This is a genomic window from Cupriavidus basilensis (assembly GCF_008801925.2).
GTDB lineage: Bacteria > Pseudomonadota > Gammaproteobacteria > Burkholderiales > Burkholderiaceae > Cupriavidus > Cupriavidus basilensis.
Genome location: NZ_CP062803.1, coordinates 3,849,000 through 3,905,164, shown reverse-complemented (window position 1 = coordinate 3,905,164; position 56,165 = coordinate 3,849,000). Strand labels below are relative to the sequence as shown.

At 66.8% G+C, this 56,165-nt stretch carries 52 protein-coding genes and 1 tRNA gene (1 of these 53 only partly in view); 25 read left to right on the top strand and 28 right to left on the bottom strand.

The genetic code is table 11. The features are described 5' to 3' along the window. Positions 1-790, top strand: the 3' portion of a protein-coding gene (locus F7R26_RS17945; protein ID WP_150986818.1) for an ATP-binding protein. Its footprint begins 113 nt before the window's first position; 790 of the gene's 903 nt are visible here — the last part of the coding sequence; its start codon lies off the left edge, out of view; the stop codon is at positions 788-790. Further along, the gene (locus F7R26_RS17940; RefSeq protein ID WP_150986819.1) at positions 787-1,227 is read left to right on the top strand and encodes an NUDIX domain-containing protein; all 441 of its coding nucleotides are present in this window, start codon (positions 787-789) and stop codon (positions 1,225-1,227) included. The genes F7R26_RS17945 and F7R26_RS17940 overlap by 4 nt, the downstream gene beginning before the upstream one ends. A gap of 48 nt (positions 1,228-1,275) precedes the next feature. On the opposite strand, the gene F7R26_RS17935 is transcribed toward F7R26_RS17940, so the two are convergent. From F7R26_RS17935 to ispB, 8 genes are all read right to left on the bottom strand, one after another. After that, positions 1,276-1,461 carry a DNA gyrase inhibitor YacG gene (locus F7R26_RS17935; RefSeq protein ID WP_150986820.1) on the bottom strand — a complete coding sequence of 62 codons (186 nt, stop codon included), beginning with the start codon at positions 1,459-1,461 and terminating at the stop codon, positions 1,276-1,278. Positions 1,462-1,465: 4 nt separating this feature from the next. Further along, entirely contained in the window at positions 1,466-2,224 is a 759-nt protein-coding gene (gene zapD / locus F7R26_RS17930) for a cell division protein ZapD (RefSeq protein ID WP_150986821.1), read from the bottom strand. Between the two features lie 274 nt (positions 2,225-2,498). After that, the gene (gene coaE, locus F7R26_RS17925) at positions 2,499-3,110 is read right to left on the bottom strand and encodes a dephospho-CoA kinase (protein ID WP_150986822.1); all 612 of its coding nucleotides are present in this window, start codon (positions 3,108-3,110) and stop codon (positions 2,499-2,501) included. A 67-nt stretch (positions 3,111-3,177) separates the two neighbouring features. Further along, positions 3,178-4,095 (bottom strand): prepilin peptidase, encoded by a 918-nt coding sequence (locus F7R26_RS17920; protein WP_241754358.1) that lies wholly within the window; start codon positions 4,093-4,095, stop codon positions 3,178-3,180. Positions 4,096-4,098: 3 nt separating this feature from the next. Further along, the gene (locus F7R26_RS17915; RefSeq protein WP_150986823.1) at positions 4,099-5,364 is read right to left on the bottom strand and encodes a type II secretion system F family protein; all 1,266 of its coding nucleotides are present in this window, start codon (positions 5,362-5,364) and stop codon (positions 4,099-4,101) included. A 30-nt stretch (positions 5,365-5,394) separates the two neighbouring features. Continuing rightward, positions 5,395-7,140 (bottom strand): type IV-A pilus assembly ATPase PilB, encoded by a 1,746-nt coding sequence (gene pilB / locus F7R26_RS17910; protein ID WP_150986824.1) that lies wholly within the window; start codon positions 7,138-7,140, stop codon positions 5,395-5,397. A 255-nt stretch (positions 7,141-7,395) separates the two neighbouring features. Further along, a tRNA-Pro gene (locus tag F7R26_RS17905) sits at positions 7,396-7,472 on the bottom strand. Between the two features lie 111 nt (positions 7,473-7,583). After that, positions 7,584-8,513, bottom strand: coding sequence for an octaprenyl diphosphate synthase (gene ispB / locus F7R26_RS17900; protein WP_150986886.1), 930 nt, complete (start codon positions 8,511-8,513; stop codon positions 7,584-7,586). A 572-nt stretch (positions 8,514-9,085) separates the two neighbouring features. Here ispB and rplU point away from each other — a divergent pair. The 4 genes from rplU (at position 9,086) to proB (ending at position 12,136) form a co-directional block, all read left to right on the top strand. Next, entirely contained in the window at positions 9,086-9,397 is a 312-nt protein-coding gene (rplU, locus tag F7R26_RS17895) for a 50S ribosomal protein L21 (protein ID WP_006162510.1), read from the top strand. A gap of 70 nt (positions 9,398-9,467) precedes the next feature. Then, entirely contained in the window at positions 9,468-9,728 is a 261-nt protein-coding gene (rpmA, locus tag F7R26_RS17890) for a 50S ribosomal protein L27 (protein WP_006162509.1), read from the top strand. Between the two features lie 149 nt (positions 9,729-9,877). After that, a complete protein-coding gene (obgE, locus tag F7R26_RS17880) occupies positions 9,878-10,978 on the top strand; it encodes a GTPase ObgE (protein WP_150986825.1) in 1,101 nt (366 codons plus the stop codon). Between the two features lie 39 nt (positions 10,979-11,017). Then, complete coding sequence (gene proB, locus F7R26_RS17875) at positions 11,018-12,136, top strand: glutamate 5-kinase (RefSeq protein WP_043349741.1); 1,119 nt, start codon at positions 11,018-11,020, stop codon at positions 12,134-12,136. A 98-nt stretch (positions 12,137-12,234) separates the two neighbouring features. Here proB and F7R26_RS17870 read toward each other — a convergent pair whose 3' ends face one another. After that, complete coding sequence (locus F7R26_RS17870; protein ID WP_150986826.1) at positions 12,235-12,858, bottom strand: CNP1-like family protein; 624 nt, start codon at positions 12,856-12,858, stop codon at positions 12,235-12,237. Then, the gene (locus tag F7R26_RS17865; protein ID WP_150986827.1) at positions 12,851-13,513 is read right to left on the bottom strand and encodes an RNA pyrophosphohydrolase; all 663 of its coding nucleotides are present in this window, start codon (positions 13,511-13,513) and stop codon (positions 12,851-12,853) included. The genes F7R26_RS17870 and F7R26_RS17865 overlap by 8 nt, the downstream gene beginning before the upstream one ends. Before the next feature lie 185 nt (positions 13,514-13,698). Here F7R26_RS17865 and F7R26_RS17860 point away from each other — a divergent pair, with 185 nt between their 5' ends. The 6 genes from F7R26_RS17860 (at position 13,699) to F7R26_RS17835 (ending at position 19,504) form a co-directional block, all read left to right on the top strand. Beyond that, the gene (locus tag F7R26_RS17860) at positions 13,699-15,420 is read left to right on the top strand and encodes a proline--tRNA ligase (RefSeq protein ID WP_150986828.1); all 1,722 of its coding nucleotides are present in this window, start codon (positions 13,699-13,701) and stop codon (positions 15,418-15,420) included. Between the two features lie 5 nt (positions 15,421-15,425). After that, positions 15,426-16,190, top strand: coding sequence for a lytic transglycosylase domain-containing protein (locus F7R26_RS17855; protein WP_416351288.1), 765 nt, complete (start codon positions 15,426-15,428; stop codon positions 16,188-16,190). Beyond that, entirely contained in the window at positions 16,187-17,158 is a 972-nt protein-coding gene (locus F7R26_RS17850; protein ID WP_150986829.1) for a 2OG-Fe(II) oxygenase, read from the top strand. The genes F7R26_RS17855 and F7R26_RS17850 overlap by 4 nt, the downstream gene beginning before the upstream one ends. After that, complete coding sequence (locus F7R26_RS17845; RefSeq protein ID WP_193692089.1) at positions 17,158-17,997, top strand: helix-turn-helix domain-containing protein; 840 nt, start codon at positions 17,158-17,160, stop codon at positions 17,995-17,997. The genes F7R26_RS17850 and F7R26_RS17845 overlap by 1 nt, the downstream gene beginning before the upstream one ends. An 83-nt stretch (positions 17,998-18,080) precedes the next feature. Next, positions 18,081-18,758 carry a LysE family translocator gene (locus F7R26_RS17840; RefSeq protein WP_241754357.1) on the top strand — a complete coding sequence of 226 codons (678 nt, stop codon included), beginning with the start codon at positions 18,081-18,083 and terminating at the stop codon, positions 18,756-18,758. A 125-nt stretch (positions 18,759-18,883) separates the two neighbouring features. Then, positions 18,884-19,504: a LysE family translocator gene (locus F7R26_RS17835; RefSeq protein ID WP_150986830.1), complete on the top strand. Its 621-nt coding sequence runs from the start codon at positions 18,884-18,886 to the stop codon at positions 19,502-19,504. On the opposite strand, the gene F7R26_RS17830 is transcribed toward F7R26_RS17835, so the two are convergent. Beyond that, the gene (locus F7R26_RS17830; RefSeq protein WP_150986831.1) at positions 19,488-20,030 is read right to left on the bottom strand and encodes a hypoxanthine-guanine phosphoribosyltransferase; all 543 of its coding nucleotides are present in this window, start codon (positions 20,028-20,030) and stop codon (positions 19,488-19,490) included. The genes F7R26_RS17835 and F7R26_RS17830 overlap by 17 nt on opposite strands. A 79-nt stretch (positions 20,031-20,109) precedes the next feature. Beyond that, complete coding sequence (gene ffh, locus F7R26_RS17825; RefSeq protein ID WP_150986832.1) at positions 20,110-21,504, bottom strand: signal recognition particle protein; 1,395 nt, start codon at positions 21,502-21,504, stop codon at positions 20,110-20,112. 103 nt (positions 21,505-21,607) lie between these two features. On the opposite strand from ffh, the gene F7R26_RS17820 reads away from it, so the two are divergent. The 7 genes from F7R26_RS17820 to F7R26_RS17790 all read left to right on the top strand — a co-directional run bounded on the left by F7R26_RS17820 (position 21,608) and on the right by F7R26_RS17790 (position 32,039). Next, positions 21,608-22,531, top strand: coding sequence for a cytochrome C assembly family protein (locus tag F7R26_RS17820; RefSeq protein ID WP_150986833.1), 924 nt, complete (start codon positions 21,608-21,610; stop codon positions 22,529-22,531). Between the two features lie 7 nt (positions 22,532-22,538). After that, entirely contained in the window at positions 22,539-22,820 is a 282-nt protein-coding gene (locus F7R26_RS17815; protein ID WP_150986834.1) for a PP0621 family protein, read from the top strand. Then, entirely contained in the window at positions 22,817-24,910 is a 2,094-nt protein-coding gene (locus tag F7R26_RS17810; protein WP_150986835.1) for a sensor histidine kinase, read from the top strand. The genes F7R26_RS17815 and F7R26_RS17810 overlap by 4 nt, the downstream gene beginning before the upstream one ends. A 102-nt stretch (positions 24,911-25,012) precedes the next feature. After that, positions 25,013-26,695, top strand: coding sequence for a sigma-54-dependent transcriptional regulator (locus tag F7R26_RS17805; protein ID WP_150986836.1), 1,683 nt, complete (start codon positions 25,013-25,015; stop codon positions 26,693-26,695). After that, positions 26,688-27,308, top strand: a complete 621-nt coding sequence (gene ampD, locus F7R26_RS17800; protein ID WP_150986837.1) for a 1,6-anhydro-N-acetylmuramyl-L-alanine amidase AmpD — start codon at positions 26,688-26,690, stop codon at positions 27,306-27,308. Before F7R26_RS17805 ends, ampD begins: the two co-directional genes overlap by 8 nt. Positions 27,309-27,810: 502 nt before the next feature. Further along, entirely contained in the window at positions 27,811-30,753 is a 2,943-nt protein-coding gene (locus tag F7R26_RS17795; RefSeq protein ID WP_150986838.1) for a ribonucleoside-diphosphate reductase subunit alpha, read from the top strand. An 83-nt stretch (positions 30,754-30,836) separates the two neighbouring features. Beyond that, positions 30,837-32,039, top strand: a complete 1,203-nt coding sequence (locus F7R26_RS17790; RefSeq protein ID WP_150986839.1) for a ribonucleotide-diphosphate reductase subunit beta — start codon at positions 30,837-30,839, stop codon at positions 32,037-32,039. Positions 32,040-32,156: 117 nt separating this feature from the next. Here F7R26_RS17790 and F7R26_RS17785 read toward each other — a convergent pair whose 3' ends face one another. Both F7R26_RS17785 and F7R26_RS17780 read right to left on the bottom strand, forming a co-directional pair. Then, on the bottom strand, positions 32,157-32,483 hold the full coding sequence (locus F7R26_RS17785; protein ID WP_150986840.1) for a thioredoxin family protein: 327 nt from the start codon (positions 32,481-32,483) through the stop codon (positions 32,157-32,159). Between the two features lie 74 nt (positions 32,484-32,557). Beyond that, positions 32,558-33,481: a DMT family transporter gene (locus F7R26_RS17780; RefSeq protein WP_150986841.1), complete on the bottom strand. Its 924-nt coding sequence runs from the start codon at positions 33,479-33,481 to the stop codon at positions 32,558-32,560. A 126-nt stretch (positions 33,482-33,607) separates the two neighbouring features. On the opposite strand from F7R26_RS17780, the gene F7R26_RS17775 reads away from it, so the two are divergent. Further along, entirely contained in the window at positions 33,608-34,528 is a 921-nt protein-coding gene (locus tag F7R26_RS17775; protein WP_150986842.1) for a LysR family transcriptional regulator, read from the top strand. Between the two features lie 8 nt (positions 34,529-34,536). On the opposite strand, the gene F7R26_RS17770 is transcribed toward F7R26_RS17775, so the two are convergent. Continuing rightward, positions 34,537-35,382, bottom strand: a complete 846-nt coding sequence (locus tag F7R26_RS17770) for a helix-turn-helix transcriptional regulator (protein WP_150986843.1) — start codon at positions 35,380-35,382, stop codon at positions 34,537-34,539. A gap of 249 nt (positions 35,383-35,631) precedes the next feature. Here F7R26_RS17770 and F7R26_RS17765 point away from each other — a divergent pair, with 249 nt between their 5' ends. Then, positions 35,632-36,258, top strand: coding sequence for a glutathione S-transferase family protein (locus F7R26_RS17765; RefSeq protein ID WP_150986844.1), 627 nt, complete (start codon positions 35,632-35,634; stop codon positions 36,256-36,258). Between the two features lie 13 nt (positions 36,259-36,271). Here F7R26_RS17765 and F7R26_RS17760 read toward each other — a convergent pair whose 3' ends face one another. Together F7R26_RS17760 and F7R26_RS17755 are read right to left on the bottom strand one after the other, a co-directional pair. Then, positions 36,272-38,620: a cytochrome P450/oxidoreductase gene (locus F7R26_RS17760; RefSeq protein WP_150986845.1), complete on the bottom strand. Its 2,349-nt coding sequence runs from the start codon at positions 38,618-38,620 to the stop codon at positions 36,272-36,274. Positions 38,621-38,674: 54 nt separating this feature from the next. Then, positions 38,675-39,658 (bottom strand): Bug family tripartite tricarboxylate transporter substrate binding protein, encoded by a 984-nt coding sequence (locus F7R26_RS17755; RefSeq protein ID WP_150986846.1) that lies wholly within the window; start codon positions 39,656-39,658, stop codon positions 38,675-38,677. Between the two features lie 151 nt (positions 39,659-39,809). Between F7R26_RS17755 and F7R26_RS17750 the strand changes: the two genes are divergently transcribed. After that, complete coding sequence (locus F7R26_RS17750; RefSeq protein ID WP_416351287.1) at positions 39,810-40,694, top strand: IclR family transcriptional regulator; 885 nt, start codon at positions 39,810-39,812, stop codon at positions 40,692-40,694. A gap of 42 nt (positions 40,695-40,736) precedes the next feature. Here F7R26_RS17750 and F7R26_RS17745 read toward each other — a convergent pair whose 3' ends face one another. Then, positions 40,737-41,636 carry a recombination-associated protein RdgC gene (locus F7R26_RS17745; protein WP_150986847.1) on the bottom strand — a complete coding sequence of 300 codons (900 nt, stop codon included), beginning with the start codon at positions 41,634-41,636 and terminating at the stop codon, positions 40,737-40,739. A gap of 173 nt (positions 41,637-41,809) precedes the next feature. Then, positions 41,810-42,388 (bottom strand): BPSL1445 family SYLF domain-containing lipoprotein, encoded by a 579-nt coding sequence (locus tag F7R26_RS17740; RefSeq protein WP_150986848.1) that lies wholly within the window; start codon positions 42,386-42,388, stop codon positions 41,810-41,812. Positions 42,389-42,703: 315 nt separating this feature from the next. Here F7R26_RS17740 and F7R26_RS17735 point away from each other — a divergent pair, with 315 nt between their 5' ends. Together F7R26_RS17735 and F7R26_RS17730 are read left to right on the top strand one after the other, a co-directional pair. Further along, a complete protein-coding gene (locus tag F7R26_RS17735; RefSeq protein ID WP_150986849.1) occupies positions 42,704-43,102 on the top strand; it encodes a hypothetical protein in 399 nt (132 codons plus the stop codon). Positions 43,103-43,264: 162 nt separating this feature from the next. Further along, positions 43,265-43,522, top strand: coding sequence for a DUF6388 family protein (locus tag F7R26_RS17730; RefSeq protein WP_150986850.1), 258 nt, complete (start codon positions 43,265-43,267; stop codon positions 43,520-43,522). Here the strand turns inward: F7R26_RS17730 and F7R26_RS17725 are convergent. The 5 genes from F7R26_RS17725 to F7R26_RS17705 form a co-directional block, all read right to left on the bottom strand. Further along, positions 43,519-45,147 carry an MFS transporter gene (locus F7R26_RS17725; protein ID WP_150986851.1) on the bottom strand — a complete coding sequence of 543 codons (1,629 nt, stop codon included), beginning with the start codon at positions 45,145-45,147 and terminating at the stop codon, positions 43,519-43,521. The two genes, F7R26_RS17730 and F7R26_RS17725, sit on opposite strands and share 4 nt — an antisense overlap. 25 nt (positions 45,148-45,172) lie before the next feature. Then, on the bottom strand, positions 45,173-46,585 hold the full coding sequence (locus F7R26_RS17720; protein WP_150986852.1) for an FAD-containing oxidoreductase: 1,413 nt from the start codon (positions 46,583-46,585) through the stop codon (positions 45,173-45,175). A gap of 47 nt (positions 46,586-46,632) precedes the next feature. Then, entirely contained in the window at positions 46,633-47,466 is an 834-nt protein-coding gene (locus F7R26_RS17715; RefSeq protein ID WP_150986853.1) for an aldo/keto reductase, read from the bottom strand. Between the two features lie 132 nt (positions 47,467-47,598). After that, positions 47,599-48,990, bottom strand: a complete 1,392-nt coding sequence (locus F7R26_RS17710; RefSeq protein ID WP_150986854.1) for a GntP family permease — start codon at positions 48,988-48,990, stop codon at positions 47,599-47,601. Between the two features lie 144 nt (positions 48,991-49,134). After that, positions 49,135-49,527, bottom strand: a complete 393-nt coding sequence (locus F7R26_RS17705) for a tautomerase family protein (protein ID WP_150986855.1) — start codon at positions 49,525-49,527, stop codon at positions 49,135-49,137. 151 nt (positions 49,528-49,678) lie between these two features. Here F7R26_RS17705 and F7R26_RS17700 point away from each other — a divergent pair, with 151 nt between their 5' ends. Further along, positions 49,679-50,569, top strand: a complete 891-nt coding sequence (locus F7R26_RS17700; protein ID WP_150986856.1) for a LysR family transcriptional regulator — start codon at positions 49,679-49,681, stop codon at positions 50,567-50,569. Positions 50,570-50,596: 27 nt separating this feature from the next. Here F7R26_RS17700 and F7R26_RS17695 read toward each other — a convergent pair whose 3' ends face one another. The 4 genes from F7R26_RS17695 to F7R26_RS17680 form a co-directional block, all read right to left on the bottom strand. Further along, positions 50,597-51,283: a Fe2+-dependent dioxygenase gene (locus F7R26_RS17695; RefSeq protein WP_150986891.1), complete on the bottom strand. Its 687-nt coding sequence runs from the start codon at positions 51,281-51,283 to the stop codon at positions 50,597-50,599. Between the two features lie 90 nt (positions 51,284-51,373). Further along, positions 51,374-53,611 (bottom strand): TonB-dependent receptor, encoded by a 2,238-nt coding sequence (locus tag F7R26_RS17690; RefSeq protein WP_150986857.1) that lies wholly within the window; start codon positions 53,609-53,611, stop codon positions 51,374-51,376. 352 nt (positions 53,612-53,963) lie between these two features. Further along, positions 53,964-54,947, bottom strand: a complete 984-nt coding sequence (locus F7R26_RS17685) for a Bug family tripartite tricarboxylate transporter substrate binding protein (protein WP_150986858.1) — start codon at positions 54,945-54,947, stop codon at positions 53,964-53,966. Positions 54,948-55,058: 111 nt separating this feature from the next. Next, the gene (locus F7R26_RS17680; RefSeq protein ID WP_150986859.1) at positions 55,059-55,961 is read right to left on the bottom strand and encodes a LysR substrate-binding domain-containing protein; all 903 of its coding nucleotides are present in this window, start codon (positions 55,959-55,961) and stop codon (positions 55,059-55,061) included. Positions 55,962-56,165: the final 204 nt, after the last annotated feature.

The window sequence follows — 56,165 nt, the reverse complement described above, 5'->3', positions numbered from 1 at the left end:
GCGGCAGAGCCTGTTCGGCAACATCGGCTACCTGCAGGCGATCCGCCAGCTGCCGCCGATCCATCTCGACGACCTGAAGAACATCGAGCGGCAGAAGGATGCCATCGTGGCCAATACGCGCCAGTTCGTGCAGCGCCTGCCGGCCAACAACGTGTTGCTGACGGGCGCGCGCGGCACCGGCAAGTCTTCGCTGATCAAGGCCTGCCTCAATGCCTTCGTCAAGGATGGCCTGCGCCTGGTGGAAGTGGACAAGGATGACCTGGGCGACCTCGGCGATATCGTCGAGCAGTTGTCGGGGCGTCCCGAGCGCTTTGCCATCTTTTGCGACGACCTGTCGTTCGAAGAAGGCGAGTCGGGCTACAAGTCGCTGAAGTCGGCGCTGGACGGCTCGGTGGCCGCGCAGTCGGACAATGTGCTGATCTACGCCACCTCCAACCGCCGCCATCTGCTGCCCGAGTACATGAAGGACAACGAGACCTACCGGCACACCGACGATGGCGAGATCCATCCCGGCGAAGTGGTGGAGGAAAAGATCTCGCTGTCCGAGCGCTTCGGGCTGTGGCTGTCGTTCTACCCGCCCAAGCAGGACGAGTACCTGGCCATCGTCGGCCACTGGCTGGGGCACTTTGGCTGCAGCGCAGAAGACATCGCCGCAGCACGAGGCGATGCGCTGGTGTGGGCGCTGGAGCGCGGCTCGCGCTCGGGGCGGGTGGCCTGGCAGTTCGCCCGCGACTGGGGCGGTAAGCATGGCAAGCCATATATGGCCTCGGCGCAGGACGGCCAGGCATGAGCGTGGCATCGCAGGTGACCGATGCAGCGGCGCCGGCGCGCAAGGTGACCGAGGTCGCCGTTGGCGTGCTGGTGCAGCCCGACGGGCGCTTTCTGCTGGCCCAGCGGCCGGCGGGCAAGCCCTACGAAGGCTACTGGGAGTTCCCGGGTGGCAAGCTGGAGCCGGGTGAATCGGTGGAAGAGGCGCTGGCGCGCGAGCTGCATGAGGAGCTCGGCATCGAGGTGGGCGCCAGCGTGCGCTGGCACGTGCTGGAGCATGATTACCCGCATGCCTATGTGCGCCTGCACTTCTGCAAGGTCACTGCGTGGACGGGCGAACTGGTCGGCCGCGAGGGCCAGGCCTTCTCGTGGCAATCGGCGCCCGTGGACGTGGGCCCCTTGCTGCCCGCTACGATCCCCGTGGTGGACTGGCTGGCTGCCGAGAGCGGCACAGCCTGAACTGCCTGAAGCATCGGGGCCGTCGGGGCCGCAACGGTCGCGCGGTGCTTAGTCCTCGTCTTGCTCGTCCGGCGAGGGCTCCTCGCCGGGTTTGCCGCCAATCACGTATTTCTCGGACGCCCACGCGCCCAGGTCGATCTGCTTGCAGCGGTTCGAGCAGAAGGGACGGAATTTATTCTCGGGTACCCAGGCCACGTCCGTGCCGCAGGTGGGGCATTTGACTACGGTTGTCATTGCTTCAAAAATTGCAGAGCTTGAGCAGGAAGGGGATGTCGGCGTCGACCGAACGGGGGCGCAAGTCACCATCCTGCTGCGTGAAACGGACCCACAGCATGTACTTGTTGGCGCTCATCTCGGGGATGAAGGCCAGCAGCGATTCATCCAGCAGCACCTGCATCAGCTGGTAGCTGCGACCGGACAGCATCTGCTGGTAGCTGCCGCCGGTGGCGATGACCTTGCCGCTCTGGCCGGACTCGCGCAGCAGGCGCAACACGGTGTTGGTGCCAAGGCGCAGCGGCACCAGCGGGCGCGCCCACTTGAGGATGTCCGCGCGGCGGTCTTCGACGGGACGGTGCTGCCAGGCGTAGTAGGCCGGCAGATCGAACTCGCAGGTGCCGCCTGGGATGATGGCGCGGCTGCGGATGCTGGTCAGCCACTCGTTATCGGTCAGCAACTGGCCGGCCTTGCCAACCGACTGGTTGAGCTGGGTGACCGCCTGCTCGATCTCGCTGATGACGCCATCCAGCGCGCCCTGGTCGATCTGCGGATTGGCGCGCAGCGCGGCAAGCGCCTGGCGCTGGCGTTCCAGTTCCTTGAGCAGGTCGGTCTTCAGGTCCGCGCGGCCGGCGACGTCGATGATCTCGAACAGCGTCGTCAACGCCACGTGATGCTGCAGGGCGTGATCCTGGCCGAGAAAATAATCCAGCCGATCGAACAGGTCTTCCAGGCGCAGGAGAGTCCTGATGCGTTCGTTAAAAGGATATTCGTACAGAATCAATGGGTGTATCCGTGCAACAGGGCGGGTTGGCGGGTGGGCGATCTGACCCGGGCGGCATTGCCGGAGCGCAGAGGCTCCTGGTGTATCCGGGCCTGCGCGATGCAACTCGGCCTGGGTCCGCAATATCGGCAGTATGCGGCCATTTCCCGCGTGATTCCAGCGCATTCTATTTGAGACCGCCAAACAGGACAATGAAACGGCCGACTTGGGGTGTCGCATGCAGCACCGCACAAAGATGGTGCGGGATGCTGCCAGTTACTCCGCCTGTGACTGTCTAGGCGCCAGCCAGGGTCCGGTACAACTGGTCCAGGCGATCCACCTGGGCGGCCAGGGCGTCCGGCGGGCCCTCGTTGTCGACCACATCATCGGCGGCGGCCAGGCGTTCGCTGCGCCTGGCCTGCCTGGCCATGATGGCCTCGACCTGACCCTGGGAAAAGCCGTTGCGTGCCATGACCCGCGCAACCTGCGTGGCCTCGCTGCAATCCACCACCAGCACCCGGTCCACCCGCGCGCGCCATGAGCCCGACTCGACCAGCAGCGGGACCACGTAGATCAGGTAGGGATGCAGTCCGGAGGCGCGGATCGCGGCGGCGCGCGCCTCGGTCAACTGGCGGATCAGGGGGTGGGTGATGCCCTCCAGCCGGGCCTTGGCCGCGGGGTCCGAGAACACCAGCTCGCGCATGGCATTGCGGTCCATGGCGCCGTCGGCGCGCAGGCAGGCGGGGCCAAAGGCCTCCAGCAGGGCAGGGATGGCCAGCCCGCCCGGCGCGGTGATCTCGTGCGCGAGCAGGTCGGTGTCGATCAGAGCGGCGCCGCGCGCGGCGAACAGGTCCGCCACGCGGGTCTTGCCAGAGCCGATGCCTCCGGTCAGTCCGATTTGCAGCATGTGGGCCTCGAAGCTTGCTGTGGGTGTGATAAGGGCCGCCTTGCGGCGGCCGGCGCCCGGCGTCCGTTCAGCCCGCAATGCCCAGCGGCAGCACATTGGGCCCAAAGAACAGCACAAGCAGCCCGGCTCCGGCGATATAAGGGCCGAAGGCGAAGTGCGTATCGCGATCCTGACGGCGCAGCGCGATATTGGCAAGCGCGAAAACCAGCCCCACCACGGAGGAGAGCAGTACCAGCGCCGGCAGGGCTTGCCAGCCGAACCAGGCGCCCAGCGCGCCCATCAGCTTGAAGTCGCCATAGCCCATGCCTTCCTTGCCCCGCACCAGCTTGAAGATCCAGTACACCGTCCACAGCAGCAGGTAGCCGGCAGCCGCGCCGATCACGGCATCCGCCAGCGGTGCGAACAGCCCGCCGAGATTGAGCAGCAGGCCAAGCCATACCAGCGGCAGCGTGATCTGGTCGGGCAGCAGCTGCGTGTCGGCGTCGATCAGGGTGAGGGCGATCAGGGCCCAGATCAGGGCGATGGCCGCGAGAGCCTGCCAGGTCGGGCCGAAGTGCGCGGTGGCCAGCGCGGTGAGCAGCGCGGTGCCCGCTTCCACCAGCGGATAGCGCGCGCCGATGGGCGCGGCGCACGATGAGCAGCGCCCGCGCAGGAACAGGTAGCTCAGTACCGGAATGTTCTCCAGCGCGCCGATGGCGTGTCCGCAGTGCGGGCACGCCGAGCGCGGCACCATCAGGTTGTAAGGCTCGGGGTGGGGGATCGGGTCGTCGCGCAGCGAGGCGATGTAGTTGGCTTCGTCATGCTCCATCATGCGCGGCAGGCGGTGCACCACCACGTTGAGGAAGCTGCCGACCAGCAAGCCGATCAGCGCGGCGGCGGTGACCAGGAACCAGGGCGGCAGCGCCGCCAGCTCGGCAATGGTCTGCGCGGGGGCAGCCAGTGAAGAAATCGCGCCACTGGCGCCATCCGCGGAAAACAGCCACATGCCTTACACCACCTGTCCCAGTTTAAAGATCGGAAGATACATTGCCACCACCATGCCGCCAATCAGCACGCCCAGGATCACGATGATCAGCGGCTCGATCAGGCTGGAGATGGCGGCGACAGCGTCATCGACCTCGCGCTCGTAGAACTCCGCCACCTTCAGCAGCATATTGTCCAGCGCGCCGGACTCCTCGCCGATCTGCGTCATCTGCAACACCATGCTGTCGAAGACATGGGTGGCCTGCATGGCGTTGGTCAGGCTGGTACCGATGCGCACCGATTGCTCGATTTCCTTGGTGGCGTCGTAGTAGACCCAGTTGCCGGCGGCGCCGGCGACCGATTCCATCGACTCCACCAGCGGTGTGCCGGCGGCGAACATGGTGGCAAGCGTGCGGGTCCAGCGGGCGATCACCGCCTTGCGGAACAGCGAGCCGAAGATCGGCAGCCTGAGCAGCAGGCGGTCGCTGGCGCGCTGGACCTTCTCCGAGCGTTTTAGCCCGCGTATGTACATCGTGATGCCGATGATCGGCGCGCCGATGATCAGGTACCAGTTGTCGACGAAGAAGTCCGACATGGCGATCACGACCAGGGTCGGCGCCGGCAGGTTGGCGCCGAAGCTGGAGAACACGCCCTTGAACGCCGGGATGACGAAGATCATCAGGATGACCGTCACCGCGAAGGCCACGGTCAGCACGGCGATCGGGTAGATCATGGCTGACTTGATCTGGCTCTTCAGCGCGATGGTCTTTTCCATATAGAGCGACAAGCGCTCCAGCAGGGCGTCCAGGATACCGCCCTGCTCGCCGGCATCGATCAGGTTGCAGTAGAGCGTGTCGAAGTAGCGCGGATGGCGGCGGAAGGCCTGCGCCATGCTGCTGCCGGATTCGATGTCAAAGCGGATCTCGGACAGCAGCTGGGTGAAGTTGGGGTTGGCATGCCCGCGCGCGATGATGTCGATCGATTGCAGCAGCGGGATGCCCGCCTTGAGCATGGTGGAGAGCTGGCGCGTGAAGTAAGCGATGTCCTTCTGGGTAATCTTCTTCCCGCGCGCGGCCCGCCGCTTTTTCAGCTTGACGACCGTCAGCCCCTGCTTTCGCAGCGTGGCATTGACCTCGGCCTGGCTCTCCGCGCGCAGCTCGCCCGAGAACGCCTTGCCCTTGCGGTCCTTGCCCTCCCACTCGAACAGGTACTGCGTGGGCGCTTTACGCCCTGGTTTCCCCTTGGGCGCGGCCGCCTTGCGAGCGGCTGCGGCTGGTGCGCGTGTCGCCATGATTGACCCCTAATGACATCTTTTGTTGTTTTACATATTTGTTGTGGCCAGCACTTCTTCGAGCGAGGTGAGACCCTGCTTCACCTTGGCCAGGCCAGCTTCGCGCAACGATAGCACGCCATCTTTACGCGCTTGTTCGGCGATCTCCAGTGCCGTGCCATGCGCGAGGATGATCTGCTGCATCGGCTCGGTGATCGGCATCACCTGGTAGATGCCGCAGCGGCCCTTGTAGCCGCTGCCGTTGCAGCGCTCGCACCCGACCGGGTGGTAAGGCTGCCAGCTGCCGTCGAGGTCCTCGTCCTGGAAGCCGGCGTCGGCCAGCACCTCGCGCGCCAGCTCGCCGGGGCGCTTGCAGGTGCACAGCCGCCGCGCAAGCCGCTGCGCGGTGATCATCAGCACGCTCGACGCGATATTGAAGGGCGCGACACCCATGTTCATCAGGCGCGTGAGCGTGGTCGGCGCGTCGTTGGTATGCAGCGTCGAGAACACCAGGTGGCCAGTCTGTGCCGCCTTGATCGAGATGTCGGCGGTTTCCAGGTCGCGGATTTCGCCGACCATGATGATGTCAGGATCCTGGCGCAGGAAGGAGCGCAGCGCGGCGGAGAAGGTCAGGCCGGCTTTTTCGTTGACGTTGACCTGGTTGATGCCGGGCAACTGGATTTCCGCCGGATCCTCGGCGGTGGAGATATTGATGTCGCCCTGGTTCAGCCGGTTCAGGAAGGTGTACAGCGACACCGTCTTGCCGCTGCCGGTGGGGCCGGTCACCAGCACCATGCCGTAGGGGCGCTTGATCACGTCCAGCAGCAGCGCCTTTTGCGCCGGCTCGTAGCCGAGCTGGTCGATGTCGAGCTTGTCGGACGACGACTCCAGGATCCGGATCACGATCTTCTCGCCGAACAGCGTCGGCAGCGTGGAGACGCGGAAGTCGATCGCCTTCTCCACGGTTTCCTTGGGCTCCTTGCCGTCTTTGTCGCCGCCCTTTTCCTTGGGCAGCGCGATCAGCAGCTTCATGCGGCCATCTTGCGGCACGCGCTTTTCCGAGATGTCCAGGCGCGACAGCACCTTGATCCGGGTGGAGATCTTGTCCCGGATGTCCACCGGCGGCCGTGCCACTTCCTGCAGCACGCCATCCACCCGGAAGCGGATGCGGTAGAAGGTCTCGAACGGCTCGAAGTGAAGATCGGAGGCGCCGCGATGGAAGGCTTCGGTCAGCAGCTTGTGCAGGAAGCGGACCACGGGCGCGTCGTCGATGTCGGCCGCGGTCTTGTTGCGCAGCGCCCCGGCGGACGCCACCGGGTCGTAGTCGATCATCTTGCGCTCGACATGCCCCGGGCCGATCGACTTGATCGTGCCGCCGCTGTCGTCGGAAGCCGAGCGCACGTATTGCATCAGCTTGTCGTGCTCGACCACGACGGGTTCCACCGGCAGGTTGTATTTCTGCTTGATGGCGTCCAGCCCGGCCTGGTTGCCCGGGTCGGACAACGCCAGCACCAGGCGGTTCTCGCGCCGGCCCAGCGGCAGCAGGCGGTGCGCGTGGAACTCGCGATTGCCCGCCAGCGCCGGCGGCACCTTGTTGAGGTTGTACTGATTCAGATCGATCAGCGGCAGCTGATACTTATCAGCCGCGAAGATCGCCACATCATGTGCAGTCATGGTGCCGCTGGCGATGATCTCGTCGATCAGCTGCGACTTTTTTTCTCGTGCCGACTGTTCAAGCTGGGCGAGCAGGGCCGGCGCGATACGCCGGCTCTGTGCAAGAGCTAGACCAAGTGTCATGGCAAAAAACGATTGGCCGCAAGCGGCCGAGGACCCCGAATCGGGGCAGTTTGCCGCTGGGGTCACTTTTTGTAAAGGCGCACCGGGCAGGGTGTTGCCGTTTGCACGACACGGGCGCAACCCTACTTGCGCGGGGGGATGGGGAAGGGGTCGGAAACGGGATGGGCAAGCCGGGCGACACGCCGGGTGCGCCAATGAAAAAAGGCCACACATTGCTGTGCGGCCTTTCTTGTACGGTCTCGGGGACCGTGAAACTGGTCGGGGTGAGAGGATTCGAACCTCCGGCCTCTACGTCCCGAACGTAGCGCTCTACCAGGCTAAGCTACACCCCGTTTGTTTTTCTCTGCGTTGCCTGCCTAATTACTGCTGCAGCGCGAAAGCACACAAGTGTAGCAGCCTTTTTTCCGGAATGGAAGAGGGCGCCGGCACGGGGCGCCTTGGCATCAGGACTGCCGTTGCAGCGAGAACGCGCACAGGTCGATCAGCGTTTGCTTCAGTGGGGAGTCGGGGAACTGCTGGGCGGCTTTCTCCGCGGCTTCGGCTTCGCGCTGGGCTGCCTGGAAGGTGACCTCGAGCGCGCCGCTGGCGTGGATCGCGGTGAACACCGCATCGAAATGCTCGGTGCCACCTTGCACGATCGCTTCGCGAGCCAGCGTGCGCTGCTCCGCGGTGCCGTGCTCGAGCAGGTGCAGCAGCGGCAGGGTGGGCTTGCCTTCACGCAGGTCGTCGCCGGCATTCTTGCCCATCTGCTCGGCGCTGGCGGTGTAGTCCAGCATGTCGTCGATCAGCTGGAACGCGGTGCCGATGCGCCGTCCGTATTCCGCGGCAGCTTCTTCGGTGGCCGCATCCGCGCCGGCCAGCACGGCGCCAAGCTGGGCCGAGGCTTCGAAGAGCTTGGCGGTCTTGTAGCGGATCACCTGCAGGTAGCGCTCCACCGTGACGTCGGGATCGTGCATGTTCAGCAGCTGCAGCACTTCGCCTTCGGCGATCACATTGGTGGCATTGGAGAGGATCTCCATAATGCGCATGCTGCCTGCGTCCACCATCATCTGGAAGGCGCGGGAATAGAGGAAATCGCCTACCAGCACGCTCGCCGCGTTGCCGAAGACCGCGTTGGCGGTCTGGCGGCCGCGGCGCAGCTCCGACTCGTCGACGACGTCGTCGTGCAGCAGCGTGGCGGTATGGATGAACTCGACCACCGCGGCCAGTTCGTGGTGCCGGTTGCCGTCGTAACCGAAGGCCCGTGCGGACAGCAGCAGGATCACCGGGCGCAGGCGCTTGCCGCCCGCGCTGATGATGTACTCGCCGATCTGCTCGATCAGGGGCACTTCCGAGGCGAGGCGCTGGCGGATAACCGAATCAACGGCGCGCATGTCGGCAGCGACCGGGGCAAGCAAGGCAGTGGCGGAAGACTGGGACAAGATGTTCACCGTTACGCAAAACCCGTCGATTATAAGCGATGCGGGTGTATGTATGTCCCCTGAACGGGGGGTGCGACAAGGCGCGCGGGCACTGCGGGCGCAAAGCGGGTGTGGCGCTCCCGTGCACCTATAATGCCGCCATGACCCAGCCACCTTCCTCCTCGCGCCGCCAGCTCCGGCGCACCGCACTGTGGGCAGCTTTCGCCGCCCTGGCGGGTTTCCTGCTCGCCGATCTGATCTGACCTGGGTGGGCGCAAAAGTGCTTCAGGCGGCGCCACGCGGCACCGGGCAGGCTATGTGTCTGTTTTCTTTGTACTTTTCCCGGCTTTGGTATAGAATCGTGGGTTTCCTCCGGCCGCTTTGTGTTGTCTGCAGATGCGCTGGTGGGGGATAACCGGGCCAATTGGGCCGTCCGGCTTGTCTGTTTTCCCTGTCCTGGTAGTTATATGGATCGGGATGAAACGGACGCAAGGGCGCGCCGGCGTTGGCTTTCGGCGTTTTATTTCACATCGAGAGGTTCGACAATGTACGCGGTCGTAAAAACCGGCGGCAAGCAATATAAGGTTGCTGCTGGCGAAAAACTTAAAGTAGAACAGATACCGGCAGACATTGGCGCAGAAATCACGCTCGACCAGGTGCTCGCAGTGGGCGCAGGCGACCAACTCAAGTTTGGTACGCCGCTGGTTAGCGGGGCTTCCGTCAAGGCTACCGTTATCTCCCAAGGTCGTCACGATAAGGTGAAGATCTTCAAGATGCGCCGTCGCAAGCACTATCAAAAGCGTCAAGGCCATCGTCAAAATTACACCGAGCTGCGCATCGAAGAGATCATTGGCTGAGCCAGCGCTCAGTCATCGTCGACATCGAATTCAAGCGTAACTAGGTAAAGTAAAGCGACAGGAGTTAGTCATGGCACAGAAAAAGGGCGGCGGTTCCACACGGAACGGCCGCGATTCCGAATCGAAGCGTCTGGGCGTCAAGGTGTTTGGTGGTCAAGCCATCAACGCCGGCAGCATCATCGTGCGTCAGCGCGGTACCCGCGTGCACCCGGGCGATAACGTTGGCATTGGCAAGGATCACACCCTCTTTGCTCTCGTCGACGGCCACGTGCAGTTCGCCGTCAAGGGCGCTGCCAAGAAGCAGCAGGTCAGCGTCGTTCCGGCAGTCTGACCACAGCCTTTGCAGCATGAAGGCCCCGCAGTACTTGCGGGGCTTTTTCTTTTCTGGCGACAATGTCATTGTCGCCATTCGCCGCGCCCGCGGCCTTGCCATCCCGGCCGGGCGCGCGCTTTGCGGTCGCTACACCACGGAAGGTCATCATGAAGTTCATCGACGAAGCCAGAATTGAAGTCATCGCCGGCAACGGCGGCAATGGCAGCGCATCGATGCGGCGCGAGAAATTTGTGCCCTTCGGTGGCCCCGACGGTGGCGACGGCGGCAGCGGCGGCAGCGTCTACGCGGTGGCCGACCGTAACATCAACACGCTCATCGACTTCCGCTACGCCAAGAAGCACGTGGCGCGCAACGGCGAGAATGGCCGGGGCGCCGATTGCTATGGCGCGGGCGGCGAAGATGTGAACCTGCGCATGCCGGTCGGCACGCAGATCCTCGACATGGATTCCGGCGAGCTGATCGCCGACCTGACCGAGCACGGCCAGACCGTTTGCCTGGCCGAGGGTGGCCTGGGCGGTTGGGGTAACCTGCACTTCAAGTCCAGTACCAACCGCGCGCCCCGCCAGCAGGTGGACGGCAAGCCGGGCGAGCGCCGCATGATCAAGCTGGAGCTCAAGGTGCTGGCCGACGTGGGCCTGCTGGGCATGCCGAATGCCGGCAAGTCGACTTTTATCTCGCACATTTCCAACGCGCGCCCGAAGGTGGCCGATTACCCCTTCACCACCCTGCATCCCAACCTGGGCGTGGTGCGGGTCGATCACGAGCAGTCCTTCGTGGTGGCCGACATCCCCGGCCTGATCGAGGGCGCTGCGGAGGGCGCCGGGCTGGGCCATCAGTTCCTGCGCCACTTGCAGCGCACCGGGCTGTTGCTGCATATCGTCGACCTGGCGCCGTTCGATGAAGCCGTGGACCCGGTGGCCGAAGCCCGCGCCATCGTCAACGAGCTGAAGAAGTACGACGAAAGCCTGTACGAAAAGCCGCGCTGGCTGGTACTGAACAAGCTGGACGTGGTGCCCGAGGAAGAGCGCGATGCGCGCGTCAAGGACTTCGTCAAGCGCTACAAGTGGAAGGGCCCGGTGTTCCGCATCTCCGCCCTGACCGGCGAAGGCTGCCGCGAGCTGATCTACGCGATCAAGGATCACCTGGCCGCGATCAAGGCCGAGGAAGTCGCCGCGCTGGCGGAGCCGGACATCCGCCTGGATGAACGCCTGCACAACGTCGACCAGCCCGGCGGCGAGCAGAACTAACGACAAAAACAGCAGCACCCAGCAGACAGGATTCCCGCCATGCAATCGGTCATCGCCCAGGCAAAACGTATCGTCGTGAAGGTTGGGTCCAGCCTGGTGACCAACGACGGCAAGGGTCTCGATCACGAGGCCATCGCCCGTTGGGCGGCACAGATCGCCAAGCTGCGCATGGCCGGCAAGGAAGTCGTGCTGGTCAGCTCCGGCGCCATCGCCGAGGGCATGCAGCGCCTCGGCTGGGTGCGCCGCCCCAAGGAAATCCACGAACTGCAGGCCGCCGCGGCAGTGGGCCAGATGGGCCTGGCCCAGGTCTACGAAAGCCAGTTCGGCCGCTACGGCATCCGCACCGCCCAGGTGTTGCTGACCCATGCCGACCTGGCTGACCGCGAGCGCTACCTGAATGCGCGCTCGACCCTGCTGACCCTGCTGTCGCTGGGTGTCGTGCCCATCATCAACGAGAACGACACCGTGGTCACCGACGAAATCAAGTTCGGCGACAACGACACCCTCGGCGCGCTCGTCACCAACCTGATTGAAGGCGACGCGCTGGTGATCCTGACCGACCAGCGGGGCCTCTATACCGCCGATCCCCGCAGCAACCCGCAGGCCGAGTTCGTGGACGAGGCGCTGGCTGGCGCGGTAGAGCTCGAGGCCATGGCCGGCGGCGCCGGCACGTCGATTGGCCGCGGCGGCATGCTGACCAAGATCCTGGCCGCCAAGCGCGCTGCCAAGTCGGGCGCGCATACCGTGATCGCGTCCGGGCGCGAAGCCAATGTGCTGGAGCGGCTGGCCGGGGGCGAAGGCATCGGCACGCAACTGCTGGCGCCCACTGGCCGCCTGACCGCGCGCAAGCAATGGATGGCCGACCACCTGCAGTTGCGCGGGCGGGTTGTGATCGATGCCGGCGCGGCGGACAAGCTCACCAGCGGCGGCAAGTCGCTGCTGCCGATCGGCGTGGTGGAAGTGCAGGGCGAGTTCGCGCGTGGCGAGGTCATTGCCTGCATCGACGCGGCGGGCCATGAGGTGGCGCGCGGCATCACCAACTACGCCAGCTCGGAAGCCAAGCTGATCGCACGCAAGCCCTCGTCCGAGATCGAGCGGGTGCTTGGCCACCAGAACGAGCACGAGCTGATTCACCGGGACAACCTGGTTCTGGTCTGAACGGACAGATTGTTCCGAGGGACGATGCAAAAAAGCCCGCGATCGCTCGCGGGCTTTTTTGCATCGTCCGGCGCCGTACTACCGCGCCCTTGCCGCCATCAACGCGTGATCGCGCTCTTGCGCGGCGCTTCGCCACGCAAGTCCTTGACGATCTCCTGCGCCGTGCCGGCCGCGGAGCGGCCCTCGCACAGGAAATCCTTCGCCAGCGCCGCGCCGTAGTTATTGCGCGCGATGCCTGCCAGCTGGACCCAGCCATCGCGGTCGTCGGAGCGGTTGCGGACCCACTCGGTCGCGCCCCTGGGCAAGGTGGCGTACATCTTGCGCTCGAAGGTGTCGCAGCGCACGGCCTCGAAGCTCACATTGCGCATGCCGCTGGCACCGGTGATGACCACCGTATAACGCACCGCGCCATCCGCGCCTACGATCACGGACTTGCCATCGACGGCGAAGGTAAAGTTGCCGGCAGGGCTGACTTCGAACGGGATCAGGTCTGCTTCCTGGGGCGGCGCCGGCAGGGCGACTTCGACTTCCCTGAATTCCTTCGGCGCGAAGGGGTCGAGTATGCTCCACTCCTTCTTCGGCGGCGTGTAGTCCTCGACCTCATCCGTTGGCTGCGGCTTGGGCTTGCTGGCACAGCCAGCCAGTCCGAGGCAAAGGGTTGCCGCCAGCAGGCAGGCGACAGGCAGGCTCGGGCGCAAGCCGCGGCCGGCAAAATCAATCATCGGTACTCCGTTCTGTGGACGCCGGCTGGGCCGGCGAAATTGGGCCCGGATCGTGGGCCAGGTCCTGATGCACCAGGTCCGGAACGCGGTCGGGATGCTCGTCCAGCCCCACGCGAGCATAACCTGCGCGCACCGAACCGTGCCGGCCATGGGTGCCGTAGGGGCTCAGCGGCGCACGGGTATTGCGCTGCAGGAAGCGGGACAACTCGGTCAACGCGAGTTGGTAGACATCACGCTTGAACTCGATGACAGCGTCCAGCGGGACCCAGTAATGGCTCCAGCGCCAGGCATCGAACTCCGGGTGGTCGGTGGCGCGCAGGCGGATGTCGCAATCGCGGCCCGCCATGCGCAACAGGAACCAAATCTGCTTCTGTCCCCTGTAATGGCCGCGGATTTCGCGGCGGATGAACTTGTCCGGCACCTCATAACGCAGCCAGTCGCGTGTGCGACCGACAATCCTGACATGTTCGGGCAGCAGACCGACTTCTTCATGTAGCTCGCGGTACATCGCCTGTTCCGGCGTTTCGCCGTATTTGATGCCGCCTTGAGGAAACTGCCACGAATGTTCGCCGATGCGCTTGCCCCAGAACACCTCGTTCCGTGCGTTGATGAGGATGATGCCGACGTTCGGGCGAAAGCCTTCACGATCGAGCATGACTGCACCTCGAATCCTTTAGAATTAGGTTGATTATAAAGGAAGCGCGTAATAGGGCTTTGTGCAACGGGGTGCTGGTTTTCCCCGAGCAAAAAGCGTCGCATAATGCACGCGCGCACCACGAATTCGCGCCATGCCGCCCACGGAACCTGCCAGGGCGGCATGGCCTCACGAGAAAGCAACGGATGAAAGCCTCGCAATTCTTCATTTCCACCCAAAAGGAAGCCCCTTCCGACGCGGAAATCGTGTCGCACAAGTTGATGATGCGAGCCGGCATGATCAAGAAGCTTGGCGCCGGCATCTATAACTACATGCCGGTCGGCTTGCGGGTGATCCGCAAGGTGGAAGCCATCGTGCGCGAGGAAATGAACCGCGCCGGCGCGGTCGAGCTGTCGATGCCGGTGATTCAGCCCGCCGAGCTGTGGCAGGAAACCGGCCGCTGGGACAAGATGGGGCCCGAGCTGCTGCGCCTGAAGGACCGCCACGAGCGCGACTTTGCCGTGCAGCCCACTTCCGAAGAGGTGGTGACGGACATCGCCCGCAGCGAAATCCGCAGCTACAAGCAACTGCCGATCAATTTCTACCAGATCCAGACCAAGTTCCGCGACGAGCGCCGGCCGCGCTTTGGCATCATGCGCGGGCGCGAGTTCACCATGAAGGACGCTTACTCCTTCGATCGTGACCCCGCTGGCCTGAAGGTGTCGTACGACAAGATGTTCGACGCTTACGTGCGCATCTTCCAGCGTTTCGGCCTGGAATTCCGCGCCGTCGCGGCCGACAACGGCGCCATCGGCGGCTCCGGCTCGCACGAGTTCCACGTGATCGCCGAGACCGGCGAAGACGCCATCGTCTATTGCCCCGACTCCGACTATGCCGCCAACATGGAAGCGGCCGAGGCCCTGCCGCTGCTGGCCGAGCGTGCCGCGCCGGCGCAAGCCATGGTCAACACGCCCACCCCGGGCAAGGCCAAGTGCGAGCAAGTGGCCGAGCTGCTTGGCATCCCGCTGGCGCGCACGGTCAAGTCGATCGTGCTGGCCACCGAAGGCGAGGCCGGCGTGCAGATCTGGCTGCTGCTGCTGCGCGGCGACCATGAGCTCAACGAGGTCAAGGCGTCCAAGGTGGCCGGCCTGGCCGAGTTCCGCTTCGCGACCGAGTCCGAGATCGTCGAGACGTTCGGCACGCCCCCGGGCTACCTGGGCCCCATCGGCGCCAAGAAGCCTGTCAACGTGGTGGCGGACCGCACGGTCGCCAACATGAGCGACTTCGTCTGCGGCGCCAACGAGCGCGACTACCACCTGACCGGCGTGAACTGGGGCCGCGACCTGCCCGAGCCCGTGGTGGCTGACCTGCGCAATGTGGTGGAGGGCGACGTTTCGCCGGACGGCAAGGGCACGCTTGCCATCTGCCGCGGCATCGAAGTCGGCCACGTGTTCATGCTCGGCACGCGCTATTCGGAATCGATGGGCGCCACCTTCCTGGACGAGAACGGCAAGACCCAGCCCATGCAGATGGGCTGCTACGGCATCGGCGTGACCCGTATCCTGGGCGCCGCCATCGAGCAGAACTTCGACGAGCGCGGCATCATCTGGCCCGCTTCGATCGCCCCGTTCGAGGTGGTGGTCTGCCCGGTTGGCTACGATCGTTCCGAGGCCGTCAAGGCCGAGGCCGACCGTATCCATGCTGAGCTGCTGGCCGCCGGCGTCGATGTGATCCTGGACAACCGAGGCGAGCGCCCCGGCGCCATGTTTGCCGACTGGGAGCTGATTGGCGTGCCGCACCGCGTGGTGGTGGGCGACCGTGGCCTGAAGGAAGGCCGCGTGGAGTACCAGGGGCGGCGCGACGCCGAGGCCACCCAGCTGCCGGTCGCGGACGTGGTCGCCCACGTGCGCGGGCTGTTGTCCGCCTGAGCGCCATGCGCCTCCTGGACCCGCTGCGTCTGCCGGGCCTGATCCCGGCCCGCCTGGGCGTGGCGCGGATCAGTGCCGGCTTGCTGCTGGCAATCAGCGCCGCCGCCCACGCCGGGGCCCAGAAGGAAGAGGACCTGGCCGACTCGGTGCGCGGCGCGCTGGCTGCGGCCATTGCCGACAGCCGCCCGCTGCGCCCGGCCTTTGCCACCGGCGGCGAGCAACTGGCGTATCTCAAGTGGCTGGAAGAAATGTCGCACCGGCTCGCGGGGCGCATCCCCGAGCCGCAGGTGCGCATCGAACTGATCGAGACCGCTTACTACGAGGCCAAGCGCGCGGGGCTGGAACCGGCGCTGGTGTTGGGGCTGGTGCAGGTCGAGAGCAATTTCCGCAAATACGCGATCAGCTCGGCCGGTGCCCGCGGGCTGATGCAGGTAATGCCCTTCTGGGTGCGCAGCATCGGCGACAGCGACAGCCGCAAGCTGTTTCACTTGCAGAGCAACCTGCGCTACGGCTGCACCATCCTGCGCTACTACCTGGACCGCGAGCAGGGCGACCTGTTCCTGGCGCTGGGCCGGTACAACGGCAGCCGTGGCCGCCCTGACTATCCCAATGCGGTGCTGGCAGCCTGGAAGCGCTGGCAATATTCCGAAGCCACGGTCACCGTCGCCGGCGACCCCGAATCCGGCACGGGCACCCGCAGCCGCGTGGTGCCGCCCGAAGCGCCGGCGCGCAACCCGTTCTCGCCGCAGCGGCTGGCCAATCCCTCATGAGCAACACCCGCGCCACCAGCGCCACCGGCGATGCCGCCGGCAAGGCGGGCTACACCAGTTCCTCGGCGGACCTGGAGCGCTGGCTTCGGCGCCATATCGGGCAGGGCTTTGGCGCCGAGGCGCTGGTGCAGTCGATGTGCCAGTCCGGCTACGAGCAGGCCTTCGCGCAAGCCACGGTGGCCGCTGCGCTGTCCGCCGCGGCACGGGCGGCGGTGCGGGGAACGCCGCCGGACAATGCCACGGAGATGGCCGCGGAGCTGGGCATCGGCAAGCCGGCCGGGCGCGCAGGGGACCAGGCTGCTGGTGGTGGCCAAACAGGTGCGCAAGGCAACCGCAACGCGGCGCATTTCGCCGGCCGCGAGATTCCCATCCTGTTCACGCTCGCGGCGCCGCGCGTGACCCTGTACCAGCAACTGCTGACCGATGCCGAGTGCGACGCCCTGGTGGAACTGGCGCGCGGCCGCCTGGCGCGCTCGCCCGTGATCAACCCCGACACCGGCGACGAGAACCTGATCGAGGCGCGCACCAGCCTGGGCGCGATGTTCCAGGTGGGCGAGCATGCGCTGATCGAGCGCATCGAGGACTGCATCGCCGCCGTGACCGGGATTGCCGCGGATCGTGGCGAAGGCCTGCAGATCCTCAACTACAAGCCCGGCGGCGAGTACCAGCCGCACTACGATTTCTTTAACCCGCAGCGCCCCGGCGAGGCGCGCCAGCTCAAGGTCGGCGGGCAACGCGTCGCCACCGTGGTGATCTACCTGAACAGCCCGCCGGCGGGTGGCGCCACGGCCTTCCCCAAGCTTGGCCTGGAGGTGGCACCGGTCAAGGGCAATGCGGTCTATTTCAGCTATCGCAAGTCCGACGGCGCGCTGGACGAGCGTACCCTGCATGCCGGCCTGCCCGTCGAAGCGGGCGAGAAATGGATCGCCACCAAGTGGCTGCGCGAACGCCCGTACCGGACCGACTGATGCGCGCCGGCAGCACCACAGGGCAGGCACGCTACTGGTTCGATCCCGCCATGCCTTATGTTGAGAGCCGCTGCGCCAGCGACAGCGGCGCGGCCTACCTGCCGCATACCCATCCCACCTTGTCGATTGGCGCCGTCGATGGCGGCCACAGCCTGTTTGGCACCGAGACCGAGTCGGTACGGCTGGCGCCCGGCGACGTGGTCGTGATCCCGGCTGGGCAGGTGCACGCCTGCAATCCGGAGCCCGACGCACGCTGGAGCTACCAGATGCTGCACCTAGACCCGGCTTGGGTGGGCACGGTGCTGGAGGCGCGTGGCGTGGCGATGTTGCCCGCGGCGCTGGCGCGGGTGCGTGTCACCAGCGCGCCAGATACCTATGCCGGCCTGTGCCGGTTGAACGAGGTGCTGTTCTCCGCAGCCCCGCAGGCCACCAAGGAAGCGGCGCTAGGCGGCTTCGTGGCCGCGCTGCTCGGCGGTGCCGACCAGCGCCAGGCGGTGCGCGCGCCGCGCCAGCCAGTCACGCCGCAGGCCCGCTTAGCCGGGCTGGTCGCGCTCCTGCATGCCCATCACGCGGAGCCGTTGCCACTGGCGGAGCTGGCGCGCGGCGCCGGCATGAGCCGCTACCAGCTGATCCGCGCCTTTAGGGCGGACCTCGGCATGACCCCGCATGCCTACCAGCTGGACCTGCGCATCAACCGCGCGCGCCAGCTGCTGCGCGCGGGCGGGGCGCCGGCGGAGATCGCCCAGGTGCTGGGCTTTTCCGACCAGAGCCATTTCCAGCGCGCCTTCAAGCAGCGCGTGGCGCTGACGCCGCGCAGTTATCAGCGCCGCAGCGGCTGAGCCGCCGCGCGCAATTTTCTCCAATACCTGCCGCCCCTCGCGGTCCAGACTTCGTGCTCATCCGAAGACTCGAAAGGACTGGCGTGGATTTCCCTGTTGATTCCGGCCTCGGCCAATTTGCCATGGTGGCGGGCGCGCATTTCCTTGCACTGCTCAGCCCGGGCCCCGACTTTTTTTTGGTAGTGCGCAGCGCGCTGGTGCATGGCGTGGGCCGCGCCAGCGCCGTCTGCCTCGGTATCGCGCTGGGAAACGGCGTGTTTATCGGGCTAGCCATTACCGGGCTGGCGGCTACCCGCGCCAGCCAGGGCGTGTTCGTGCTGCTGCAGTGGGCGGGTTGCCTGTACCTGGCCTGGCTGGGCTGGCGGCTGCTGCGTGCCAGCGGTGAGACGACGCTGCCTGGCGCAGATGGCGAAAATAGTACAGATTGCCCGCAAGTGCAGGGCACCGGCCTCGTGGCGTATGCGGCGCAGCTCGTAACGGGCTTCCTGTCCGCTGTGCTCAATCCCAAGAATGCGTTGTTCTATGCCAGCCTGTTCTCGGTGCTGGCCGGCACCCGCACGCCGCTGGCAGCACAGCTGGGCTACGGCGCCTGGATGTTCGCCATGGTCTTCGCCTGGGACATGCTGGTGGCCTGGGGCGTGCGCCATCCGCTGGTGCGCAAGCGTTTTGCCCGCTCGGTTCGGGGCGTGGAGCGGGCGACCGGCGTGGTGCTGTGGGGGATTGCGCTGGTGGTGGCGGCGAATGCGCTCAACGCGACATGACGCGGCATGATGCGGCAGCTGCGCACCAATCCGTATTGCCAGTTTTCTGGTCAACTGTACCGGTACTGTACAGTTTTGAGTGGCTAGACTAGCTCCATTCCTTTTCGTATCCGATGGAGCCAGTCATGGCAGTGCCCCAGCTTGTTGCCGGATCCGGCGTGTTCGCCGCGTTCTGCGCGTTTGCCCTCGTGTCGTCGATCACCCCGGGCCCAAACAACACCATGGTGCTGGCTTCGGGCGTGAATTTCGGCTTTGCCCGCACCGTGCCCCATGTGCTGGGCATCAGTATCGGCTTCGGCCTGATGGTGGCGGTGGTCGGCCTCGGGCTCGGATCGCTATTCGCCGCGTTGCCGTGGACCTGGCAGGTGCTGCGCGTGGTGGCGGTGGTCTATCTCACGTGGCTGGCGTGGAAGCTGGCGACGGCGGGCGGCATCCAGGACCAGGAGGTGGGCAAGCCCATGGGCTTCCTGGCGGCGGCCGCGTTCCAGTGGGTCAATCCCAAGGCTTGGGTGATGGCGGTGGGCGCGTGCAGTACCTACGTGCTGCACGGCAATGTCTGGCTCAATGTGCTGCTGCTGTCCGGCCTGTTCGCCGTGATCAACCTGCCCAGCGTGGCGATGTGGGCCGTGTTCGGCTCGGCCATGCGGCGCTGGCTGGCGCAGCCCCGGGTGCTGCGCCTGTTCAACGTGGCGATGGCGCTGTTGCTGCTGGCCTCGCTGTGGCCGATCGTCAGCGCAAGGCCCTGATGGTGGGCAGGTTGCGCCAGTAGCCGTGGGCGTCCATGCCGCAGCCGAAGACATAGCGCTCAGGCACGGTGAAGCCGCAGAAGTCCGGGTGCATGGGCTTTGCCTTTTGCAGCACTTTTTCGCACAGCACGGCGGCGTAGACATGGGTCGCGCCCATGTCCATGATGCGCTGGCGGATGGCCGCCATGGTCTCGCCTTCGTCCAGGATGTCGTCCAGCACCAGCACCGTGCGGCCCTTGACCGATTCGCGCGGCGCCACGCGCCATTGCATCTCGCCGCCCACCGTCTTGTTGTTGTAGCGCGAGAGGTGGATGTAGTCGAACTCCAGCGGGAACGCCAGCTTGGGCAGCAGCATGCCGGTGAAGACGACTGCGCCGCCCATCACCGACAGCACCAGCGGGAAGGTCTCGCCCATCTTTTCCGTGATCTCGCCCGCCATGCGGTCCAGCGACGCCTGGACGGCCTCGGCGCTGACGATTTCCTCGGAGTTGGCCCACAGTTCGCGGGCCTGTTCGGCGGTCATCATGATGTGGATCCTGTCTCAGTCTTTGTCTTTTGCGGGGTGACGCGGCGCCCGGGGACCGGGCGCCGCCGTGCCAGACGGCTTAGCGGTTGAAGAGTCCCTTCATGCCGCCCTTCATCGCGCCCATCGAGCGCATCATCTTCATCATGCCGCCGCCCTTGAGCTTCTTCATCATGCTCTGCATCTGGTCGAACTGGTTGAGCAGGCGGTTGACTTCCTGCACCGGCACGCCGGCGCCGGTGGCGATGCGGCGCTTGCGGCTGGCCTTGATCAGGTCGGGCTTGGCGCGCTCGGCGGCCGTCATGCTGTTGATGATGCCTTCCATGCGGCGCACCTGCTTCTCGGCCACGTCCATGTTGGCGCCCTGCGCCTGCTGGGCGAACTGCGCCGGCAGCTTGTCGACCAGGCTGCCCAGGCCGCCCATCTTCTTCATCTGGCCGATCTGCGCCTTGAAGTCTTCCAGGTCGAAGTCGCCCGTCTTCTTGATCTTCTTGGCCAGCTTCTCGGCGGCTTCCATGTCCACGCCGCGCTGGGCTTCCTCGACCAGCGCGAGGATGTCGCCCATGCCCAGGATGCGCTGGGCCATGCGATCGGGGTAGAAGGGCTCGAGGCCGTCCAGCTTTTCGCCTACGCCGACGAACTTGATCGGGCGGCCGGTGATGTGGCGCACCGACAGCGCGGCGCCGCCGCGCGCATCGCCGTCCAGCTTGGTCAGCACCACGCCGGTCAGGGGCAGGGCGTCATTGAAGGCACGCGCGGTGTTGACCGCGTCCTGGCCCAGCATGGCGTCGACCACGAACAGGGTTTCGACCGGCTTGATCTCGGCGTGCAGCGCTTTGATTTCCTGCATCATGGCTTCGTCGATACCCAGACGGCCTGCCGTATCGACGATCAGCACGTCGTGATAATGCTTGCGGGCCCAGTCCACCGCCGCGCGCGCGATGTCCACCGGCTTCTGGTTGGGCTCGGAAGGGAAGAAATCGGCGCCGACCTGCTCGGATACGGTCTTGAGCTGGGCGATAGCGGCGGGGCGGTAGACGTCGCACGAGACCGTCAGCACCTTCTTTTTCTTGTTCTCTTTCAGCCACTTGGCCAGCTTGCCGACGGTGGTGGTCTTGCCGGCGCCCTGCAGGCCGGCCATCAGGATGATCGCGGGCGGCTGCACCGCCAGGTTCAACTCGCCGCTCTTGTTGTCGGCGGACAGGCTTTCCGCGCCGCCGATGACGGCAGTCAGCTCGCGCTGCACCACGCCCACCAGCGCCTGGCCCGGCGTCAGGCTGGACACCACGTCCTCGCCCAGTGCCTTTTCCTTCACGCGGGCGATGAATTCCCGCACCACCGGCAAGGCGACGTCGGCCTCCAGCATGGCCAGGCGCACTTCGCGCAGCATTTCGGCGGTATTGGCTTCGGTCAGGCGAGCCTCGCCGCGCATGGTCTTGACGACCCGCGCCAGGCGTTGAGTGAGATTGTCCAGCATGGCAGAAGTCCGGGGGATAGAGCTTGATCGAGGCTTGAGGCTGGCTCTTGGCCCGGCTCAAGCGGGGCGCCACCGGGACGGGGCGCTAAGGTAAACTGTGCAAATGGCCATTGTACTGTATGCCTTGACGGCACTTCTCTATTGCGGCCTGGCCTATCACGGCTGGGCGACGCGCAACCCGCAGCTATCGGCTGCCGGCAACGGCGGTGCCATTGGGGGCGCGGCGACCGCCGCGCTGCTGCACGGCGGCGGCGGGCGCGGCGAGGGCCGCCCGGCCTGGTGGCATGCGCTGATGCTGGCCGCAGTGGCCAGCCACGGCCTGCTGCTGCACGAGACCATCTTCCCGGCCGATCGCATGGTGTTCGGCTTTGCCTTTGCGCTGTCGGCCATGCTTTGGCTGGGCGTGGGCATCTACTGGATCGAGAGCTTCTTCTTCTCGCTGGCCGGCCTCGGGCTGATCGTGGTCCCGGTGGCAATGCTCGCGAGCCTGATGCCGCTGGCGTTTCCCGGTGCGCAGATCCTGGGCTACGCGGCGCGGCCGCTGTTCAAGCTGCACTTCATCATTGCCAACGTGGCCTATGGCCTGTTCACGCTGGCGGCCTTCCACGCCTTCCTGATGCTGCTGGCCGAGCGCCGCCTGCATGGCTTCAACCGTTCGCCCCAGGTGGGCAAGGCCAGCGAGCCGGCCCAGTGGGTGGGCCGCTGGCTGGACCTGCTGCCGCCGCTGCTGACGCTGGAGAAGCTGCTGTTCCGCCTGATCGGCGCCGGCTTCGTGCTGCTGACGCTGACCATCCTGTCGGGCCTGCTGTTCTCCGAGCAACTATTCGGCCGGGCCTTCCGGCTCGACCACAAGACCGTGTTCGCGCTGCTGTCGTGGGCGATGTTCGCGGGCATCCTGGCCGGGCGCACCTTCTATGGCTGGCGCGGGCGCACCGCGCTGCGCTGGGTGATTGCGTCCTTCGGCATCCTGCTGCTGGCTTATGTCGGCAGCCGCTTCGTCATCGAAGTCATACTGCACCGAATCTGAGGCCGGCATGGCACGCATCTTCCTTGTCCTGGCTGTCGTGCTGGGTTGTTTCTGGTGGCTTCGCCAGCGCGCCGAGGCGCGCCTGCGGGAGGACCGCGCCGCCCGGCACGGTTCCGCGCAAGGCTCGCCGATGCGCAACCAGCCTGCCCCCCCGCAGGAAGCCATGGTGCAGTGCGCGCGCTGCGGCGTGCATCTGCCGCAGGGCGAAGCGATCGCCTACCGCGGCTTGCACTACTGCCGGCGCGCCCACCTGCCGGCCGATAGCGATCCGGACAGCCCTGCCGCATGAACGGGCCTGCCTCGTTCTGGTCCCGCCTGAATGCCTGGCGCGCCCTCGCGGCGATGTGGCGCCAGCCCGAACCTCCTGAATTCCACTGGCGCTTGCTGCGCTATTTCTGCTGGACCCGGCTAGCCGTCGCCGCGCTGCTGCTGGGCTACGCCTGGCTGCCGGCGCAGCGCGCCGAGGCCGAGCGGGCCGCGCAGGCGCTGGTCGGCGCAATGGGCGGCGGGTTCGGCAGCGGCCTGGCCGCGCTGCCGCTGGCCGTGCCCTATGCCGTGATGGCGCTGGGGATGGTGGTCGCCACGCTCTGGTGGCGCCGCGGCTTTCACCTGCGGGTGCGCTTTCAGGTGCTGGCCGACCTTGTCCTGCTGGGCCTGATCTTTCACGCGCAGGGCCATCGCGGCGAGGGGCTCGCCATGATCTTCCTGTTGCCCGCGCTGCAGGCCGGCGCGCTTACCAGCCTGCTGTTCGCGCTGTTTACCGCGGCAGCGTCGGCGCTGCTGGTGATGAGTACCCCCTTCGCGCAGACCTTGCTGTTGCGCCAGGCCGACACGGGTTTGCTGGGCTCGGGGCTGTACGGGCTGGTCTTCATGATCGCGGCCTCCCTGATGTACCTGCTGGCCAACCGCCAGCTCGCGCAGGAGCGGCTGGCGCTGGCACGCGAGCAGGAGCTGCGCCTGCAGCAACTGGTCAACCGCCTGATGGTCAACGATATGCAGGACGGGGTGATGCTGCTGCGTGCCAACGGCGCGGTGGTGGCGGCCAACCCTGCCGCGGTTGTGCTGCTGGGCGTGCAGCCTGCCGAGCGGGGCAAGCACACGGACACGCCCGCCAACGGGCGTGATGCGCTGTTCGACCTGCGCCAGATTCCCCGCCTGCAGCCGCTGATGGAAATGCTGCGAGACTGGGTGCGCAGCAAGGACGATGCGCCCCGGATCCTGCAATTGCTGCCGCTGCCGTCGCGGCCATCCTCGGGGCGCGGCCCCATCCTCCATACGCGACTTCGGCTGCGCTTCCTGCTGCCGGGGCTGGCAAGCCTGCGCTCCACCTTCGCGTCCTCGATGTCGGTCTCGCTCACTGCGCAGAGCGCCATGAACACCGGCACCTGGAACGAGCTGTCGCCCGAGGCGGCGGCCCGGCTGCGCCTGGCTATCGCCCAGAGCGAGGCCATGGCCTGGCGCCCGGAGGACGAGGCCTTGCTGCGCAGCGAGATGCGCGACACGGTGCTGGTCCATATCGAAAGCTGGGAGCGCATTGCCGAGCAGGTGCAACAGGAGAAGCTGGCTGCCATGGGGCGCCTGGTGGCCAGCGTGGCGCACCAGATCCGCAATCCGCTGGCGGCCATCAGCCAGGCCAGCGAGCTGCTGGCCGAAACCAGCCGCCGGGCCGCGCGCCCGGGCGAGGCGGGGCGCGCGGAGGGCGACGTGGATGCGCGGCTGCTGCGCATCATTCACGACAATGTGCGCCGGCTCGACCAGGTGGTGTCGGACGTGCTGCAGATGTCGCGCCGCCCGCGCACCGAGCGCACCACCGTGGACCTGAACCAGGCGCTGCCGGAGATCGTCGGCCGCTGGCGGCTGGAGATGCGCGCGCGCTCCGCCAGCCACGACCCGGTCGGCGCCCGGCGCGTGCCGCGTCCGGCCGAGATCAACGCCAATGCCATCCGGCTCACGGTGGACGTGGCGCGCCCGGTCATCTTCGATGCCTCCCAGTTGCAACAGGTGCTTGGCAACCTGCTGGACAACGCCTGGCGCTATTGCAGCCGCCTGCCCGGGGCGATCCGCCTGCTGGCCCATGCGCTGGACCAGCACCATGCCGAACTGATCGTCTGGAACGATGGCGTCGAGGTGTCGCGCGAGCACCAGCGCACCTTGTTCGAGCCCTTCTTTACCAGCAACGCCCAGGGCACCGGCCTCGGGCTGTTCATGGCGCGCGAGCTATGCGGCGCCAACGACGCCCAGGTGCGCTACGGCACCATTTCGATCGACGCGCTGCTGGCGCGGACCGGCATGCTGGCGCCGGCTGCACGCGATACACTGCCGGCCAAGGCTTTTGTCCTGACCTTGCGCATCGAAGCGCCGGACAGCACGGGTGGCTGAGCCGCGCCGGCATGCCCGGCCACCCGATCAGCCCCTCGTTGAGTCGCCGCCCCGACCCCATTTCGCCATTTCGTCACTTCGCCAGATCGCCAGACGCAGACCATGCCCCTCAAGACGCCAGGCCCCGACCCGATTCTCGTTATCGACGACGAGGCCGACCTGCGAGAACTGCTCGATATCTCGATCCGCCGCATGGGCCACGATGTGGTGCTGGCCGGCTCGCTGGCCGAGGCGCGCCAGCAGCTCGCCGCGCGCCGCTATAGCCTGGTACTGACCGACATGCGGCTGGGCGACGGGCTTGGCATCGATATCGTGCGCCAGCTCTCGAGCGCGCCGGAGCGGGTGCCGGTGGCCGTGATCACCGCCTACGGCAGCGCCGACAATGCCGTGGAGGCACTCAAGGCGGGCGCCTTCGACTACATCGCCAAGCCGGTCTCGCTGGACCAGCTGCGCAGCCTGATCCTGAATGCGCTGGGGCGCCAGCAGCGTGACGGCGCCGAGGGTGCGGAGGGCGGTGACGGCGGCAGCGGGGCGCAGGAAACCGTGGACCGCGCCGTCAACCTGCTTCCCGGCCATTCCCCGGCCATGCACGAGGTGCGCCGCTCGCTCTCGCGGCTGGCGCGCAGCATGGCGCCGATCGTCATCAGCGGCGAGTCCGGCAGCGGCAAGGAGCGTGCGGCGCGTGCCATCCACGCGGTCAGCGCGCGCGCGGCGCATCCCTTTATCGCGGTCAATTGCGGCGCCATCCCCGAGACCCTGATGGAGTCGGAGTTCTTTGGCCATGTGAAGGGCGCCTTCACCGGGGCCGACGCCGAGCGCGGCGGCTTCTTCCAGGCCGCCAATGGCGGCACGCTGCTGCTCGACGAGGTGGCTGACCTGCCGCTGGCGATGCAGGTCAAGCTGCTGCGCGTGCTGCAGGAGCGGCGCGTGCGCAAGATCGGCGCGAGCCGCGAGGAGAGCGTGGACGTGCGGGTGCTGTGTGCCAGCCACAAGGATCTTTCCGCGATGGTCGCCTCCGGCCAGTTCCGCCAGGACCTGTTCTACCGCCTCAACGTGCTGGCGCTGCGCATGCCCACGCTGCGCGAGCGGCGCGAGGATATCCCGGTGCTGGCCAGCGCCATCCTGGAGCACCTGGCGGTGCGCTATGGCGATCCCCATCCCAAGCGGCTGGCGGCGGCCGCGCTGCAGCGGCTGTCCGACTATCCGTTCCCGGGCAATGTGCGCGAGCTGGAGAACCTGCTCGAACGCGCCTATGCCTTCGCCGAGGGCAATACCATCGAGGTGGACGACCTGGGCCAGATGGATGCGGGCATGGGCCATTCGGCCATGCCACGCCCGCCCGCGCCGCACGCCTACCTGGCTTCGGCGGCTGCGCCGGCTGGCGCGCCGGCATCGTCCGGCTCGCGGCCCGACACCACGCAGGAGCTTGCCAACGATGCGCGCGCCGAATCCCGGGGCGGGGCGCAGCCCGATCTGTTTGCACAACCCGCGGCGCCTCGCGCCGCGGAGGTGGCCGCAGACGCTTGCCGTGCCACCTTCCCGATCGATTTGCCCGGCCGGCTCGAAGCGCTCGAGCGCGACCTGATCCTGCAGGCGCTGCAGCAGACCGGCTTTAACCGGACCGCCGCCGCGCCGCTGCTCGGCCTGAGCTTTCGCCAGCTGCGCTACCGCATCCAGCAGCTTGGCATCCGCGAGGGCCGCGACGACCCGGCCGACGGTGCCGCCGAAACCAGCGAAGCGCTGCGCGACGGGCTGCTGGCGGCGGATGGAGATCGCGATGCCTGACCACGACCAGGCCGCCAAGCTTGCGCCGAACTCGCCATTCGTCCCCGACCCGGCGGGCTGGGTGCCCGCGGCGCGCCACGTGCCGTCACCCAATTTCGACGCCCGGCCCGCGCACACGCCGGTGGACCTGGTGGTGATCCACAACATCAGCCTGCCGCCCGGGCAGTTCGGCAGCGGCGATATCGAAGCCTTTTTCCTGAATCGTCTCGACCCATCCCGCCATCCGTTTTTCGAGACGATCCATCAAGTGCGGGTGTCGGCGCATTTCCTGGTGACGCGCGGGGGGGAGCTGGTCCAGTTCGTGTCCTGCCTGGACCGCGCCTGGCACGCCGGCCAGTCCGAGTTCTTCGGCCGGCCCCGTTGCAACGACTTTTCCATCGGCATCGAGATCGAAGGCAGCGACGACCAGCCGTTCACGTTGGCCCAATACCACACCGCCGCAGCGCTGGTGCGTGCCCTGCTAGCCACCTATCCGGTGCGGGCCGTGGCGGGGCATAGCGATATCGCGCCAGGGCGCAAGACGGATCCGGGACCACATTTCGACTGGGCGGGCTTTGCTGCCGCAGCCGGCGTGGCGCCCGCACAACTGCCTTACCGCAAAGAACAGCCCTGAGGCAAGGGCGGCAAGCGAGGTCTAGGGGATAGCCGCGATCTGGGGAAAACCCTGATAAAGTCCGCGCCTATCGAAGAGGTCAGGTCAATCAAAAAAATTTCGCGTCACGGTGCGGTAACGAACCGTCGGGCGGATTCCCTTGCGTCTCTTGGGCTAGCGGGTATGGCGCAGCGCCGCATGCCATGCCGGCACTGGAATTCGCGCCAAAATGGCGCTTGTCAAGACTGGTGAATCCGCCCCGTTTCACTATACTTAGTCCAGTTTTTCGCATCGACCACTAGATCTAGTGGTGCTTTCGGGGAGCCGGCCTAGGTGTGCAGTTACCGCCGCAGCAATGGCTGCGGTCCGCCGAAGGGCCGGCGCATCACAAGAGTCCCAGCAGAATCCAGCAATCGCAGCGCGCCCTCCCGGGTAAGACCGGCCGGCGTGTCTGAGCCTTTTTGCGCATTTTGCCCGGGACTCTTTGTCACTCATAAAACACGGGTCAGAACAGGAGTTCCTCATGCAGACAGCCCAGAACGAAATCTCCACCGGCGCCGCTGGCGCCGGTGCAGCAGCGAACGTGCAGTCGAGCCCCGCTACTGCCGCCGCTGGCAGCTACCAGGACTACAAGATCATCCGACGTAACGGCGCCGTCGTGGCGTTCGAGCCGAGCAAGATCTCGGTTGCGGTGACCAAGGCCTTCCTCGCCGTCAACGGCGGGCAGGGTGCCGCTTCGGCGCGTGTGCGCGAAGTGGTCGAGCAAGTGACCCAGAATGTGGTCCGCGCGCTGCTGCGCAGCCGCCCTAACGGCGGCACCTTCCATATCGAAGACGTGCAGGATCACGTCGAGCTGGCGCTGATGCGCTCGGGCGAGCATGAAGTGGCCCGCGCCTACGTGCTGTACCGCGAGAAGCGCACCCAGGAACGCGCCCAGGCAAACGCCCAGGCGGTGGCCCGCGTGCAGGAAGGCGGCGCCACGTTCAACGTGACCGATGCGGGCGTGGCCCGCGTGCTGGACCTGGGCGCGCTGCATGGCCTGATCGACAACGCCTGCTCGGGCCTTGGCGATGCCGTCAGCGCCGAGCCGATCCTGAAGGAAACGCTGAAGAACCTGTACGACGGCGTGCCGATGACCCAGGTCTACGACTCCGCCATCCTGGCCGCGCGTACCCTGATCGAGAAGGACCCGGCCTACAGCCAGGTCACCGCGCGTATCCTGCTGCACACCATCCGCAAGGAAATCCTGGGCGCCGAAGTGACCCAGACCGAGATGGTGTCGCGCTACGCCGACTACTTCCCCAAGTTCATCGCGCGCGGCATCGAAGCCGAGCTGCTGGACGAGAAGCTGGCCACCTATGACCTGGCCCGCCTGGGTGCGGCACTGGACGCCCAGCGCGACTTCCAGTTCAACTACCTGGGCCTGCAGACCCTGTACGACCGCTACTTCCTGCACATCGACGAGACCCGCATCGAAATGCCGCAGGCATTCTTCATGCGCGTGGCGATGGGCCTGGCGCTGGGCGAGAAGGACCGCGAAGCGCGAGCCATCGAGTTCTACCAGCTGCTGTCGTCGTTCGACTTCATGTCGTCCACGCCGACCCTGTTCAACTCGGGCACCCGCCGCTCGCAGCTGTCGTCGTGCTACCTGACCACCGTGTCGGATGACCTGGAAGGCATCTACGAGGCGCTGAAGGAAAACGCGCTGCTGTCGAAGTTCGCCGGCGGCCTGGGCAACGACTGGACCAATGTGCGCGCCCTCGGCTCGCACATCAAGGGCACCAACGGCAAGTCGCAAGGCGTGGTGCCGTTCCTGAAGGTGGTCAACGACACCGCCGTGGCGGTCAACCAGGGCGGCAAGCGCAAGGGCGCGGTCTGCGCCTACCTGGAAACCTGGCACCTGGACATCGAGGAATTCCTCGAGCTGCGCAAGAACACCGGCGACGATCGCCGTCGCACCCACGACATGAACACGGCGAACTGGATTCCCGACCTGTTCATGAAGCGCGTGATGGAAGCCGGCGAATGGACGCTGTTCTCGCCCGCCACCTGCCCGGACCTGCACGACCTGGTCGGCAAGGCATTCGAAGAAGCCTACCTGGGCTACGAAGCCAAGGCCGCCCGCGGCGAGCTCAAGCTGTTCAAGAAGATCCCCGCCATGCAGCTGTGGCGCAAGATGCTGGGCATGCTGTTCGAGACCGGCCATCCCTGGATCACCTTCAAGGATCCGTGCAACATCCGCAGCCCGCAGCAGCACGTGGGCGTGGTGCACAGCTCCAACCTGTGCACGGAAATCACGCTCAACACCAATGACAGCGAGATCGCCGTCTGCAACCTGGGTTCGGTGAACCTGGTCGCCCACCTGAAGCAACAGGCCGACGGCACCCAGGTGCTCGACCACGCCAAGCTCGAGAAGACCATCCGCACCGCGATGCGCATGCTCGACAACGTGATCGACATCAACTACTACGCGGTCGAGAAGGCACGCAACTCCAACCTGCGCCATCGCCCGGTCGGCATGGGCATCATGGGCTTCCAGGACTGCCTGCACATGCTGCGCCTGCCGTACGCCAGCGACGCCGCGGTGCAGTTCGCCGACACCTCGATGGAAGCCGTGTGCTACTACGCCTACCGCGCCTCCAGCGAGCTGGCGGAAGAACGCGGGCGCTACAGCACCTATGAAGGCTCGCTGTGGGATCGTGGCATCCTGCCGCAGGACTCGCTCAAGCTGCTGGCCGAAGAGCGCGGCGGCTACCTGGAAGTGGATCATTCCTCGACCATGGACTGGGACAGCCTGCGCGCGCGCATCAAGCAGCACGGCATGCGCAACTCGAACTGCATCGCGATCGCGCCGACGGCAACGATCTCGAACATCATCGGCGTGTCGGCCTGCATCGAACCGACCTTCCAGAACCTGTACGTCAAGTCCAACCTGTCGGGCGAGTTCACGGTGGTCAACGACTACCTGGTGCGCGACCTGAAGGCACGCGGCCTGTGGGACGAAGTCATGGTCGCCGACCTGAAGTACTTCGACGGCAAGCTGGCCCGCATCGACCGCATTCCGCAAGACCTGCGCGACATCTACGCGACAGCCTTCGAAGTCGAGCCGAGCTGGCTGGTGGAAGCCGCCAGCCGCCGCCAGAAGTGGATCGACCAGGCGCAGTCCCTGAACATCTACATGGCCGGCGCCTCGGGCAAGAAGCTGGACGACACCTACAAGCTGGCCTGGCTGCGCGGCCTGAAGACCACGTACTACCTGCGCACGATGGCAGCCACCCACGTGGAGAAGTCCACCGTGTCGCGCGGCTCGCTCAACGCCGTGTCGTCGGGTAGCGACGGCGGCATCAGCGCCGCCGGCATCGACCAGGCCGCCGCCTCCGCACCGGCCATGCCGGAAGCCGAAGGCGCGGTCTGCACGATGCGCCCGGGCGACGCCGGTTTCGACGAGTGCGAAGCCTGCCAGTAAGTCATTACCTGCCCTGATCCTCGCCGCGCGGCTCGCGCGGCGAGGACAGCGGCAAACCAAAGCATTCCACGGAGAACCACACCATGCTGAGCTGGGACGACGACGTTCAAGCCACCCCGCAGGCTGCCCCGCAGCCCGCGCCGAATCCCACCGCCACGCCTGCTGCCGCACGCTCTGTCGACCAGCACGGCGTGCTGCCGCCGGCCGCCACGCAGCCGGCCGGCACGGGTATCCTCGGCAACCTGCCGGCGTCCGACGCGCCGACGGACCGCCGCGTGAACGCCGCCGACAAGCGCGTCATCAATGGCTCGACCGACGTCAACCAGCTGGTGCCGTTCAAGTACAAGTGGGCCTGGGAAAAATACCTGGCCGGCTGCGCCAACCACTGGATGCCGCAGGAAATCAACATGTCGCGCGACATCGCGCTGTGGAAGGACCCGAACGGCCTGACCGAAGACGAGCGCCGCGTGATCAAGCGCAACCTCGGCTTCTTCGTGACCGCCGACTCGCTGGCCGCCAACAACATCGTGCTGGGCACCTACCGCCAGATCACCGCGCCGGAATGCCGCCAGTACCTGCTGCGCCAGGCTTTCGAAGAAGCGATCCACACGCACGCCTACCAGTACATCGTGGAGTCGCTCGGGCTCAATGAAGCCGAGATCTTCAATGCGTACCACGAAGTGCAGTCGATCCGCGACAAGGATGAGTTCCTGATCCCGTTCATCGACACGCTGACCGACCCGGCCTTCAAGACCGGCACGCCGGAGAACGACCAGAAGCTGCTCAAGTCGCTGATCGTGTTCGCCTGCATCATGGAAGGCCTGTTCTTCTACGTGGGCTTCACGCAGATCCTGGCCATGGGCCGCCAGAACAAGATGACCGGCGCCGCCGAGCAGTACCAGTACATCCTGCGCGACGAGTCCCTGCACTGCAATTTCGGCATCGACCTGATCAACCAGATCAAGCTCGAGAACCCGCACCTGTGGACCGCCGAGTTCAAGGAAGAGATCACCGCGCTGTTCAAGAAGGCTGTGGACCTCGAATACCGCTACGCCGAGGACACCATGCCGCGCGGCGTGCTGGGCCTGAACGCACCGATGTTCAAGGGCTACCTGCGCTTCATCTGCAACCGCCGCTGCCAGCAGATCGGCCTGGAGCAGCTGTTCCCGAACGAGGAAAACCCGTTCCCGTGGATGAGCGAGATGATCGACCTGAAGAAGGAACGTAACTTCTTCGAGACGCGCGTCATCGAGTATCAGACCGGTGGGGCGTTGTCCTGGGATTGAGTTTTTCCGCCGAGCGGTGAATGCCGCCACGCAGAAAGAAAAAAGCTCCTTCGGGAGCTTTTTTCATTGCGCTTGCATCGGCGATCAGGGGTCAGCGATCAGCCGTGCGGGCCAGCATCAGCCCGCAATCCGTCTCAACGCTTCCTCGATCGCCCGTGTCTCGCTCGGCCGCACCAGGCGCGCCACCTCCACGCCGTCGCGCATGAACACCAGCGTGGGCCATAGCTTGATCCGGAACGAGCGGCCGAGCGGCTTGCCGCTGCCGTCCTCGACCTTGATGTGGGCGACCTCCGGATAGCTGGCCATGGCGTTGGCCAGGTGGGGCTGCGCCCGCATGCAGTAGCCGCACCAGGGGGCGCCGAACTCGATCACGGCCGGGCCTTTGATGGCGTCGATTTCGGTCCGGGCCGGCTCGCGCAGGCCATACACATCAGTCATCGTCATGGGGAATCCTCTCGCCTGTTCAGATGGGCATGCACGGATTGTATGACCGCGGCTGGCTGCAACGGATCCTGCTGTCAGGCCTGCGAGCCCTGCGGCATCTCGGGGGCCGCGGGCTTGCCCCAGCGCACCGTGGCCAGCAACGATGCCGCCACGATCAGCCCGCCGCCGATCCACGCCGTGGCGGAGATGCTCTCTGCCAGCCACAGGCTGGCGAACAACGCGCCGAAGGCGGGCTCGCTGCCCATCAGCAGCGCCACCCGCGTGGGGCTGCTGCGCCGGATGGCATAGTTCTGGGCGAAGAAGGCGAATAGCGTGCAGGCGGCGACCAGCCACAGCACGCAGCCCCAGAACGCGGCGTGGCCGGAGAACGACGGCAGGGGCTGCCACTGCGCGGGCACCAGCGCCAGTGCCACGGCCGCGCTGCCGACGGCGACCACGCCGGATTGCACGGCCGTCATCGTCAGCGCCGGCATGGACCGGCCCCGCACCAGCCGCTTGGTCGCGCAGACCATCAGCGCGCGCAGTACGGCGGCGGCCAGGATCAGCCCGTCGCCAAGGTTGAACCCCAGTTCGCCGTGGCCCGCCAGCAGCCACGCGCCTAGCAGGGAGAGCGCCACCGCCGCCCATTCGATGCGGCTTGGACGGCGCTTGAGCAGCAGCCACTCTGCCAGCGGCGTCAGCACCACGCACAGGCTGATCAGGAAGGCGGCGTTGGAGGCGCGCGTTAGCAGCACGCCGAAGGTTTCGCACAGGAAGATGCCGAGCAGCAGCACCCCGGTGCCCAGCACCCCGCGCAGGGTGGCGGCGTCGGTGCGGCGCAGCCCGGCCAGCGTGGGCGAGAGCACCACGAAGGTGATGCCAAAGCGTAGCGTCAGCAGGCCGAGTACCGGGTAGAAGACCAGTGCGCTCTTGACGATGCCGTAGCTGCTGCCCCAGACCACGGCGACCGCGAGCAGCATCAGGTCGGACAGCAGTAACAGTTTTCTTGGCGCGGGCATGGTGGACCTTGTGCATTCGGTCCTGCATTGTGCCGCTTTGCATCCACGACGATAATCGGGTCGGAATGCAAAGCCTTTATGCTGCATATGCATTAATCCGCCACTGTGCCCGCCGCGAGCCGCCTCATGAACCAAGCCGATCTCTTTGCCTTGCTGCCCGATATGGCGGTGTTCGCGCGCGTGGTCGACGCGGGCAATTTTTCTGTTGCCGCGCGCCAGCTTGGCAGCACACCGTCCACCGTCAGCCGCCAGATCAAGCGTCTGGAGGAGGCATTGGCCACACGCTTGCTGGAGCGCTCGACCCGCAAGGTGCGCATGACGGAATCGGGCGCCGAGGTGTACCGCTATTGCCGCGACGTGGTGAGCGCCGCGGCGGGGGCGATGGACGCCGCCGGCCATGTGGTGGGCCGGCCGCAGGGCAGGGTCAGCGTCAGCGCGCCGACTGCATTTGCCAAGACGGTGATCCATCCGCTGGTACCGGCTTTCCTGCAGGCTTATCCGGAAGTGGACCTGCAGTTGCTGTTTACCGACCACGAGACCGATCCCCTCGCCGACGACCTCGACCTGGTGATCCGGCTGACCGAGCACCCGCCGCCCGGCCTGGCCGGGCGGCGCCTGGGCGCGGTGCGCTGGGTGCTGTGCGCCTCGCCCGCCTATCTGCGCGCACGCGGCACGCCCGCGCAGCCGCGCGATCTGGCGGAGCATGATTGCCTGTACCTGGGGGAAACCGCCGACGACAACCGCTGGCGCTTGCGCCGTGACACCGAGACGCAGACCGTGACGGTGAGCGGGCGCTATGTCGCCAACCACGCCGGCGCGCGGCTGGAAGCGGCGCAGCAGGATCTTGGCATCGCCAGCCTGCCCGAGTTTACCGCGGCCCTTGCCTTGCAGGCCGGCGAACTGGTGCGGGTGTTGCCCGACTGGGAATTGCAGGCACGCGCCTACGTGGGGACGGTGTGGCTGCTCTATCCGCCCAACCGCTTCCTGCCGCCCAAGGTGCGGGCGTTGATCGATTACCTGGCCGCGCACATCGGCAGCGCGGGCTGACTTGCCGCTCAGCGTGCGCCGGCCGGCCCCTGCTGCGAGCGCTGGTAGTCGCCCGGGGATACGCCCACCAGCCTGGTGAAATCTCGCGTCAGGTGGGCCTGGTCGAAGTAGCCGAGCTCGGCGGCGAGCTGCGCCAGCCCGACCGGCTCGCCGCGCGCGAGCCGCCATGCGGCCTCTTGCAGGCGGTAGCGGCGCAGCACCCACTTGGGCGATACGCCAACGTAGTCCTGGAACAACCGTTGCAAGGCGCGCACGCCCATGCCGGCATGCTGCGCCAGCGACTCCACGCTGGCGGGTCCTTCGGCGCTGGCGGCATGCGCGACGATGGCCTGCAGTTGATCCACGACGGGGTTGGGCGGCGGCAGCGCGCTGCCCAACAGCGATTCGGCGGCGCGCACCATGGCTTCGTCGCCGCCGGCATCCAGCACCAGCATTTCGGCCCGGTGTGCGTCGCATGACAGCAGCGTGCGCGCCGGCCGCGTGGTGTCGGTCAGCGCGCAGACGGGCTCGTCCAGCAAGGGGCGCAGGCCGCCCACCCGAAAGCGCACGCCGAGCACGTGGCCGGCGCCTTCCAGCGTGCGGTCGAACACGCCGCGCACCACGCCGAAGAGCGCTGTCTGGCCGCGGTCGAATACCAGGTTGGCGTTCGGATAGGGCAGCACGCGCTGCACCTGCGGCGGGTGTCCCGCCAGGTCCCATTGGACGATCCAGTAATGTTCGACAAAGGGTGCCAGCGCCGCCGACGGGAGGTAACGGCCGAGGCGGATGCGCTGTTGCGTGCCGAGCGGGTCGACAATGCCCTTGGGCGCAGCGGTGACGGGCGCGTGCGTGTCGCGTTTTTCCAATCGGGGCATGGGGATATCGGTGTAAAACTACGGACTGCGGCAGGCAAGCAAGATGCGCGAAATTCTATCGGAGACCACCATGACCGTAACGCATTACACCGGCGGCTGCCATTGCGGCGCCGTGCGCCGCGCAGTGGATGTCGGCCTGGCGCAGCGCCAACCTAAGAAGCCCGACGGCGCCTGCGCTTGATCCGCGATGGCGCGCTTCGCCGCGCCCCTCGCCCTGAGTTGCATGATTTTTCCCCCGGAGCCAATGCCATGTCCCAGCCCGAACTGACCCTGTTCCATTCGCCCAATACGCGTTCCACCGGCGCGCTGACCCTGCTTGAGGAACTCGGCGTGCCGTATCGTCTCCACCCGCTCAACATGAAGGCCGGCGAGCAGCGCGAGCCGGCTTACCTGGCCATCAATCCGATGGGCAAGGTGCCGGCCATCTGCTATGGCGATGCGCTGGTGACGGAGCAGGCGGCCGTGTTCATCTTTCTGGCCGACCTGTTCCCGCAGGCGAGGCTGGCGCCCGCGCTGACCGATCCGCTGCGCGGGCCTTACCTGCGCTGGATGGTGTTCTACGGTTCCTGCTTCGAGCCGGCGCTGGTGGACCGCTCGCAGCAGCGCGAGACGCCGCGCACGATGTGCCCTTACGGCGATTACGACACCACCATCGGCACGTTGCTGGGCCAGCTGGAAAAAGGCCCCTACCTGCTGGGCGACACCTTCACCGCGGCCGACGTGCTGTGGGGCACCGCGCTGACCTGGACCACCATGTTCAAGCTGGTCGAAGCGACGCCGGTGGTGCAGGCTTATATCGACCGCATCAACGCGCGCCCGGCGGTGGCGCGGGCGCGTGCCATCGATGCGAAGCTGGCAGCAGAGCAGGGCGGCTGAGCGCGCGCCGCGCTTATAGCTCCAGCACGATCCGCTGGCATTTCGCGCGCGAGCAGCAGGCCATCATCTTGGCGTTGGCCTCGCGCTCCGCGCGCGTGAGCACCACGTCGCGGTGGTCGATTTCGCCGGCCAGCACGCGCACCTCGCAGGAGCCGCACAGGCCTTCCTCGCAATCGCTTTGCATGTCGATGTTGGCGGCGCGCAGCGCGGCCAGCAGCGTCTGGCCCGGGGCGACCGCGACGACGATGCCGGAGTCCTTCAGCTCGGCTTCGAACGCCTGCTCCTGGCCGGGGTCCAGCGTGGCCAGCGCCGACTCGAAATGCTCGATGCGCAGCGCGTCGGCGGGCCAGCCGGCGCACTGTTCCTGCAGTGCCGCCAGCATGCGCGCGGGGCCGCAGGCGTAGATCTGCGTATCCGCCTGGGGCTGCCCGAGCAGGCTGGCGAGATCGTTGCGCTTGCCTTCATCCTTGGCGTAGACATGCAGGCGGTCGCCGTGCAGCGCGATGAGCTCGTCGAGCAGTGCCATGGACGCGCGCGAGCGCCCGCTGTAGTGCAAGGTGTAGTCCATGCCGAGCGCCTTGGCACGCCGCGCCATGGCGCTGACGGGCGTGATGCCGATGCCCCCGGCGATCAGGATCAGCTTGCCCGCGGCCTCATCCAGCCGGAAATGGTTGCGCGGGCCGCGGATCTTCAGCCGGTCGCCGGCCTTGACGCTGTCATGCACCCAAGCGGAGCCGCCACGGCCTTGCGCTTCGCGCAGCACGGCGATCTCCAGCGCACCGCTGTCGTCCGGGTCGCCGCACAGCGAGTATTGCCGCGACAGTCCGGTGCCTGCGCATTCCACGTCGATGTGCGAGCCCGGCGCCCAGCGCGGCATCGGCTTGCCATCGGGCGACACCAGCCGCAGCCTGACAATGCCCTCGGCCGCCTGGGTCACGCTGGCCACCACCACCGGCCGGCTGATTGCATGCCCCAACGGCTCGCCAATGCGCACCGGCACTTGTACTTCTAGTAGCGCGGGGTTGGCGCGCTCGGGGTTTTGCTTCGGATCCCATTCCACCCACACGTGCTCGGGCCCGCGGAACGAGGTGTTTGGCACGTAGCTGAATCGCTGCTCCGCCAGGCGCATATGGGGCAGGCGCCGCGTGAGCTCCTCCAGGAAGACCTGCATCTCCATGCGCGCCAGGTTCTTGCCCATGCACTGGTGCGAGCCGTAGCCGAAGGTGAGCTGGTCGCTGGCGTTCTCGCGGCGGATGTCGAAGAGATCCGCATCGGCGAAGTGCCGCTCGTCGTGGTTGGCCGAGGACGTCACGATCAGCAGCTTGGCGCCGGCGGGAATGTCGACGCCGCCTACCTGCACGTCGCGCGTGGCCAGGCGCCGCCAGGCCGCCACCGAGCCGTTGTGCCGCAGGCATTCCTCTACCGCGTTCGGGATCAGGCCCGGGTCTTCGCAGATCTCTTGCCAGGCGCGCGGATGCTGCAGCAGCAGCTTCATGGCATTGGCCGTGGCGTTGGCCGTGGTTTCATGCGCGGCGACAATGCCGGCCATCATCATCGAGTGCAGGTAGGAGTCGGTGACGATCTCCGGATACTCCACCTGCTTGCGGATGCCATAGCGCATCCAGCCCGGGCCGGACGGGTCCTGCCGCATCTTGTCGAGGATCTTGCCGGCCAGTTGCCAGAAGTTGCCTACGGCGTGCGCGACTTCGACCTGCTCCTGCGGCCTGGGCCGGCCCCAGGTATTGACGGTATGCGCGATGGAATACTTGCGCAGCAGGTCCATGTCTTCCTCGGGCACGCCGAGAAAATGCAGCGCCACGGTCAGCGGTACTTCCCACAGCATCTGGTCGACCAGGTCGGCGCGGCCGTCGTCGACAAAGCGGTCGACATACTCGCGCGCGAGCTTGCGCACCATGGGCTCGTGATGCTTGAGTTCCTCGGGCGTAAACGGCGCCATCAGCACGCGGCGGCGCGGCATGTGCGCAGGCTCGTCCTCGTTGACCAGCGTGCGGTTCATGGCGTAGCCGTAGGACGCCAGCACGGCGTTGGCTTCCGGCCCCGTCGGCGTGATCTTCTCCAGCGCGATGGAGGGGCTGAAGGTGAGGTTGTCGCGGAAGATCGCCTTGATGTCGTCGTAGCGCGTCACCACCCAGTAGCCCAGCCTGGGGCTGTAGAAGACCGGCTCCCGCTCGCGCGCCCAGCGCACGTACTCGGGCGGGTCCTGCTGGTAGCCGTCCTCGAAGGGATCGAAGCTGGCCGCGCCCGGGCTGACCGGGCAGCCGGTGGGCGAGCGCTGCGCTGTCAGCAAGTGATGGTCAACGGGACATCCCGAGGCGTATGGATTGGGGGTGGCGTTGGCCATGCTTGTTGCTCCGTGTTCTCGTTGGCAGGGGGGGGCGGGTGCGGTGCGCCGCGGTTACTCCAGCGTGATCTTCAGGTCGCGGATCAGCTTGTGCCAGCGCGTGGTCTCGCTGCGCAGCAGTTCGGCGTATTGCGCGGGCGTGTTGCCGACCGGTTCCACGCCGAAGTCCACCAGCCGCTTGTTCACGCCCGGATCCTTGATCGCGGCCACCACCTGCTTGTTCAGCGTGGCGACGATCTCCGGCGGCGTGGCGGCCGGCACCACCATGCCCACCAGCGCGGCGGCCTCCACGTTCTTGTAGCCTGCCTCGGCAAAGGTCGGCACGTCCGGCAACTGAGGCAGGCGGGTCGGGTTGGCCACGGCCAGCGCCTTGACCTTGCCGCCCTTGATGAAACCCGCGCCCGCGGCCAGGTCGACCATCATGGCCGGGACCTGGCCGCCGGCCACGTCGGCCAGCGCGGGCGCCGCGCCGCGATAGGGGGCGTGGACCATGTTCAGCCCTGCCTCCACCTTGAGCAGTTCCATGGCGAGATGGTGCGGGCTGCCGGCACCGGCCGAGGCGTAGTCGATGCCGCCCGGCTTGGATTTGGCGCGGGCGACGAACTCCTGCACGGTGTTGACGTTCATGCCCGGCCCCACCACCAGGATCATCGGAAAGCGGCCCAGCAAGGTGACTGGCGCCAGGTCCTTGACCGGGTTGTAGGAAAGCGTTTTGTACAGCGCCGGGTTGAACACCAGCGTGCCGTTGTCCGCCGACAGCACCGTGTAGCCGTCCGCCGGCGCGCGTGCGGTTTCCGCTGCGCCGATCGCGGTATTGCCCCCCGGCTTGTTGTCCACCAGCACGGGCTGGCCAAGCCGGGCCGAGAGGGCCTGGCCGATGGAGCGCGCCAGGAAGTCTGAGCCGCCGCCGGCTGCGTACGGCACGATCCAGCGCACCGGCTTGGCGGGGTAGGCCGGCTCGGCGGCAGCGGTGGCAGCCAGCATGGGGATGGCGGCCAGGCCAAGGCCTGCGGCGATGCATTTGCGAATGGTGATCATCTTGTCTCCTGTTCCCGTTTGGGTGCCGGTCGAAGCGTGGCGCGGTCCGGCGTTGTTATGCGTAAATGATATACGCATTGCGTAATATGGCGATGCGGGTTAACGTGGGATTGATGCCGCCGCGCCATGCACGGCACTAGAATCTCCGCCCATGAAGACAAGAACCAACCCAAGCGCCTCACGTACCTCAGGCACCTCAGGCGATCCCGCCGATCCCGCCATGCCTGCTGAACCGCCGGCGCGCGAGCGCCGCCAGCGCGTGCAATCGGCGCAGACCGGCATGACCGTGCTCAAGGGCCTGGCCAACCTTGGCGGGCGCGCCAGCCTGACCGCGCTGGCTGCGCATATCGGCGAGAGCCCGGCCAAGGTGCACCGCTACCTGGCCAGCCTCATCGACGAGGGGCTGGTGGCGCAGGCGTCGGCATCGCAGCAGTATTTTCTGGGCGTGGAGGCCATGCTGATCGGCCTGGCAGCGATGCGGCAGGTCGATCCGATCCGGATCGCCGAGCCGTCGCTGGTCCGCCTGCGCGAGAGCCTGGACGTGACCTGCTTTGTGGCGGTGATGGGCAACAAGGGCCCGACCATCGTGCGCTTCGAGGAGCCGGGGCTGCCCGTGACGGTCAATGTGCGGGTGGGTTCGGTGATGCCGATGCTGTGGTCGGCCACGGGCCGCGCGCTGCTGGGCTTGCTGGACGAGCCGCGTGTGCGGGCGATGGCGGAAGAAGAACTCGCGGCGGCGCCGGCGGACCTGCGCGCGCAGCTCGATCGCGATGACCCCATCGGCGTGCTGCGCAGCGAAGTGCAAGCCGCCGGCTGCGCGGTGGTGCGCGATACCAACCTGAAGGGCATCAGCGCCGTGGCGGCGCCGCTGTACGACTACACGGGCCGCATCTGCGCGGTGCTTACCGCGCTGGGCGCCACCGGCGGCTTCGATGCGTCGATGCATGGGCCCATCGCCGTGGCCGTGCGCCATGAGGCACAGGTCGCCAGCAGGTTGCTGGGCTACGGCGCGGCGCCGCCGGGCGGCGGCGCCTGAATCCAGGTTGAACCGGCCTGGGCGGCCCGCTGACGCGCTGGCTTACAGCTTGCGTTCGCCGCCGAGCGCGGCGGTCAGGTCCGACAGCAGGTTGGCCAGTTCGCCGGCCATCATGGTGAAGTCGCCGTCGAAGCGTTCTTCGTCGTCGCGGGCGCTCGGGTCGGCCTGCTCCTTGATCACGTCCAGCGGGGCCACGCGCTTGATGGTCAGCGACTCGGTGAGCACGAAGGACACGCGGTCGTTCCAGGTCATCGCCAGGCGCGTGCAGCGCTTGCCGGCGGCAATGTGGCGGCGCAGGTCCTCGGCATCCAGCGGATGGCGCACATAACGCACCGTGGCCTTGCTCTCGGCGCTGGACTGCAGCTCCATTTCCTGGTCGAGGGTGAAGCCGGCCGGGGCCGTGTCGGTGGCCAGCCAGTCGGTCATGGCGGTGACCGGCGACTGGTTCACATGCAGGTTGTCCAGCGGCAGCGGGTCGATGGCCTTGAACAGCATGCCGCGCACTTCATCGGCCTTGGCCGGGGCGGCAGCGTCGATGGCGAGCCAGCCGTTGACCGGGTCGATCCACACGCGGGTGTCGCGCCGGATGCTGAACGCGCGCGGCAGCAGTTCTTCGGTGACCTGCTCCTTGAGCTCGCGCATCTGCTTGCGGCCCGGCTTGAAGCCTTGCTGCTCTTCCAGTTCCACGGCGCGGGCCTTGGTGACCTGGTTGACCACGGTGGAGGGCAGCAGCTTCTTTTCGGTGCGCATGGTCAGCAGCAACTGCTTGCCGACCTGGTGGACGAGCGCGCCGTTGTCACGCGGCGAGGCCCAGCCCTGGGTTTGCATCTCCAGGCTGGTGCCAGGGAAAAATGCGTGGCGCGCCAGGCACTCCTCGACCTCTTCGGCGGCGAGGGACCACGGTGCGGACAGACGGTGCAGCTGGAGATTCTTGAACCACATGTGAATTCGGCCAAAGGGACGGATTCTAGCCGGTTAGCGTGGCGCATGCGGTAACAATGCGTGAGGGAGTCTGGCTGGTGCGGCGGCGCCGTGCCGGCAGGGCCGGAAAAAGTCAGGGGCCGGGCTGCCTTCGCAACCCGGCCCCCGCATACAGGCCGGCACGCTGCGTGGCCTCAGATGTCGAGCTTGCTGATCTTCGAGCCTTCCAGGCTCACGCCGGCCATCAGGCCCGCGTTGGTGACCACGAAGCCAACCACGGGCTGCTGGGCGGTATTGGTGTCCAGGGTGCCATTGGCGCCAATCTTGGCCAGTGCCACGGTAGCGTCCACGCCAGCGGTCCAGCCGCTGCTGGCGACGAACTTGTCGAATGCATCCTGCGTAATGAACATCAGGATGACGGCCTTGGACTGTGCCCCGAACTGAAAGCCGAACGAGCCCGTGATGAGACGGTAATAGCCACGGTTGGCGCCGCCCGCGCGCAGTGCGCCATCGCCATATTCGCCGCCCACGAAGAAGCCGGCCGAGAGGACGTTGGGGAAGACCAGGATGCCGCGCGCGCGGTTGGCGAGTTCGCGTGAACCCTTCGCCGTCTCGTACAGCTTGTTGAGCGTACCATCCACGCCGCCATCGATCTCGCGGCGCTTGGCGGCCTTGTCGGTGGGCGCATTGGGTGTGGTCGTACACGCGCCCAGCAGGCCTGAACTTGCCACCACCAGTCCAGCCCCTACCGTCAGAAACGATCTGCGTTCCATACTCACTCTCCTGATTGTTTTACCTCTCACCGCACCGGATAGCCCGGAGCCACGCTACGCACGTCACATGAAGGATAGGCGTAATCGGCACTTGTAGAAACGTGAATTCATGTGGCCAGCCAGGTCATGGGGTTTTCCCCGAATGCCGATGGACCTCTCCCCGCTTCTGTAAAATATACAAAGTGCGTGCGCTCAATGCTGTAGGACGGGGGCTGCATTTTTGATGCGTGCCTGTCCTACACTGCGGCCGCGGCTTTGTCGGGGGGCATTCCCGGCAGTCCAGGAACCCCGGCGTGCGCCGCAGGTCCATGCAACATGAAATCCGTTCTCGCTCTCATCCCCGTTACGCTGCTGGCAGCAGCCTGCGCCTCGCGCGCGCCCGCCGATCCGCAAGCCGTCAGCGAAGCCAACGAGCAGTGGCAGTCGCTGCGTGCTGCCTATACCACTTGCGCCAAGGACCAGGCCGATGCCGGCATGGCCAGCAGCGCCTCTGCGCAGGATCTCACCAGCGCGGCGCTCAAGGCGTGCCGGCCCCGGCTCGACGCCATGCACACGGCGTTTCGCGACTACCTGGATGCACAGATGGTGTCCTCGCATGGGCGCGATGGCGCGCGCCAGGCCGCTGACCGGGTGAGCCAGGATACCGAAGCCAAGACCCGCAGCTACCTGGTCCGCTATGTCGAGCGGGAGCGCTATACCGCCAAGGCGCAATAACGCGGCGAGGCCTGCGCTTGCGTTCCGGTAGCGCTGCGGTCGGGGCACCGGCACGGCTGTGGTGTAATGCGCGGACGCTGGCGCGCATTCCTGCCTCGTGCCTGCTCACCGGCACGTCGCGCCCCACCCACCTTGCACCCACCTTATTGCGGTCCCTTCCCGATGACTCTTTCCCCCGAACGCTTGCAACTTGCCCACGAGCGTTTTCTCGCCGACAACCCCGAAGTGGTGGCGCTGCTCAAGTTCATCACCCCGCGCCACGCGCAAGCCGTCGGCATGAGCGTGGAAGCCTTTCAGCTCTCGGAGCTGGAGCGCGCCATCGGCCGCGAAGCCAGGCTCCGGTGCCTCACCGCCGAGGAGCTGCTGCTGGTGTACCTGGGCGAGCGCGCGGCGCCGGCGCCGCGGCGCCAGACGCGCTAGCCGCCGGCATTCCCGGTGCCGGTCTTGCCGTGCGCCGGGCTCAGGAACGCCCAGGCGCATGCTGCGCCGCCGGCAGCCAGCAGCGCCGACAGCAGCATGACCCAGCGAAATCCTGCCACGAAGGCGCTGTCCACCGCCCGCCGGACGGCCGCTTTTACCTGCGGGTCCGTGGCCGCCGGCAGCGCGATGGCGGCGAGTTTCGCACGTTGCGCCTGCACGGACCGCGCCACCTGCACTGACACCGCGCCGCTGGCCACCGACTGGCCAAGCGCGCGGTCCAGCCGGTAGTCGAACACGCCGACCATCACGATCCCCAGCATGGCAATCGCCAGCAGCGTGGCCACGCGTGCCGCCGCATTGTTGATGCCGGACGCCGTGCCCGCCGAGCCAAGCGGCACGGCGTTCATGACGGTGGTGGTCAGCGGCGCCACGCTGATCGTCATGCCCGCGCCAAGCACCAGCACCGCGGGAAAGAAGGTCAGCCAGTAGCTGCCGCCGCTGGCGGCGGCACCGGGCAACGCAAACAGCGCGAAACCCGCTGCCGCTACCAGCGGGCCCACGATCAGCGGCTTGCGTGCGCCATGCCGGTCCACCAGCCCGCCGGCCCAGCCGGACAGCAGGAACATCAGCAGGATGAACGGCAGCAGGGCAGCGCCGGCCTGCGTCGACGAATAGCCCTGCACCTGGATCAGGTTGAGCGGGAAGAAGAACAGGCCGCCCCCCAGCGCCGCGTAGAGCAGCAAGGTGAGCAGGTTGGCACCCAGGAAAGCGCGCGAGCGGAACAGCGCGGGCGGCATCACAGGGTTGGCCACGCGGGCCTCCACCAGCACGAACAACCCGAGCGCAACAAGGCCGGCGGCAGACGGCATCCACACGGCCGGGTGGCTCCAGCCCCGCGCCGGTGACTCGATCAGGCCGTAGACCACGCCACCCAGCCCCAACGCGGCGAGCAGGCTGCCGGGCCAGTCGAGTCCACCGGGATGCTGCGGTGCGCGGCTTTCCGGCACGCGCCAGAATACGATGGCCAGCACCGCCGCCGCCAGTGGCAGGTTGACCAGGAAGGCGGCGCGCCACGACAGATGCTCGATCAGCCAGCCGCCCACCACGGGCCCGAGCGCGGTGGTCATGGCGGTGGCGCCGGACCAGGTGCCGATGGCCTTGCCCCGCCGGCTCGCATCGAACGAGGCCGACAGCAACGCCAGGCTGCCTGGCACCAGCAACGCCGCGCCCACGCCCTGCGCGGCCCGCGCGGCGACCAGGTGGCCAATGTTGCCGGCCAGCCCGCACCAGGCCGAGCTGGCTGCGAAAACCGCCACGCCCAGCGCAAACACGCGACGGCGCCCGAAGCGGTCACCGCAGGCGCCGCCCACCAGCAGCAAGGCTGCCAGTAGCAACGCATAGGCTTCCACCACCCACTGCATGCCGCCCAGGCTCGCGTCGAAATCCTTTTGCAGCGCGGGCAGGGCCACGTTGACCACGGTGCCATCGATGAAGGCCATGCTCGACGCCAGGATGGTGGCGGCCAGCACCCACGGTTCGTCGGCCCTGGCGCAGGGTGGCCCGCCAGGGGCGGCGCGCAGCGCTGCGTCGTCGCACGGGCTCTGGGCCAGCGGCGTGGTGGGCATGCTCAGCGCTGGCTGTGCGGGCCTGTCATGCCACCGCCGACCCGGCCGGCTCCAGCGGATGCAGCTCGCCCAGCATGGTCGGGATCAGTTCGGACACCGTTGGGTGGATATGCATGGCGCGCTGGACCACCGTGTACGGCGCGCACGCATACATCGCGTCGAGGATGCAATGAATCACCTCGTCGCCGCCCACGCCCAGCACCGCCGCGCCAAGGATCTCGCGGCTGTCGGCATCCACCAGGATCTTCATGAAGCCTTGCGTTTCGCCTTTTTCCACCGCGCGGCCAACGCGCGTCATCGGCCGCATACCGACCAGCACATTGCGCCCGGACCGGCGCGCCTCGGCCTCGTTCATGCCCACGCGCCCCAGCGGCGGGTCGGTGTAGAGCGCATAGGCGGGGATGCGGTCGCCGAGCGTGCGGGGCGGCTCGCCGGATGCCGCGTCCAGCAGGTTGGCGGCGACGATCTCGAAGTCGTTGTAGGCAGTATGGGTGAAGGCGCCGCGCCCGTTGCAGTCGCCCATGGCCCAGATGCCGGGCACATTGGTTCGCAGCTGCTCGTCCACCTGGATGTAGCCACGCGCATCCACGGCGATGCCGGCGCGGTCCAGGCCAAGGTCGTCGGTATTGGGCCGCCGTCCCACTGCCAGCAGCACGTGCGAGCCGACGATCTCGGGCGCGCCCTGCGCGCAATCCATCTTCACCACGACTTCGGCGCCGCGCTGCTCCAGCGCGATGCACTCGGCGTCGAGGCGCATCCCGATGCCCTCGGCGGCGAGGATGTCGCGCACGGCGTCGGACACATCGGGATCCTCCCGCTCGATCAGGCGCGGGCCGCGCTGCACGATGGTGACCTCGCTGCCGAAGCGGCGAAACATCTGGCCGAACTCCAGCCCGATATAACTGCCGCCCACCACCAGCAGGTGCCGTGGCAAGGTGTCCACGCGCATCATGCCGGCGTTGGTCAGGTAGTTCACCTGTTCGAGTCCGGGCATCGGCGGCGTGGCGGCGCGCCCGCCGACGTTGATGAAAATCTTGCGAGCCCGCAGCAGGGTGTCGTTCACGCGCACGGTGTCCGGGCCTTCGAAGCGCGCGTGGCCGAGATGGACGGTGCCATGTTCCAGCGTGCGCACCCACGTTTCCACGCCGTGCGTGGACTTGCCGACGACGCCGTCCTTGCGCGCCTTGACGCGAGCCATGTCCACCGTCACAGGCCCGGTGGGCACCACGCCGTACTCGGCACCGCGCCGGGCCAGGTTAGCCGCGTAGGCGCTCGCCACCATGGTCTTGGTGGGGATGCAGCCGGTGTTGACGCAGGTCCCGCCGAACGACTGGCGCTCGATCACGGCCACCTTATGGCCGGCCGCGCTCAGGCGCGCCGCCAGCGGGGGGCCGGCCTGGCCGGTGCCGATGATGATGGCGTCGTAGTCGAGTGTCATGGCGGGGGCTCCTGGGCATCACATCACAACATACCAACATCAAAACATCACAGCATCGCCAGCGGGTGCGGGCCGTCCGGTGGCTGGAAGGCCGCGTCCAGCTCGGCCAGTTGCTGCGTCGAGAGTGTCAGCGCGAGCGCGCCGTGGTTCTCGCGCAGGCGCTCGCGGTGGCTGGTCTTGGGAATCGCGATGACGCCCTGCTGCGCCAGCAGCCAGCCCAGCGCCGCCTGCGCCGGGCTGACGCCATGCGTCCGGGCAAAGCGCGCAAGCCGGGGATTGCGCAGCAGCGTGGCTTGCTCGATCGGCGAGTAGGCCATCAGGGCAACGCCATGCTCGCGCAGCCAGGGCAGCAAGTCCCACTCGATGCCGCGCCGCGTGAGGTTGTAGAGCAACTGGTTGGCCGCTACCTCCTTGCCGCCGGGCACGCGCCACAGCGCGCGCATGTCGTCCAGGTCGAGGTTGCTGACGCCAAAGTGACGGATCTTGCCCGCCTTGCGCAGCGCCATGAAGGCCTCCATGGTCTCCGCCAGCGGCACGCTGCCACGCCAGTGCAGCAGGTACAGGTCGAGGCGGTCGGTGCCCAGGCGGCGCAGGCTGCGCTCGCAGGCGGCCACCGCGCTGGCGCGCCCGGCGTTGTGCGGGTACACCTTGCTGACCAGGAAGACCTCGTCGCGCCGGCCGGCAATGGCTTCGCCGACCAGTTCCTCGGAGCGGCCATCGCCGTACATCTCGGCGGTGTCGATCAGGGTCAGGCCCAGGTCCAGCCCGAGACGCAGCGTGGCAAGCTCTTCCGCGCGCGCGGCCGGCTGATCGCCCATGTTCCAGGTGCCCATGCCGAGCGCGGCAACGCTTTCGCCGCCGGGCAGACTCACGGTTTTCATGCGGTGTTCCGGTGGGAAATGCAGGGTGGAGTAGCTGGCATGTAGCGCGCAAAGCACGCGCGCACGGCCGGCTACCCACTCACACTAGGCAAGGACGGCGCGATCCACAAGGCGCGGCGCGCGCCGCCGGGTTCAGGCCAGCCCGGTCACGTAGTAGACCGTGATCACGAAGAACACGGCCAGCGTCTTGATGACGGTCACCGCGAAAATGTCGCGGTAGGACTCCCGGTGCGTCAGGCCCGTCACCGCCAGCAGGGTGATCACGGCGCCGTTGTGCGGCAGCGTATCCATGCCGCCGCTGGCCATGGACACCACGCGGTGCAGCACCTCGAGCGGAATGCCGGCGGCCTGCGCGCCGTGGATGAAGGTGTCCGACATGGCGGCCAGCGCAATGCTCATGCCGCCCGACGCCGAGCCGGTGATGCCCGCCAGCGTGCTGACAGACACGGCGGCATTGACCAGCGGGTTGGGGATGCTCTTGAGTGCATCGCTGACGACGAGGAAGCCCGGCAGCGCGGCGATCACGCCGCCGAAGCCATACTCCGAGGCCGTGTTCATGGCGGCCAGCAGCGCGCCGCCGATGGCGCTCTTGCTGCCATCGGCAAAGCGCTCGCGCACCGCGCCGAATGCCGTCGCCACCACCACCACGATGCCCAGCAGCAGCGCCGCCTCCACCGCCCAGATCGCGGTCACGGTGGCGATCTGCGTTTCCACCGGCTTGGCCAGCCCGGGCAGCGACACGCTGTAGCTGCTGCTGTACCACTGCGGAATCATGCGCGTGAAGACGAAGTTGGCCACGCCCACCACCACCAGCGGCAGCAGCGCCAGTGCCGGATGCGGCAGGTGGCCGGTCTGGCTGCGCTCCGGCTCATTGCGCAACGCTGTGCCATAGCCCTCGCCGCGTGCCATGGCCGCGCGGCGGCGCCACTCCAGGTAGCCCAGGCCCACCCCGATGATGAACAGCGAGCCGAGCAGGCCCAGCACCGGCGCTGCCCAGGTCGTGGTCTTGAAGAAGGTGGTGGGGATGATGTTCTGGATCTGCGGCGTGCCCGGCAGCGAATCCATGGTGAACGAGAACGCGCCCAGCGCAATGGCGCCCGGCATCAGCCGCTTGGGGATATTGCTCTGCCGGTAAAGCTCCGCCGCGAACGGATAGACGGCGAATACCACCACGAACAGCGAGACGCCGCCATAGGTCAGCAGCGCGCAAACGGCGACGATCACCGCATTGGCACGCGAGCGGCCTATGTAGCGGATGGCGGCGGCCACGATGGACTCCGAGAAGCCAGACAGCTCGATCACCTTGCCGAACACGGCGCCCAGCAGGAAGACCGGGAAATACAGTTTGACGAAGCCGACCATCTTCTCCATGAAGATGCCGGAGAAGACCGGCGCCACGGCAGCGGGCTCGGTTAGCAGGACGGCGCCGAGCGCGGCCACCGGGGCGAACAGGATGACGCTGTAGCCACGGTAGGCCGCAAACATCAGGAAGGCCAGAGCGGCCAGGACTATGAGGAAGGACATCGGTTCTCCTTGTGGTTCTTCCGCGCGCGCGGCGCTCGTGGCGCCACGCGCGGCGGATCAGGTGCCGACTTTGCCACAGCTTGCTGCGCTGCGACAATGTTCTGCCTCAAAGGTTCGCCTTTCGCCGTCGTCCGTGGCCTGGGCTCAGCCGTGGTGGTAGCGGTATTCCTGCGACAGGCCACCGTAGCCGTAGGTGGCGGCGCGCGCATCCACCACGTGGATGTATGAAACCGGATGCACGTTGCCGATCAGCTCGGAGAGGGCTTCGAACACGGCCTTCAGGTACTGCGCTTTCTCAGCCTTGGTGTTGGTTTCGTCCGTCACGCTGATGTCGAGGTGAAAGGCGTTGTGGCCAAGCTCCGAGAGCGGCTCGCCGCCGATGATCCAGGCGTCGTGGTCGATGTACTGCACGGAAACGACGGTGACCTCCGGCTTCTTGCCGAGCACGCGCTGGGTCAGCTCGGCTACGGCGGCGGCGCTGCGGCGGGTCAGCGATGCATTGGGCTTGCCGGAGATCTGCAGGTTGATGTGGGGCATGACGGACTCCTTTGTTGTTACGGTTTCACCAGGTTGGCCGGGTTTGGCCCGGCGGGTAAGTGATGCCAGTCTAGGTGTTTGCCTTCCATCGGAAAAACGGGAATTTACGATACTATCCATCGTCAATACCGAAATAAGATGGGGGCCCGCCATGCGCGCACTTGAACTCGACCAGCTACGCACGTTCGTGACCGTGGCGGACGCCGGCAGCCTGTCCGCGGCGGCGCCCCGGCTGTTCCTGTCGCAGTCCTCGGTCAGCGAGCAGCTGCGTAAGCTGGAGGAGCGCGCCGGCGTGCCGCTGCTCACGCGCGGCAAGCAGGGCGCGGCGCCGACACCCGCCGGCACGCGCCTGCTCGAGCATGCGCGGCGCATCCTCGCGCTGTCCGAGCTGGCGCTGCAAGACCTGCGCGGCCACACGCTGGATGGCGAGTTGCGGCTCGCGGTGACGGACTACTTCCGCCCGGGCGAGATCGCCGGCATGCTGCGCGGGCTGCGCGAGCGCTATCCCTACCTGCGGCTGCACGTACAGGTGACGAAAAGCAGTGTCATCGATGCGGGAATGGACACCGATGATTTCGATATCGGCTTGTCGATGCGGTTGCCGGGCAAGGGGGGAGGCCAGCAGGCTGGCGCCAAGGGCGCGCGCGGCACCGTGCTGCGCCGCGAGACGCTGGCCTGGGTTGCGGCACAAGGCGAGGCGGAGCGCGTGAGCGGCCCGCTGCCGCTGGTGCTGCTGCCGGATACCTGTTCGCTGCATCAGTATGTGGTGCAGATGCTGCTGCGAAGACGCCTGGACCACGTGATTGCCCATTCCGCCTCGGGTGTCGCCGGCCTGCATCTGGCGCTGGCTGCCGGGCTTGGCATCTCGTGCCTGAACGAGTCGGCGATCGGGCCGGGCGTGGCGCGGATCGATGCGGCTACGCTGGCCAGGCTCAAGCTGCCGGCCCTGCCCACGGCGGAATTCTTCCTGCTGCCTGCACGGGCCGGGGAGGCGGCACTGGTCGGTAAGGTCAGGGCGGCGCTGGCGGAGCAGTTCGCATAGGCGCGCGGTGGATTGACGCGTTCCTTTTCAGGTCTCGGTCCACTGCCGCAGCAGATTGTGGTAGCAACCCACCAGAGAGCGCCTTGCACCATCGTCGGCGCCGGTCTGGTTGAGTTTCTGGATCGCGTTGTCGAGGTCGAACAGCAGCGCGCGCTGCGCGTCGTCGCGCACCAGGCTCTGGATCCAGAAGAAGCTCGCCACGCGCGTGCCGCGCGTGATCGGTGTGACCTGGTGCAGGCTGGTGGCGGGATAGATCACCATGTCACCCGCTTCCAGCTTGACGCTGTGGGTGCCGTAGGTGTCTTCCACCTGCAGCTCGCCGCCGTCATAGCTGGCGGGGTCGCTGAGGAACAGCGTGGCCGAGATATCGGTGCGCAGCTTGCGGCCATTGTGCGGATGAATGCGCACGCCGCCGTCCACGTGGGCGCCAAAGGTCATGCCCTCGCTGTAGCGGTTGAACATCGGCGGATAGACGATATTGGGCAGCGCCGCGCTGATGAACAGCGGATTGCGCTCGAGCATGCCAAGGATCAGGTGCTGGCACTGCTGCGCCACTTCGGCGCGCTCGTCGATCTGCTGGTTGAACTTGACCGGCGCGCCAGAGTAGCCGGCCGATACGCGGCCGTCCACCCAGGCCGTGCCGGCCTGGTCGAGATGCTGGCGCAGCACGGCAAGCTGCTCCGCGTTGAGTACCTTGGGAATGCAGACAAGCATGACGATCTCGACAGGGTTCGGCGGCAGCGCGCGGGAGGTGTCCGGCGCTGCCGCGCGGCGTGACATGGCATCACGCCACTTTACCTCAGCTCACATGCGGTAGATGAAGGACAGCATCGCGGTGCGGCCGGTGCCGGGCACCGAGCGTCCGCCGTCCGACTGGATCAGCGCATCGTAGTACTTCTTGTCGAACACGTTGAACAGGTTCAGGCGCACGTCGTACTTCGGCTGATGGTAGGCAATCATGCCATCCCAGCGCACGTAGCCACCCACCTGCACGGTGTTGGTGTTGTTGGCATAGCGCTGCGACATATAGAAGGCGCCGCCGCCCACTTCCCAGTCCTGCAACACGCGGTAGCTGGTCCACGCCGTCGCGGTGTGCTTGGGCGTATTGGTCGGGACCATGCCTTGGGTGCCGGCGGCGATGCCGTTGACGATCTCGCCATCCAGATAGGTGTAGCCTGCAAAGACCTGCCACTTGCTGGTGATGCGGCCGGTGGCGCCGGCGCGGAAGCCGCGCACGCGGATCTTGCCGGCCAGCGAGTACGTGGTGGCGTCGATCTGGCTGCGGGCATTGTCCTTGGTGATCTGGAACAGCGCCGAATTCAGCGACAGGTCGCCGCCCAGCAGGTCCCACTTGCCGCCCACTTCATAGGACTTGTTCTTTTCCGGGTCCAGGTTCTGCTGGCCCACGGTGCCCACCAGCTGCTCCAGCGACGGGTTGAACGACGTGCCGTACGACAGGTAGTAGGACTGTGCCTCGGTCGGCTGCCAGATGCCGCCCACGCGCACGCTGGTGAAGTTGACCGTCTGGCTGGCGCTTGGCAACACGGTGCTGCCCAGCGTGTTGGACGAGTTGATGGAATTGGTGATGCTGGCAATGTACTTGTCGTAGCGCAGCCCGCCCACCAGCTTCCATTGCTTGCTGAACTCCACCGAGTCGTTGATGTAGGCCGCCAGCGTGTTGGCCGCCGCGCCCTGGCGGTTGCCGGTCGCGCTCGGCGCGGTAGAAGGCGAGTTGCTGTAGGTCGGGTTGACGACCGGCTCGCACGCCGCGTAGCCGCTGGTGCCGGCCGCAGCGGTGGCGGTGGCGGCGGGGTTCAGCGCCACGCCGTTGCAGGTGCCGTTGCGGTAATAGTTCTGGTTGTCGTAGCCATCGTGGCCGATTTCCGCGCCCACCAGCACGGTGTGCTTGACCGGGCCGGTGTCGAACTTGGCGGTCAGCTCGGTCTGGTTGAAGATCGAGTAGTCGCGGATATGGCGGTCATGGCTTTGCTGGCGCACGAACAGCGCGTCCAGCGGCAGCGTGGTGGTGGTCAGCGGGGTGAAGCCCTTGGCGTTGACCGTGCCGACGGCGTTCGGCGCGGTTTCGCGCGCGTTGGTGTTGACGTAGTTGAACTGGGTCTGGTTGCGCAGGCGCAGGTTGGGCGAGAACTTGTGATCCACGGTGGCGTTGAGTGCGGCCACGTCCTGGATGGTGCGGTCGTCGTTGAAGCCATAGGCCGTCTTTCGGTCGACGTTGACCGGGTGCCCGTTGATGGCCGGCAGGCCATAGTCGGGCTGGTCCTCGTTATGCTGCAGCAGCGCGGACAGCGTGATCTCGGTGGGGGTGCCGATGCCCAGGCGCCACGACGGCGCGAGGCCGAAATCCTTCACCTTGGTCTGGTCGCGCGTGCTGGCCGAGCCGTCCTGGGCCATCGCCGCGATCCGGAAGGCCGAGGTCTCGCCGGTGGGCGTGTTGTAGTCCGCGGTGGCGCGCACCAGGCCGTTGGTGGTGACCGAGCCGGTGACTTCGGTGGCAGCCTTCAGCGACGGCTTCTTGGTGACCTGGTTGATCACGCCCCCGGTGGATCCACGCCCGAACAGCATCGATGAGGGGCCCATCAGCACTTCCACCGAATCCAGCGCGAAGACGTCGCGATAGTACTGGCCGCGATCACGGAAGCCATCCAGGTAGATGTCGGTGCGCGCGGAGAAACCGTTGAGGTTGATGTTGTTGCCGATCTGGCCACCCTCGGCGCCGCCGATGGTGATGCCCGGGACATTGCGCAGCGCATCCGCCAGCGAGGTGCCGCCCTGCGCATCGATCAGCGCCTTGTTGACCACTGTGACCGATTGCGGAATATCGCGCAGTTCCGCGGGCAGCTTGCTGATTGAGCTCTTCACCGCGCTGTAGTCGTCGTTGGCGCTGCTGCCTTGCACCACCACTTCATGCAGCGTCGTCGTGGGCTGTGTCGCGGGGGCCGTGGCGGCCGTCTGGGCCAGGGTGGCAACGGGCGTGGCGAACAGCGCGAGCAGGGCAGTCGCGATCGGCGTGCGGCGATTCATGTCGTTTCTCGGTTCCAGTGCGGCCGCGGGTACGAGCCGGCCGACAGCGCCGAGAAGGTGCGCGCCTGGATCGGTTCGGTCAACGGCGGAAGGCAATCATGGTTGGGCGAGCCGGAATATAAATGCGAATGATTTGCGTTGCAATTCGCGTTGTCTTTTTAACACAGACAATATGACACTATTTCTAATGTTTTACGTTAGAAACATGGGTTGGCATTAATGGAATCAATTGCGCACATTTCCCAGATAAAGATGCGTATAAAACACATTTATAAAACGAAACGGGCCCGTACGTAACGAGCCCGATACAGACATTCACCGCCCTTGTCTTCAGGACGGCTGAAAATATTTCTTACTCTGCCGTCATGTTGGCGTTTTTTGCGATGCGGCCAAGGCGCTCGCGCTCCGACTTGATGAAGGCAATGAAGCTCTCCTGCGTGCCGCCGGCGGGTTCGATGCCGTTGGGAATCAGCCGGTCGCGCGTTTCCTGCGTCTGCATGGCGGCGCTCATTTCGGCGTTCATCTTCTTGAGGATGGCGGGGTCGGTGCCCTTGGGCGCGAACACGCCGGCCCAGTGGCCGATGCGCACGTCCGGCATGCCTTGCTCGGCCGTGGTCGCGATGTTCGGCGCCGCGCTCATGCGCTTGTCCCAGGTCGCGCCCAGCGCCTTGAGCTTGCCGGCCTTGATATTGGGCAGCACCACCACGCTGGCCTCGGAGGTCGCCGTGACCTGGTTGCCGATCACCGCGGTGATGCTCTCCGAGCCGCTCTTGTACGGCACCACGGTCAGCACTGCGCCCTTCTCCTTGAGCATCTCCTCGACAAAGTGCGGCGTGCTGCCACTGCCGGCGGTGGCGAAGTTGGCGCCCGAAGCCTGCTTCTTGGAGTACTCGACCAGTTCCTTCAGGTTGTTCACCGGCAGGGACGGCGAGACGACGATCACGGATGGGCTCACCGCGACCAGCGAGACCGGCACCAGGTCGTCGGCCGCGTAGGGCATCTTGGCGCGGATCAGGCTGTTGGTGACCGTGCCTACGGCGCCGATCAGGAAGGTGTAGCCATCCGGCTTGGCCTTGGCCACGTAGTCCGCACCCACCACGCCGCCAGCGCCCGGGCGGTTCTCGATCATCACGGTCTGGCCCAGGCGCTTGCCAACCGCGTCGGCGGCGGCGCGCGCCACCAGGTCATTGGCGCCGCCGGCGGTAAATGGCACGACGAACTTGATCACGTGGGTCGGCCAGGCATCGGCGGCCTGCGCAGGCATGGCGAAGCTGGCGGCGGCGAACAGGGCGGGAACGGCGAGGGCCAGCGCGCGGCTGGTGGCGGAAATACGCATGGTTGTCTCCATTGGCTGTTTTGGGTGCACGGGTGCTAGGTACTCAGATGCTGCTGCGACGGATCATAACCAGCGAACCTGTCAATTCGCTGAACCCGCATGCGCCCTTCGTTACTGGCTTTCCGCGCTCTGCTGTGCCAGCCAGTTGCGGAACGTCCGCGCTGCCGCGGCCTCCGCGCGGTCTTGCGGCCACACCGCGTAGTAGCCACCGCCTAGGCTTGTGCTCGCCTCGCAGGCGCGCACCAGCAGCCCTTCCTGCAGGCAGCGGTCGATCATGTGGCGCCACCCCAGGGCGATGCCCTGGCCTTCGATGGCGAGCTGCAGCAGGATCGGATACTGGTTGGCCACCAGCTTGTGGGGTGGCCGCGCGTCCGCCAGCCCGTTGTGCGCCAGCCAGGTCTGCCACGACATCCATTGGCGTTGTCCGTCTTCCAGCATCAGCAAGGTCTCGCCGGGGAGGTCCGCCGGCTCCAGCCGGCGGCCGGCCAGGTAGTGCGGTGCGCAGACGGGAAACACGTCTTCGTCGTAAAGCCGGCGCGATGCCAGTCCTGCCGGCGGCCCCTCGCGCAGGTAATACATGCCCACGTCGAACTCGGCGGGCGAGAGCGAGGCCAGGCTGTCGTTGACCAGCAGGCGCAGGTGGATGTCAGGGTGCGCGGTGCGAAAGGCTGCCAGCCTGGGCGTGAGCCAGAGCACCGCGACGCCGCAGGAGCAGGCCACCGTCAGTTCGGCATGGCCCTTGCGCTTCATCACATCCTCGGTCGCTTCGGCGCAGGCCGACAGCAGGCGCTGCACCTCTTCGGCATAAGCCTGGCCGCTCACGGTCAGGCGCAGCGCGCGCGGCTCGCGGATGAAGAGCTTCTTGCCGAGGAAGTGTTCGAGCTGCGCCACCTGGCGGCTGATGGCGCTTTGCGTCAGGTGAAGTTCGCTGGCGGCGCGGGTGAAGCTGCCATGCCGCATGGCCGACTCGAAGGCGACCAGGCAGGGCAGGGGCGGAAGGGGGGAGATACGCATGGCGGGGACTCGACGGTTTAGTCGCCATGATAGTGCGGGGGAGAGGGCGGGCGTTCGTTACGCCGCCATGCTGGAATAAACAGCCGGCTCCGCTTCAAGTGGCTCCTAGCTAAGCCACCCCTCTCCCCGGCCCTCTCCCCGTGAGGGGAGAGGGAGAGACAGCCGTCGTCATGGCAGACGGCTTTGGCCTGTCCTGCCGGCTTC

Coding starts and splice junctions, on each gene's coding strand:
- F7R26_RS17940 (WP_150986819.1), top strand. CDS start 787: ATGAGCGTGGCATCGCAGGTGACCGATGCAGCGGCGCCGGCGCGCAAG.
- F7R26_RS17935 (WP_150986820.1), bottom strand. CDS start 1,461: ATGACAACCGTAGTCAAATGCCCCACCTGCGGCACGGACGTGGCCTGG.
- coaE (WP_150986822.1), bottom strand. CDS start 3,110: ATGCTGCAAATCGGACTGACCGGAGGCATCGGCTCTGGCAAGACCCGC.
- F7R26_RS17920 (WP_241754358.1), bottom strand. CDS start 4,095: ATGTGGCTGTTTTCCGCGGATGGCGCCAGTGGCGCGATTTCTTCACTG.
- F7R26_RS17915 (WP_150986823.1), bottom strand. CDS start 5,364: ATGGCGACACGCGCACCAGCCGCAGCCGCTCGCAAGGCGGCCGCGCCC.
- pilB (WP_150986824.1), bottom strand. CDS start 7,140: ATGACACTTGGTCTAGCTCTTGCACAGAGCCGGCGTATCGCGCCGGCC.
- ispB (WP_150986886.1), bottom strand. CDS start 8,513: ATGCGCGCCGTTGATTCGGTTATCCGCCAGCGCCTCGCCTCGGAAGTG.
- rplU (WP_006162510.1), top strand. CDS start 9,086: ATGTACGCGGTCGTAAAAACCGGCGGCAAGCAATATAAGGTTGCTGCT.
- rpmA (WP_006162509.1), top strand. CDS start 9,468: ATGGCACAGAAAAAGGGCGGCGGTTCCACACGGAACGGCCGCGATTCC.
- obgE (WP_150986825.1), top strand. CDS start 9,878: ATGAAGTTCATCGACGAAGCCAGAATTGAAGTCATCGCCGGCAACGGC.
- proB (WP_043349741.1), top strand. CDS start 11,018: ATGCAATCGGTCATCGCCCAGGCAAAACGTATCGTCGTGAAGGTTGGG.
- F7R26_RS17870 (WP_150986826.1), bottom strand. CDS start 12,858: ATGATTGATTTTGCCGGCCGCGGCTTGCGCCCGAGCCTGCCTGTCGCC.
- F7R26_RS17865 (WP_150986827.1), bottom strand. CDS start 13,513: ATGCTCGATCGTGAAGGCTTTCGCCCGAACGTCGGCATCATCCTCATC.
- F7R26_RS17860 (WP_150986828.1), top strand. CDS start 13,699: ATGAAAGCCTCGCAATTCTTCATTTCCACCCAAAAGGAAGCCCCTTCC.
- F7R26_RS17855 (WP_416351288.1), top strand. CDS start 15,426: ATGCGCCTCCTGGACCCGCTGCGTCTGCCGGGCCTGATCCCGGCCCGC.
- F7R26_RS17850 (WP_150986829.1), top strand. CDS start 16,187: ATGAGCAACACCCGCGCCACCAGCGCCACCGGCGATGCCGCCGGCAAG.
- F7R26_RS17845 (WP_193692089.1), top strand. CDS start 17,158: ATGCGCGCCGGCAGCACCACAGGGCAGGCACGCTACTGGTTCGATCCC.
- F7R26_RS17835 (WP_150986830.1), top strand. CDS start 18,884: ATGGCAGTGCCCCAGCTTGTTGCCGGATCCGGCGTGTTCGCCGCGTTC.
- F7R26_RS17830 (WP_150986831.1), bottom strand. CDS start 20,030: ATGATGACCGCCGAACAGGCCCGCGAACTGTGGGCCAACTCCGAGGAA.
- ffh (WP_150986832.1), bottom strand. CDS start 21,504: ATGCTGGACAATCTCACTCAACGCCTGGCGCGGGTCGTCAAGACCATG.
- F7R26_RS17820 (WP_150986833.1), top strand. CDS start 21,608: ATGGCCATTGTACTGTATGCCTTGACGGCACTTCTCTATTGCGGCCTG.
- F7R26_RS17815 (WP_150986834.1), top strand. CDS start 22,539: ATGGCACGCATCTTCCTTGTCCTGGCTGTCGTGCTGGGTTGTTTCTGG.
- F7R26_RS17810 (WP_150986835.1), top strand. CDS start 22,817: ATGAACGGGCCTGCCTCGTTCTGGTCCCGCCTGAATGCCTGGCGCGCC.
- F7R26_RS17805 (WP_150986836.1), top strand. CDS start 25,013: ATGCCCCTCAAGACGCCAGGCCCCGACCCGATTCTCGTTATCGACGAC.
- ampD (WP_150986837.1), top strand. CDS start 26,688: ATGCCTGACCACGACCAGGCCGCCAAGCTTGCGCCGAACTCGCCATTC.
- F7R26_RS17795 (WP_150986838.1), top strand. CDS start 27,811: ATGCAGACAGCCCAGAACGAAATCTCCACCGGCGCCGCTGGCGCCGGT.
- F7R26_RS17790 (WP_150986839.1), top strand. CDS start 30,837: ATGCTGAGCTGGGACGACGACGTTCAAGCCACCCCGCAGGCTGCCCCG.
- F7R26_RS17785 (WP_150986840.1), bottom strand. CDS start 32,483: ATGACGATGACTGATGTGTATGGCCTGCGCGAGCCGGCCCGGACCGAA.
- F7R26_RS17780 (WP_150986841.1), bottom strand. CDS start 33,481: ATGCCCGCGCCAAGAAAACTGTTACTGCTGTCCGACCTGATGCTGCTC.
- F7R26_RS17775 (WP_150986842.1), top strand. CDS start 33,608: ATGAACCAAGCCGATCTCTTTGCCTTGCTGCCCGATATGGCGGTGTTC.
- F7R26_RS17770 (WP_150986843.1), bottom strand. CDS start 35,382: ATGCCCCGATTGGAAAAACGCGACACGCACGCGCCCGTCACCGCTGCG.
- F7R26_RS17765 (WP_150986844.1), top strand. CDS start 35,632: ATGTCCCAGCCCGAACTGACCCTGTTCCATTCGCCCAATACGCGTTCC.
- F7R26_RS17760 (WP_150986845.1), bottom strand. CDS start 38,620: ATGGCCAACGCCACCCCCAATCCATACGCCTCGGGATGTCCCGTTGAC.
- F7R26_RS17755 (WP_150986846.1), bottom strand. CDS start 39,658: ATGATCACCATTCGCAAATGCATCGCCGCAGGCCTTGGCCTGGCCGCC.
- F7R26_RS17750 (WP_416351287.1), top strand. CDS start 39,810: ATGAAGACAAGAACCAACCCAAGCGCCTCACGTACCTCAGGCACCTCA.
- F7R26_RS17745 (WP_150986847.1), bottom strand. CDS start 41,636: ATGTGGTTCAAGAATCTCCAGCTGCACCGTCTGTCCGCACCGTGGTCC.
- F7R26_RS17740 (WP_150986848.1), bottom strand. CDS start 42,388: ATGGAACGCAGATCGTTTCTGACGGTAGGGGCTGGACTGGTGGTGGCA.
- F7R26_RS17735 (WP_150986849.1), top strand. CDS start 42,704: ATGAAATCCGTTCTCGCTCTCATCCCCGTTACGCTGCTGGCAGCAGCC.
- F7R26_RS17730 (WP_150986850.1), top strand. CDS start 43,265: ATGACTCTTTCCCCCGAACGCTTGCAACTTGCCCACGAGCGTTTTCTC.
- F7R26_RS17725 (WP_150986851.1), bottom strand. CDS start 45,147: ATGCCCACCACGCCGCTGGCCCAGAGCCCGTGCGACGACGCAGCGCTG.
- F7R26_RS17720 (WP_150986852.1), bottom strand. CDS start 46,585: ATGACACTCGACTACGACGCCATCATCATCGGCACCGGCCAGGCCGGC.
- F7R26_RS17715 (WP_150986853.1), bottom strand. CDS start 47,466: ATGAAAACCGTGAGTCTGCCCGGCGGCGAAAGCGTTGCCGCGCTCGGC.
- F7R26_RS17710 (WP_150986854.1), bottom strand. CDS start 48,990: ATGTCCTTCCTCATAGTCCTGGCCGCTCTGGCCTTCCTGATGTTTGCG.
- F7R26_RS17705 (WP_150986855.1), bottom strand. CDS start 49,527: ATGCCCCACATCAACCTGCAGATCTCCGGCAAGCCCAATGCATCGCTG.
- F7R26_RS17700 (WP_150986856.1), top strand. CDS start 49,679: ATGCGCGCACTTGAACTCGACCAGCTACGCACGTTCGTGACCGTGGCG.
- F7R26_RS17695 (WP_150986891.1), bottom strand. CDS start 51,283: ATGCTTGTCTGCATTCCCAAGGTACTCAACGCGGAGCAGCTTGCCGTG.
- F7R26_RS17690 (WP_150986857.1), bottom strand. CDS start 53,611: ATGAATCGCCGCACGCCGATCGCGACTGCCCTGCTCGCGCTGTTCGCC.
- F7R26_RS17685 (WP_150986858.1), bottom strand. CDS start 54,947: ATGCGTATTTCCGCCACCAGCCGCGCGCTGGCCCTCGCCGTTCCCGCC.
- F7R26_RS17680 (WP_150986859.1), bottom strand. CDS start 55,961: ATGCGTATCTCCCCCCTTCCGCCCCTGCCCTGCCTGGTCGCCTTCGAG.